51 protein-coding genes (2 of these 51 cut by a window edge) are annotated in these 57671 nt (G+C 53.6%); 7 read left to right on the plus strand and 44 right to left on the minus strand.

Going from position 1 to position 57671, the window contains the following annotated elements; translation table 11 throughout:
• The 9 genes from EDM60_RS08065 to EDM60_RS08105 all read right to left on the minus strand — a co-directional run.
• On the minus strand, nucleotides 1-857 hold the 5' portion of the coding sequence (locus tag EDM60_RS08065; protein WP_122963502.1) for an ABC transporter ATP-binding protein. It extends 160 nt beyond the left edge of the window; only the first 857 of its 1017 coding nucleotides appear in the window; it begins with the start codon at nucleotides 855-857; its stop codon lies beyond the left edge, outside the window.
• 13 nt (nucleotides 858-870) lie between these two features.
• Nucleotides 871-1899, minus strand: a complete 1029-nt coding sequence (opp3C, locus tag EDM60_RS08070) for an oligopeptide ABC transporter permease (RefSeq protein WP_122963503.1) — start codon at nucleotides 1897-1899, stop codon at nucleotides 871-873.
• A complete protein-coding gene (locus tag EDM60_RS08075) occupies nucleotides 1896-2828 on the minus strand; it encodes an ABC transporter permease (protein ID WP_122963504.1) in 933 nt (310 codons plus the stop codon). The genes opp3C and EDM60_RS08075 overlap by 4 nt, the downstream gene beginning before the upstream one ends.
• A gap of 37 nt (nucleotides 2829-2865) precedes the next feature.
• Nucleotides 2866-4530 (minus strand): peptide ABC transporter substrate-binding protein, encoded by a 1665-nt coding sequence (locus EDM60_RS08080; protein WP_122963505.1) that lies wholly within the window; start codon nucleotides 4528-4530, stop codon nucleotides 2866-2868.
• A 30-nt stretch (nucleotides 4531-4560) separates the two neighbouring features.
• Nucleotides 4561-5499, minus strand: coding sequence for a dipeptidase (locus tag EDM60_RS08085; protein WP_122963506.1), 939 nt, complete (start codon nucleotides 5497-5499; stop codon nucleotides 4561-4563).
• Nucleotides 5500-5515: 16 nt separating this feature from the next.
• A complete protein-coding gene (locus EDM60_RS08090) occupies nucleotides 5516-6478 on the minus strand; it encodes an ornithine cyclodeaminase family protein (protein WP_167470254.1) in 963 nt (320 codons plus the stop codon).
• A 10-nt stretch (nucleotides 6479-6488) separates the two neighbouring features.
• The gene (locus EDM60_RS08095) at nucleotides 6489-7595 is read right to left on the minus strand and encodes an alanine racemase (protein ID WP_122963508.1); all 1107 of its coding nucleotides are present in this window, start codon (nucleotides 7593-7595) and stop codon (nucleotides 6489-6491) included.
• Nucleotides 7592-8260, minus strand: a complete 669-nt coding sequence (locus EDM60_RS08100; RefSeq protein ID WP_122963509.1) for a helix-turn-helix transcriptional regulator — start codon at nucleotides 8258-8260, stop codon at nucleotides 7592-7594. Before EDM60_RS08100 ends, EDM60_RS08095 begins: the two co-directional genes overlap by 4 nt.
• A 345-nt stretch (nucleotides 8261-8605) precedes the next feature.
• A complete protein-coding gene (locus tag EDM60_RS08105) occupies nucleotides 8606-9976 on the minus strand; it encodes a D-serine ammonia-lyase (protein WP_122963510.1) in 1371 nt (456 codons plus the stop codon).
• A gap of 312 nt (nucleotides 9977-10288) precedes the next feature.
• Here EDM60_RS08105 and EDM60_RS08110 point away from each other — a divergent pair, with 312 nt between their 5' ends.
• Together EDM60_RS08110 and EDM60_RS08115 are read left to right on the plus strand one after the other, a co-directional pair.
• Nucleotides 10289-11320 (plus strand): ABC transporter substrate-binding protein, encoded by a 1032-nt coding sequence (locus EDM60_RS08110; RefSeq protein WP_122963511.1) that lies wholly within the window; start codon nucleotides 10289-10291, stop codon nucleotides 11318-11320.
• Nucleotides 11321-11446: 126 nt separating this feature from the next.
• Entirely contained in the window at nucleotides 11447-13084 is a 1638-nt protein-coding gene (locus EDM60_RS08115; protein WP_122963512.1) for an ABC transporter substrate-binding protein, read from the plus strand.
• A 78-nt stretch (nucleotides 13085-13162) separates the two neighbouring features.
• On the opposite strand, the gene EDM60_RS08120 is transcribed toward EDM60_RS08115, so the two are convergent.
• Entirely contained in the window at nucleotides 13163-13561 is a 399-nt protein-coding gene (locus EDM60_RS08120; RefSeq protein ID WP_167470255.1) for an NUDIX hydrolase, read from the minus strand.
• A gap of 203 nt (nucleotides 13562-13764) precedes the next feature.
• On the opposite strand from EDM60_RS08120, the gene EDM60_RS08125 reads away from it, so the two are divergent.
• The 3 genes from EDM60_RS08125 (at nucleotide 13765) to EDM60_RS08135 (ending at nucleotide 16097) form a co-directional block, all read left to right on the plus strand.
• Nucleotides 13765-14217, plus strand: a complete 453-nt coding sequence (locus EDM60_RS08125; protein WP_122963514.1) for a GNAT family N-acetyltransferase — start codon at nucleotides 13765-13767, stop codon at nucleotides 14215-14217.
• Nucleotides 14218-14245: 28 nt separating this feature from the next.
• Nucleotides 14246-14749, plus strand: a complete 504-nt coding sequence (locus EDM60_RS08130; RefSeq protein ID WP_122963515.1) for an NUDIX hydrolase — start codon at nucleotides 14246-14248, stop codon at nucleotides 14747-14749.
• 598 nt (nucleotides 14750-15347) lie between these two features.
• Nucleotides 15348-16097 carry an alpha/beta fold hydrolase gene (locus tag EDM60_RS08135; RefSeq protein WP_229049902.1) on the plus strand — a complete coding sequence of 250 codons (750 nt, stop codon included), beginning with the start codon at nucleotides 15348-15350 and terminating at the stop codon, nucleotides 16095-16097.
• Between the two features lie 94 nt (nucleotides 16098-16191).
• On the opposite strand, the gene EDM60_RS08140 is transcribed toward EDM60_RS08135, so the two are convergent.
• The 4 genes from EDM60_RS08140 to EDM60_RS08155 all read right to left on the minus strand — a co-directional run bounded on the left by EDM60_RS08140 (nucleotide 16192) and on the right by EDM60_RS08155 (nucleotide 19632).
• Nucleotides 16192-17310 carry a YheC/YheD family endospore coat-associated protein gene (locus tag EDM60_RS08140; protein WP_122963516.1) on the minus strand — a complete coding sequence of 373 codons (1119 nt, stop codon included), beginning with the start codon at nucleotides 17308-17310 and terminating at the stop codon, nucleotides 16192-16194.
• Nucleotides 17311-17369: 59 nt separating this feature from the next.
• Entirely contained in the window at nucleotides 17370-18278 is a 909-nt protein-coding gene (locus EDM60_RS08145; protein ID WP_122963517.1) for an RluA family pseudouridine synthase, read from the minus strand.
• A gap of 30 nt (nucleotides 18279-18308) precedes the next feature.
• Nucleotides 18309-18656 carry a thioredoxin family protein gene (locus EDM60_RS08150; RefSeq protein ID WP_122963654.1) on the minus strand — a complete coding sequence of 116 codons (348 nt, stop codon included), beginning with the start codon at nucleotides 18654-18656 and terminating at the stop codon, nucleotides 18309-18311.
• Between the two features lie 88 nt (nucleotides 18657-18744).
• A complete protein-coding gene (locus EDM60_RS08155) occupies nucleotides 18745-19632 on the minus strand; it encodes a LysR family transcriptional regulator (protein ID WP_122963518.1) in 888 nt (295 codons plus the stop codon).
• A gap of 116 nt (nucleotides 19633-19748) precedes the next feature.
• Between EDM60_RS08155 and leuC the strand changes: the two genes are divergently transcribed.
• Nucleotides 19749-21179 (plus strand): 3-isopropylmalate dehydratase large subunit, encoded by a 1431-nt coding sequence (leuC, locus tag EDM60_RS08160; protein WP_122963519.1) that lies wholly within the window; start codon nucleotides 19749-19751, stop codon nucleotides 21177-21179.
• The gene (gene leuD / locus EDM60_RS08165; RefSeq protein WP_122963521.1) at nucleotides 21176-21760 is read left to right on the plus strand and encodes a 3-isopropylmalate dehydratase small subunit; all 585 of its coding nucleotides are present in this window, start codon (nucleotides 21176-21178) and stop codon (nucleotides 21758-21760) included. Before leuC ends, leuD begins: the two co-directional genes overlap by 4 nt.
• Before the next feature lie 104 nt (nucleotides 21761-21864).
• On the opposite strand, the gene EDM60_RS08170 is transcribed toward leuD, so the two are convergent.
• The 30 genes from EDM60_RS08170 to panB all read right to left on the minus strand — a co-directional run.
• Entirely contained in the window at nucleotides 21865-22377 is a 513-nt protein-coding gene (locus EDM60_RS08170) for a GNAT family N-acetyltransferase (RefSeq protein ID WP_122963523.1), read from the minus strand.
• Between the two features lie 336 nt (nucleotides 22378-22713).
• Nucleotides 22714-24372: an AMP-binding protein gene (locus tag EDM60_RS08175; RefSeq protein WP_122963525.1), complete on the minus strand. Its 1659-nt coding sequence runs from the start codon at nucleotides 24370-24372 to the stop codon at nucleotides 22714-22716.
• A 117-nt stretch (nucleotides 24373-24489) separates the two neighbouring features.
• Nucleotides 24490-24969: a hypothetical protein gene (locus tag EDM60_RS08180; protein WP_122963528.1), complete on the minus strand. Its 480-nt coding sequence runs from the start codon at nucleotides 24967-24969 to the stop codon at nucleotides 24490-24492.
• A 91-nt stretch (nucleotides 24970-25060) separates the two neighbouring features.
• A complete protein-coding gene (locus EDM60_RS08185; protein ID WP_063227007.1) occupies nucleotides 25061-25552 on the minus strand; it encodes a YajQ family cyclic di-GMP-binding protein in 492 nt (163 codons plus the stop codon).
• A gap of 32 nt (nucleotides 25553-25584) precedes the next feature.
• The gene (locus tag EDM60_RS08190; protein WP_122963529.1) at nucleotides 25585-26373 is read right to left on the minus strand and encodes an SDR family oxidoreductase; all 789 of its coding nucleotides are present in this window, start codon (nucleotides 26371-26373) and stop codon (nucleotides 25585-25587) included.
• Nucleotides 26374-26571: 198 nt separating this feature from the next.
• Nucleotides 26572-29667, minus strand: coding sequence for an efflux RND transporter permease subunit (locus tag EDM60_RS08195; RefSeq protein ID WP_122963531.1), 3096 nt, complete (start codon nucleotides 29665-29667; stop codon nucleotides 26572-26574).
• A gap of 4 nt (nucleotides 29668-29671) precedes the next feature.
• Nucleotides 29672-30895, minus strand: coding sequence for an efflux RND transporter periplasmic adaptor subunit (locus EDM60_RS08200; protein WP_122963533.1), 1224 nt, complete (start codon nucleotides 30893-30895; stop codon nucleotides 29672-29674).
• 253 nt (nucleotides 30896-31148) lie between these two features.
• Nucleotides 31149-32960, minus strand: coding sequence for an oligoendopeptidase F (pepF, locus tag EDM60_RS08205; protein WP_122963534.1), 1812 nt, complete (start codon nucleotides 32958-32960; stop codon nucleotides 31149-31151).
• Nucleotides 32961-33110: 150 nt separating this feature from the next.
• The gene (locus EDM60_RS08210) at nucleotides 33111-34397 is read right to left on the minus strand and encodes a UDP-glucose dehydrogenase family protein (protein WP_122963535.1); all 1287 of its coding nucleotides are present in this window, start codon (nucleotides 34395-34397) and stop codon (nucleotides 33111-33113) included.
• A 12-nt stretch (nucleotides 34398-34409) separates the two neighbouring features.
• Complete coding sequence (locus EDM60_RS08215; protein ID WP_122963536.1) at nucleotides 34410-35483, minus strand: glycosyltransferase; 1074 nt, start codon at nucleotides 35481-35483, stop codon at nucleotides 34410-34412.
• A gap of 25 nt (nucleotides 35484-35508) precedes the next feature.
• The gene (locus EDM60_RS08220) at nucleotides 35509-36459 is read right to left on the minus strand and encodes an NAD-dependent epimerase/dehydratase family protein (RefSeq protein ID WP_122963537.1); all 951 of its coding nucleotides are present in this window, start codon (nucleotides 36457-36459) and stop codon (nucleotides 35509-35511) included.
• Nucleotides 36456-37259 carry a glycosyltransferase family 2 protein gene (locus EDM60_RS08225; RefSeq protein ID WP_063226999.1) on the minus strand — a complete coding sequence of 268 codons (804 nt, stop codon included), beginning with the start codon at nucleotides 37257-37259 and terminating at the stop codon, nucleotides 36456-36458. Before EDM60_RS08225 ends, EDM60_RS08220 begins: the two co-directional genes overlap by 4 nt.
• Complete coding sequence (locus EDM60_RS08230; protein WP_122963655.1) at nucleotides 37256-38302, minus strand: glucose-1-phosphate thymidylyltransferase; 1047 nt, start codon at nucleotides 38300-38302, stop codon at nucleotides 37256-37258. The genes EDM60_RS08225 and EDM60_RS08230 overlap by 4 nt, the downstream gene beginning before the upstream one ends.
• 123 nt (nucleotides 38303-38425) lie before the next feature.
• On the minus strand, nucleotides 38426-39604 hold the full coding sequence (locus tag EDM60_RS08235; RefSeq protein ID WP_122963538.1) for a glycosyltransferase family 4 protein: 1179 nt from the start codon (nucleotides 39602-39604) through the stop codon (nucleotides 38426-38428).
• The gene (locus EDM60_RS08240) at nucleotides 39585-40007 is read right to left on the minus strand and encodes a hypothetical protein (RefSeq protein ID WP_122963539.1); all 423 of its coding nucleotides are present in this window, start codon (nucleotides 40005-40007) and stop codon (nucleotides 39585-39587) included. Before EDM60_RS08240 ends, EDM60_RS08235 begins: the two co-directional genes overlap by 20 nt.
• A 111-nt stretch (nucleotides 40008-40118) precedes the next feature.
• Nucleotides 40119-40802 carry a DnaD domain-containing protein gene (locus EDM60_RS08245; RefSeq protein ID WP_063226996.1) on the minus strand — a complete coding sequence of 228 codons (684 nt, stop codon included), beginning with the start codon at nucleotides 40800-40802 and terminating at the stop codon, nucleotides 40119-40121.
• Nucleotides 40803-40913: 111 nt separating this feature from the next.
• Nucleotides 40914-42203, minus strand: a complete 1290-nt coding sequence (asnS, locus tag EDM60_RS08250; RefSeq protein ID WP_122963540.1) for an asparagine--tRNA ligase — start codon at nucleotides 42201-42203, stop codon at nucleotides 40914-40916.
• A gap of 191 nt (nucleotides 42204-42394) precedes the next feature.
• Complete coding sequence (locus EDM60_RS08255) at nucleotides 42395-44812, minus strand: WIAG-tail domain (RefSeq protein WP_229049901.1); 2418 nt, start codon at nucleotides 44810-44812, stop codon at nucleotides 42395-42397.
• Nucleotides 44813-44989: 177 nt separating this feature from the next.
• Nucleotides 44990-46504: an AAA family ATPase gene (locus EDM60_RS08265; RefSeq protein ID WP_122963542.1), complete on the minus strand. Its 1515-nt coding sequence runs from the start codon at nucleotides 46502-46504 to the stop codon at nucleotides 44990-44992.
• Nucleotides 46497-47024, minus strand: a complete 528-nt coding sequence (locus tag EDM60_RS08270) for a hypothetical protein (protein ID WP_122963543.1) — start codon at nucleotides 47022-47024, stop codon at nucleotides 46497-46499. Before EDM60_RS08270 ends, EDM60_RS08265 begins: the two co-directional genes overlap by 8 nt.
• A gap of 171 nt (nucleotides 47025-47195) precedes the next feature.
• Nucleotides 47196-47675, minus strand: coding sequence for a cell wall elongation regulator TseB-like domain-containing protein (locus EDM60_RS08275; protein ID WP_122963544.1), 480 nt, complete (start codon nucleotides 47673-47675; stop codon nucleotides 47196-47198).
• 30 nt (nucleotides 47676-47705) lie between these two features.
• On the minus strand, nucleotides 47706-48401 hold the full coding sequence (locus EDM60_RS08280) for a hypothetical protein (protein WP_122963545.1): 696 nt from the start codon (nucleotides 48399-48401) through the stop codon (nucleotides 47706-47708).
• A gap of 377 nt (nucleotides 48402-48778) precedes the next feature.
• Entirely contained in the window at nucleotides 48779-50083 is a 1305-nt protein-coding gene (locus tag EDM60_RS08285; protein WP_063226990.1) for an amidohydrolase, read from the minus strand.
• A 15-nt stretch (nucleotides 50084-50098) separates the two neighbouring features.
• The gene (locus EDM60_RS08290; protein ID WP_122963546.1) at nucleotides 50099-50722 is read right to left on the minus strand and encodes a redox-sensing transcriptional repressor Rex; all 624 of its coding nucleotides are present in this window, start codon (nucleotides 50720-50722) and stop codon (nucleotides 50099-50101) included.
• Between the two features lie 15 nt (nucleotides 50723-50737).
• Nucleotides 50738-51634 carry a ComEC/Rec2 family competence protein gene (locus EDM60_RS08295; RefSeq protein WP_122963547.1) on the minus strand — a complete coding sequence of 299 codons (897 nt, stop codon included), beginning with the start codon at nucleotides 51632-51634 and terminating at the stop codon, nucleotides 50738-50740.
• 41 nt (nucleotides 51635-51675) lie between these two features.
• Entirely contained in the window at nucleotides 51676-54582 is a 2907-nt protein-coding gene (dinG, locus tag EDM60_RS08300; RefSeq protein ID WP_122963549.1) for an ATP-dependent DNA helicase DinG, read from the minus strand.
• A 90-nt stretch (nucleotides 54583-54672) separates the two neighbouring features.
• Nucleotides 54673-56172 carry a tetratricopeptide repeat protein gene (locus EDM60_RS08305; protein WP_122963550.1) on the minus strand — a complete coding sequence of 500 codons (1500 nt, stop codon included), beginning with the start codon at nucleotides 56170-56172 and terminating at the stop codon, nucleotides 54673-54675.
• Between the two features lie 90 nt (nucleotides 56173-56262).
• Nucleotides 56263-56646: an aspartate 1-decarboxylase gene (panD, locus tag EDM60_RS08310; RefSeq protein WP_122963551.1), complete on the minus strand. Its 384-nt coding sequence runs from the start codon at nucleotides 56644-56646 to the stop codon at nucleotides 56263-56265.
• A 53-nt stretch (nucleotides 56647-56699) separates the two neighbouring features.
• Nucleotides 56700-57563: a pantoate--beta-alanine ligase gene (panC, locus tag EDM60_RS08315; RefSeq protein WP_122963553.1), complete on the minus strand. Its 864-nt coding sequence runs from the start codon at nucleotides 57561-57563 to the stop codon at nucleotides 56700-56702.
• Nucleotides 57560-57671: the 3' end of a 3-methyl-2-oxobutanoate hydroxymethyltransferase gene (gene panB / locus EDM60_RS08320; RefSeq protein ID WP_122963554.1), read on the minus strand. 743 nt of this gene lie beyond the right edge of the window; 112 of the gene's 855 nt are visible here — the last part of the coding sequence; the start codon falls outside the window, past its right edge; its stop codon occupies nucleotides 57560-57562. Before panB ends, panC begins: the two co-directional genes overlap by 4 nt.

Genomic DNA, 57671 nt, shown 5'->3' on the forward strand with positions numbered 1-57671 from the left:
TGTTGCTGGCGGGCGAGATCAGGCGGCGTACCCGGAATCGGGATGAGCGGCTCGGTGCCAGCGGCATCCAGACGAGGCATCGAGCGCAGCAATCCCCACGTGTACGGATGTTTGGGACGGTAAAAAATTTCCGCAATCGGCCCTGTCTCCACTACCTCTCCGGCATACATCACAGCCACTTTTTGCGCCATGTTGGCGACGACTCCCAAGTCATGCGTAATCAAAATGATGCCCGTCCCCGTCCGTTGCTGAAGCGACTTCATCAGCTCCAAAATTTGCGCCTGCACCGTCACGTCGAGCGCAGTCGTCGGCTCGTCGGCAATCAGGACTTTCGGGTCGCAGGCAAGCGCCATCGCAATCCCGACACGCTGGCGCATACCCCCGGAAAAATGGTGCGGGTACGCCCTGATCCGCTCCTGCGCGTTCGGAATGCCGACCAGTTGCAGCATGTTGACCGCTTTTTCATAGGCGGCGGCTTTGTCGAGCCGCTGGTGCTTGCTGATCCCTTCTACCAGCTGCTGGCCGATCGTCATCGTCGGATTCAGCGACGTCATCGGGTCCTGGAACACCATGGAGATTTCCGCTCCCCGAAGCGACTGAAGCTCTCGCGGAGGCAACGCCAGCACGTTTTGCCCTGCATAGGTGATCTGCCCGGCGGGGATGCTCGTGCTCTGCTTCGGCAAAAGCCGCATGATCGCTTTGGCCGTGACCGATTTGCCAGAGCCGGATTCACCCACGATGGCGAGCGTCTCCTGCTTTTGCAAGCAAAAGCTGACCCCTCTTACCGCATGCACCTCGCCTCGTTGGGAATGAAACGCAACATGCAAGCCGTCTACTGTCAGGATCGGTTGATTCATCGACATCCCCTTCTTATTTCGTCATTTTCGGATCGAGCGCATCGCGCAGCCCGTCCGCAAGCAGGTTGAAGCTGATCATGATCAAACTGATCATCACGGCGGGAATCACCAGCTTGTAAGGGAACAGCCGCATCCCTTTGTAGCCGTCGTTGATCAGAACCCCAAGCGAGGCGAGCGGCGCCTGTAGACCAAGCCCGATAAAGCTCAGAAACGCTTCAAAAAATATCGCGGTCGGCAGTGTGAACATCAAAGTGACGATGATCGGCCCCATCGCGTTCGGGATCAAATGCTTGAACATGATCCGGCTGTTGGAAACCCCGAGCGAACGGGCAGCCAGCACAAATTCCTGACCTTTTAGCTGCAAAATTTGTCCGCGGACAATCCGCGCCATCCCGACCCAGCCTGTAATCGTCATCGCCAAAATAATCGACGTGATTCCCGGCTCCAAGATGAGGATGAACAAGATAATGACGATCAGATTGGGGATGCCGACGAGCACTTCAATGATGCGCTGCATGACGTTGTCGATTTTTCCGCCGTAATAAGCCGAGATCCCGCCATAAAGGACGCCGATGAACAAGTCCAGCAAGGCGGCTACGAGGGCAATCAACAGCGAAATTTGCGTTCCCTTCCACACCCGCGTCCACATATCCCGGCCAAATTCGTCCGTGCCGAACCAGTGCGCCTCCGTTATATTCCGTTTCGCGTACAGATCGACTCCGTTGCTGTCCAGCCCGTCAAACCCGAGCCACCCCAGCCCGCTTATTTTCGGCGGCAAATTGGAATGGGCCACATTTTGCCCGTCATAAGTGTATGGGGTCAGCAGCGGCCCGACAAAAGCCAGCACCGTAATGACCATGATCAACACGAAGGCAGGGACGACTCCGCGATTTTTTCCCAGCCGTTTGAGCGCAGCCTTCCAGGGCGCATCCGCAGCTGAAGCCGCAACCTCCATCGCTACTTCTGCTGCAACTGGCTCGTGCACAAACAAATCGTCGGTTATTTCATGCGGGGACGTCCCGGTTGCCGGCAAAGTCCTCATGTGCTTTCCCCCCATTTTTCACGAATGCGCGGGTCCAAAATCCCGTAGATCATATCGACCAAAAGCACGACCAGGATGAACAACGTGCTGTAAAAGAGCGTAATGCCCATGATCACACTGTAGTCGTTCACCATGATGGATAAAATGAATTGCTCCCCCAGCCCTGGCACCGAAAAAATTTTCTCAATCACCAATGTTCCGGTCATGATCGACACCGCCATTGGCCCAAGCATGGTCACGACCGGGATCAGCGAATTGCGCACGACGTGCTTCCACACCACTCCAAACTCCGAAATCCCTTTGGCCCGCGCGCTCAAAATATAGTCCTGCGTGAGCACCTCCAGCATTTCCGTGCGGATGAACCTGGCGACTGCCGCTATCACCGTCACGGATAGCGCCAAGGAAGGCAGGATGGAATAAGAGTAATCCTCCCAAAGTCCGGGCGGCAGCCAGCCGAGCTTGACGCCCACGTAGTATTGCAACAGCGCCGCGAATACGAACGAAGGGATCGACATGCCCAGGACAGCCATCGTGACGGCTCCCAGGTCAAACAGGCTGTTCTGACGCAGCGCCGAGAGAATCCCCAGCCCCAGTCCGATAATCGAGCCGATCACCATGGCTTGAAAGCCGATCAAAACAGACGGACCGATCCGCTCGAAAATGATGTCCGTGACCAGGCGCCCCTTGAATTGAAAGGAGACGCCCCAATCACCTTGAACCAAATTCCCCAGGTAGCGGGCGTATTGAACGGGCAGCGGCTGATCCAGTCCGTATTTTTGATTCAACGAAGCCAATTGCTGCTCGGACAGCTTGTCCGGGTTGCTGTACGGGGTGCCTGGAAGCAATTTCATCAGGAAAAAGGTCACGGTCGCAATGATGAACAAAGTCGTCAGCATGACTCCCAGTCGTTTCAAAAAATACAGTCTCATCCGCATGCCCCCCATTTCCGCGCCTGGCTTTTCAACCTTACTCCATATGCGTCCATTTGTACGTAAACTCCGGACCGCTCGGATGCCAGATCAGCCCTTTGATTTTTTGGCTCTGCAAAATGACTTCTCCGTATTGATACAGCGGGACGACCGCCGCATCTTTTTCGATGATGATTTTTTCCAGTTGCAGCAAGATGTCGTACCGTTTCCGTGGGTCCAGCTCCTTGTTGGCCTGTGCCACCAGTTGGTCAAACTGCGGGTTGGAATACTTCATCCGGTTCGCCTGGCCGCCCGTCACCCACATGTCCAAATACGTCATCGGGTCGATGTAATCCGGCCCCCATGTGGACAAAGCGATCTCATACTCAAACGCTTTTTCCTGTTTGATCCGCTGCTGGAACGGAACGGTTTTCAGCTTGAGCTTGAAGCCGGGCAAATTCGTTTCCAACTGCGCTTTCAAATACTCGGAAGTTTGTCGCATGTATTCCTGATCCGCCACAATCATGGACGTCGCAAGGCCGCTTTGTCCGATTTCAGCCAAGCCTTTTTGCCACAATGTTTTCGCTTCTTCGACCGTTCCTTTGTTCAATTGTCCGTTCAGCACACGATAATCTTTCATGTCCGGCGAGAGCGAGAACGCTGCTGGCACCAAGCCGTACAGCGGGATTGAACCATCGTTTAACACGACATCTGTCAAGCTTTCCTTGTCAATCGCCATGCCGATCGCCCGGCGGATATTTTCGTTTTGGAAAGCGGCAACATCGGGATTCAGACGCATAAAAATGGTCGTCGGAGTCGCTACTTTTTGGTAGTCTTCCTTGCCTTTGTAAGCGTCAGCCAAAGAGGAGGTCAAACCTGTCACGCGATCAAGCTTCCCCGTTTCATACAGGTTGACGGCTGCCGAAGGTTCCTTTACGATATAGACATTGATCTCGTCCAACTGGACGTTCGCGGCGTCCCAGTAGGATTCGTTTTTCTTGTATTGCCAGCTTTGCTCGTGCTTCCAGTCGTTCAGAACAAAAGGTCCGTTCGCCAGCACCTGGTCGTACTCCAGGCCATACTTGTCGCCTGCTTTTTCCACGAATTTCTCGTTTTGCGGCAAAAACGGGGCAAGTGGCAGAAGCGGCAGGAACAGTGGATTCGCTCTGTCCAGCTTCACTTCCAGCGTCTTCGCATCAATCGCCTTGATGCCCAAATCGTCCGGCTTCTTCTCGCCTTGCAAAATCTTGTCGGCATTCGCAATCCCGGCCATTTCGAAAAATACGCCGAATGGCCCCACTTCCCGCAACACCCGCTTCCAGCCGTATTCAAAATCTTGGGCCGTTACCGGATCGCCGTTCGCCCATTTCGCATCGCGCAACAAAAACGTATGCGTCAAAGCGTCCTCGCTCGTTTTATGCTCCTGCGCAATCGCGAGGATCGGTTGGTGCTTGTCGTCGAAGCGGAACAACCCTTCGTTGATGTTGTTGAGCACCGTAGAGCTGACCGCATCGGAAATCTGGGCCACATCGAGCGTGGCGATCTCCGCGCCTTCGGACACATTCAGCACTTGCTTGACGGCACTCGCTTCGCCCTGCTTTCCTTCACTGGCAGGAGAAGCGTCATTTTTCCCAGCCGACCCGAAGTTGCATCCTGCGAGCGCCACGCCGCTTACGAGAACGGCTGTCACGAAACAAAGGAACCGCTTGCTTGCTACCCTCATGATTCTTTTCCCCCTTATGCTCCTGTCTGTTTACCGTTTTTGTGGTCTGTTGCGCATAAAATTTTCCGAGGCAAAGCCGCGCACTTGCTCGTCTGTATAGTACCGCGAAAGCTCGTGCAGCAAATTTTGCATCATGCCTGCATGGGAAAGTCCTTCGATGCGTTCGGGCATCGAGATGCCGTCGAAGTCGGAGCCGATTCCGATGTACCGCTCACCGCCCAACCCGCAAAAATGTTCGATATGGCGGATCAAGTCCGGGATCGCAGCCTTTCGTCCCTCCTTGACGAAGGCGGGAGAAAAAAATACGTGGACCAGACCCCCTTTGGCGAACAGCGCCCGCGCCTGTTCATCAGACAAATTCCGCGGATGGTCGAGGATCGCCCTTGCATTGGAGTGGCTTGCGATAGGATGAGCTGCCAGCTCGATCACGTCCCAGAAAGCCTGTTCATGCAAATGCGAGACATCTGTAAAAAGCCGATTTTCATTCAGAAAATTCACTACTTTTACGCCGAACGAAGTCAATCCCGTAGCCGTTTTGTCCAACGCTCCGCCCGCAGCGAGATTCCCATGATTCCAGGTCAATCCGACAGAGCGCACCCCCAACTGATACAGCGTCGTCAACATGGACAAGTCTTCTCCGATCGCATCCACTCCTTCCAGCGAGAGCAGCGCTCCGATTTCTCCGTCTCGCAGCCGATCGATGTCGTCCCATTCCTTGATTTGCTTCATCTCGGGATTTTTCCCCAAGACTTCCTCATGGAAATAATCCATTTGCGCAAGCACAGACGAAAGCTTTTGCTCCACAGACAAGTCCGGCGGCGGAAACAGCGCGAAAACTTGAACTTTTACTCCGCCTTGCTGCAAACGCGCTTTGTTCGACTCCAACTGTGGTGCATTGGCGAAAGCAAGCTCGCCTTTTGACAGCCACATTTTCAACAACGTGTCGCAATGCAGATCAACTACGTGCATAACAGGCTGTCCCCCCTTACAAGTCTACATACATGCCCTTGCCCGTCTCCTTCGCCTTGCGATACACAAACGCGGCAACGCTCAAATCTTGAACGGCGATCCCCGTCGAGTCGAACAAGGTAATCTCGCTCGCCGATTGGCGTCCCGGCTTTTCCTTGCTCGTAATTTGTCCCAGCTCTGCAAACAGACTGTCGCGGGAAGGCTGTCCTTGCAATTCTCCCAGGTGCGAAGCTTGCTCCCACCAATCGCAGACGAGCTTGTCCGGCAGCCGATCCAGCTCGATCTCCCTTTTCCCGCTCGTATCGCTTCCCATCGCATTCACATGAGTTCCCGCCTGCAGCCACGACGACTTGAGCACAGGCGAAAAGGCAGGTGTCGTCGTGACGACAATATCGGCTTGCTCGACCGCTTCCTGCGCCGAAGCGGCTTGTCTGGCGCCGAGTCCCATCCGCGTGATTTCCTCGGTCAGTCTGGCTGCCGAAGCATCTGTGCGGGAGTAGACGGAAACGGTTTCAAGCGGAAACAGGTGCAGCAGCCCTTCCAGCTGCGCTCTTGCCTGGACGCCTGCGCCAATCAGTGCGACCGACTTACTCTTTTGGCGGGCTAAATATTTGGCCGCAATCGCCCCTGCCGCCGCTGTGCGGATCGCCGTCAGCAGATTGGCGTCCAGGAGGCACGTCGGCTCGCCCGTTTGCGGACAAAGCAGCAGCATGACGGATTGATGGTTTGTTTTGCCGCTTTGCCAATTGTCGCTCCAGAAGCCGCCTGTCTTCAGGCCAATCGCTGACTCCTCACTCAAATACGCTGATTTGATGCTGTAAATCCCGTTGTGCTCCCCGACTTTTTCGCGAACGGACGGGAAAACGGCGCTTTTGCCTTGAGCAAACTGGGAAAAAGCCAGCTCCACCGTCTCCATCGCTTCACGGAAGCTCAACATCTCCGCAAACAATTCCTGATTGATTACGAGCACTTTTGCCATGACTACACCCCTATTGATTGCATCCTCGCGCATGGATCGGAAACACGGTTTCGACTTTTCCGTCGCGTATTCCGTAAGCCACCTGGTACAAATTGACGGTTGGACAAATGTGGTTCGGAATGATTTCGATGCGCTGGCCGATGGAAAAGGACGTTCCCGGCACCATAATCGCATGCTCATCCGACAGTTTGCGGATGTGTACATCCTGCTGCCCTCGTACCTGCCCAAAACCGCTGGTCGCAAGCAGGCCGCTCGCCCGCGAGTCGATTGTCATCGCTTTCGCCCCTGCATCAGCCACAGCACGTTCGCCATTCGGCCTGGAAATAACCGTGCCGAGAATCGTCGCGGCACAGCGCTCCGTATCTCCGAAAAAGGCGGCGTGCGTCCTGTCGTAAAACACGTAGGTGCCCGGACGTATCTCGGTGACTCCGGGAACGACGCCTGCCCCAAGCAAACCGAGCGTGCAACCGACACTGACCTCGCAGGGAAAGCCCCAGCGCGAGCGGATTCGCCTCCCGATCTCGACCATTGTCTCCTGCGCTTGGCGCGCCACTTTTTCCAGCTCGCTTCTGTCTGCCGCGTTATACACTTGTCCTTCATGAGTGAATATTCCATCTATTTTTGTTTCAGGGAATTTTCTGATAATTTTCTCGACAAGGCTCTCTACCTGATCCGGTTCCACGCCACAGCGCTGCAACCCGGTATTGACCTCGATCATGATTCCGACGGAGCGAGCCTCTCCCCCGTACTCGGAAAGCTGTTCTAGCTGAACAAGCGAATCGACCGCCAGCCTGATGCGTGCTCGCCTCGCCAGTGCTTCCAGTCTGGCAAGCTTTTTTCTCCCGACAATTTGCGTCGCCACAAAAATGTCTGTCAGTCCATAGTCGGCCATGACTTCCGCCTCGCCAAGCTTTGCCACGGTAATCCCTTGTGCTCCGCCATCGATCTGCATCTGGGCGATTTTTGCGCATTTGTGCGTCTTGATGTGAGGGCGAAGAGCAGCCCCTCCTGAATCGGCGAGCGACTGCATCTCCTGCACATTTTTCTCCAGACGGTTCAGATCGATGAGCAGAGCGGGCGTGTCCAGTTCGTCCACGCTTGATCCGATCAGCTTCATCTGCTCAACTCCTCTTGCTCCTGCTTCTGATTCCTGCGCAGCTCGTCTAGGTAGCTGTACATGGTTACCTTGGAAATTTTCAGCTCGGCAGCGACTTTTTCCAACGCGCCCTTGATCAGAAATACCCCTTTTTTGTCCATGAACTGGACGATTTGCATTTTTTCGTTCTTGTCGATTTTCTCTACGTCTTTCTCGGCGATCATCTGGTTAATCATCTGCTCCACAATCTCCCACACATTTTGCACCACTTCCACTTCTTCGCGCTCCAGCGGCTCCTCGTCCATGCGGATGAAGTCCTCGATGAACTCGCGGGTGCTCACCAGTGGGTGAATGTCGATGTTGATGCAAAAAGCGCCGATGGCTTCCCCGTCTGCATTGCGGATCAGCGCGGTCGTCGACTTGATCGTCCGCCCATCCTCCGTCTCGGTCCGGTAATTGGCGACGACGTCATTTTGCAGCTTTTGGGACAAGAGAACTTGTGTGATCAAATGGTTGAACGATTGCCCGACAGCTCTGCCCGTGACGTGGTTGTTCGCGGTGTAGATGACGGACGACTGCGGCGAACTCAAATCGTGGAGCACAACTTCGCAGTTTTTGCCAAACGTCTGAGCCATGGCATCGGCGATCGGAATGTATCGGCGCAGTTCCTCGGCGTATTTTCCCATGCTTCACTCTCCTTTCCTCCGGGATGGTGGTGCTATTTGTTATCCCTCATTATACTTGTCCATATAATTTATTCAAGATAAAATATAATTTTTTCTATAAAATTCTGACGAATAGACTTTCTTATCAAAGCTGATCAGAGCCAGAATCACCCGTTAATGCAGCGAAATAACAGCTTCTCCCTCCAGTTCACAAGAACGAGAGCAGAAAAAGTTATACATAAAAACTTCTCTGTCTTTTCTGCGTTTCTCTATATTTTTTTCTACACCAGATAACGCATCGCCTAAAAAAAGAACGCCCTCGATCCTCGCAGACCAACGGCGTTCTCGTGTATGAATGAAACGATGTTACGAATGGCTCTGCTCTTCGCATTCCAATCCTTTGGCATAGTACGCTTCCTGAATATGCGCAGGCACCATGCTGCCCCCTGTCGCCCAGACGATATGGGTTGCGTTTTTCATTTTGTCCGCAAGACCGTGCTGCTCGATGTACTGCTGCCCCGCTGCTTGCCCAAGCAAACGGATCGGCCCTGGCATGCCAGCCAGCGCAGACGGCTCAAGCCGCACGGATTCGCTGTCGCGCAAAGCCCGCAGCAGCCTGTACAGCTCCCCGTCCACCACCGTGTAGACGCCGCTGAGCAACGGTTCCATGACTTTGCCGACGAAGCGCGAAGGACGTCCTACGGCGAGTCCGTCAGCGTCTGTCTTGTTGTCGATGCCAAAGTCTTGCACAGCCAGCTTGTCATGATATCCCGTCATCAAGCCGAGCAGCATGCAAGGCGAATGAGTCGGCTCCGCAAAAAAGCAGTGGACGCGATCGCCGTAAAGCAGCTTCAATCCGTAGGCAACGCCACCCGGCCCGCCGCCTACCCCGCACGGCAAGTACACGAAAAGCGGATGCTCGCTGTCCACGATCACCTGCTGCTCCTCCAGCTGCTTTTGCAACCGTCCGGCGGCGACGGCATAGCCGAGAAACAGCCGCTTGGAGTTTTCATCGTCAATGAAATAGCACTGCGGGTCGGCTTCTGCCTGCTTTCTTCCCTCTTCGACCGCTTTGCCGTAATCGGATTGATACTCGACGACTTGCACGCCTTTTGCGCGCAGCAAATCTTTTTTCCACGCTTTTGCATCCGCAGACATATGAACCGTCACCCGAAACCCGAGCTTCGCGCTGATGATCCCGATGCTCAGTCCAAGATTGCCTGTCGATCCTACGGCGATGGAGTATTGGGAAAAGAACGCGCGGTACTCTTCTGTGGCAAACACGGAGTAATCGCCGTCTGCGGGCAGCCTATCGTGCTTTTTCGCCAGTTCTTCTGCGTGGGCAAGCACCTCGTAAATCCCGCCTCGCGCCTTGATGGAACCCGCGATCGGCAAATGGCTGTCGCACTTTAGCAGGAGACGGCCCGGTATTTCCTGACCAAAACGCCTTGCCAGCTCGTCTTGCATGTTGGGAATCGAAGCAAGCGGCGACTCGATTAGCCCGGAAGCCGAGCTCGTTTCCGGAAAAGCCTGCTGGATAAACGGGGCAAATCGGCGCAAACGCTCCTCTGCATCTTGCACCTCTTCCGCCGTAACCGTCATTTCTGCTTCCGCCACCGGAGTCAGACGCGGATTTGTCCAAAATACTTCCGCTGTTGCCATCAGCTCGGACAACAACGGATACTCGCTTTTCCATTGCTCGATTGTTTTTCCTTCAACTCTCACACCGTTTTCCATCGCAATCGCAAACCTCCACCATTAGGCATTTGATATTCGGGAATATTTCGTCTTTTCAACCGCTGTGAGTCATCTGTGTGATGAAGCTTGTCCTTTAGTATGATAGTGCAACAAGAACGCGGGAAGCAACCCATTTGCCGGAAAAGAAAGCCCTCTTTTCGGACGCAAGCATTACACTGCCAGCCTTGTTCTCTTGTTTTTCTATTAAAAGAATTTACGTTTGTCCATTGAGCAACCTCCTGCGATCTCCTAAGATGAGGTTGATTGATAATCATTATCGATACATTTTTACAAGGGAGATGTCCTCGCAAAATGATACAGGTACGACCACTCATCACCACCTTGCAAGCTGTCTTCTTCTCCGCAGCGCTCTTGCTCTCCGGGTGCGGGCAATCAGCACCTACCCCCGCCCCAACCGATGCTGCCCAGAAGACAGCGGAAGCGCCTGCCACTGCAAAAGGAGCCGCTGCAACCACGCAACCGACGGGCGACAGCCAAAAGCAAACGCGACTGTACAAAGACTTCATGAATCGCGAAGTGGAAATTCCCGCGCACGCCGAACGCGTGATCTTCATCGGCAATACGGCTGGAGATTTGCTCGCCCTCGGCGTCAAGCCTGTCGGGCTGAATATGATCGATGCGAAGCCGACCGTGTTCGGCGACGAGCTACAAGGCGTCGAGGACGTGGGCCATCCGGGCGATCCGGAAAAAATGCTCGCGCTCAATCCCGATCTGATTATTCTCGGTGTGAACATCGAGGAAGAGCGGCTGCAAGTGTTTTCGAAAATCGCTCCGACTGTCGCTTTTGACAAATATCGGCCTGTGAAGGAGCGCTTGCTGACGTTGGGCGATATTTTGGACAGACAACCAGAAGCCAAGGCGTGGATCGCCGACTACGAAAAGCAAACAGAGCAGTTCTGGAGCAACATGCAAGCCCAAGGTCAGGTGAAGCCGAACGAAACGGCCAGCGTCTTTATTTTTTACGACGGCGGCAAAAGCCTTTACGCGCTTGGCACGCAAGGACTGTCCTCCAGCCTGTATCACGCAAAAGGCTTCAAGCCGACTGAGGCTATTCAAAAAATGCTGGACAACGGCGTGTCTTTTGAGGAGTTTTCCAAAGAACGGCTCGGCGAAGTCGCCGGGGCTCACCTGTTCCTGATGGTGTCGCTCGACGACTCCAAAGCCGAATTTGAGCGTTTCATCGAAAACCCGCTGTGGAAAAACTTGCCTGCCGTCAAAAACGGCCACGCCTATCTCGTAGACGCAAAATGGGGCTATGACGACGCCATTACCAAGCAACGCATTTTGGGCGAGCTGCCAACCATTATGCAAGCCAAAAAGTAGATCGATTCGACACCTTGCATTGCCTGTGAACAGCTTTTCAACCTTTTCGTTGAAAGGCTGTTTTTCTTTGCGTATGATAGATAATGATTATTATTCTCGATTGTTAGCAAAAGGAGGCTCTCCTTTTTGAACCAACTTGCCATCCCTCCCCTGCGCACGCTCTTGTTCTCGTTCCATGAAATGCTGTTTCAGTCGCCTGCCGAGCCTGAACGGATTTCGCCTGGCGCTCATCATACGCTTTTGGCATGTACAGGCGGGTCAGGTGCCGTGCAAGTAGACGAGACAAGCCTGATGTTGGCAAAAGGAACCTGCTTCCTGTTGCCGCCGGATACATCGTGCCTCGTTGCGCCCGCTGCGGAAGAAAGCGTCAGCTATTTTCGGCTCGATTTCTTTGTCTATCAAATGGAGGATCAGTCGTCTCATCCGTATCGGGGAAAGCTGTTCGCCGGGGCGGATGATTTTGTCGTTCATCCGTTTTCACCCGTTTTGCAAAAACTGCAAACGTTGTATGCCAATCGTCACCCGGACAACGATCCCGGCGGAATGCGCGAGCGCATTTTGTTTCATGAGCTGCTGGAATTGATTTTCGCTGCCAAACGAAACGCGGATACGCGCCTGTCGCCGGAGCTCGCTGTCGAGCAAACACGCGCTTTTTTGCACACGCATTTTCAAGAGCCGATTACCGTGGAACAGCTGGCTGCTCTCGCCCACCTTCCCCGTTGGCAATACTCTCATCTGTTCAAGTCGCTGACAGGGCAAAAGCCGCTCGATTACTTGACCGATTTGCGGATCAGGCGGGCAAAGGAACTGTTGCTCTACTCGGATGATCGGCTTTATGAGATTGCGGACCAGGTCGGTTTCAAAGACCAATACTACTTTAACCGTCGCTTCCGCCAAGCCACCGGGGTGACGCCGCGGCAGTTCATCCGCATGCAGCAGGAGAGACTGAGCTACCGGGACGCAACTGGACGCAAAATCGCCCTGCCCCCTGCCCCGGAGCGGATCGTGATGATCGGCGATGCCCCGGGGGAACTGCTCGCGCTCGGCGTAAGTCCCGTCGGCGTCAACAAAGCAAACAGTTCGGGCATTTTGTACCAGGAACAACTCTTTGGCGTCGCTGACATCGGTCACCTGGTCGATTGGGAAAAGATCGCGGAGTTGCAGCCCGATCTGATCCTGCTCGGTTTTTGCGAGGACGAAGAGCTGATCCGGAAGCTTTCCCGGATCGCCCCGATCGTGACGTACAACAAATACGCCCCGCTGTACCAACGCTTTCGGACGATTGCCACGATCGTCGGGAGGCAACAGCTTGCAGAGGAATGGATCGCAACGCATGAGCAGAAGCTGAATGCGCTCAAACGGCACTTACCTTTGCCGAATCGGGAAGAAACGGCGTCTTCTTTCATTTGTCAGGATGGGAAACTGTTCGTCATGGCCGGAAAAGGGCTGCTCTCTACGCTTTACGGCTCGGGCATGGTGAACGCTCAGGCCAACATCCGGAAGCTGATCGCGCAACATGTCGCCTTTGCCGAAGTCACGCCGGAGCAACTGCCCTTGTTCGCCGGCGACCGCGTCTACTTGATTCAGTCGGCCAATGACAGCCAGACCCGCCAACAGCTGGAGCGGACGGCTCAGTGGAGCAATCTGCCAGCCGTGCAAAACGGACAGGCTTACCTGATCGACGACAAATGGAACTACGACGACCCGATCACCAAGCAGTATTTGCTCGACGAACTGCCTGTGCTGCTCGGGCAAACTTCATAGTGCTTTTTGCACGGAGTGGATCAATGTGCACATGAAAAAAGCTCGCGGCTGTTGCAACCGTGAGCTTTTTTGGGCAATTTATTCTGCCTGGTAGTGTGCCTGATTGCGCATCAGTTCACGGATGTTGGGCAAATACGGCATCAACTTTTCTGCTTCCGCAATGCTTTTCCACTCGATCGCCTGAATCTCGGAATCGGTCGTTCCCAACTCGCCGCCGACAATCTCGCCCATAAACGTGACAAATGTCGCAAACTCGCGGCCAATGACCTTTTCGCTGACATGCACAATCTTGCCGACCTGCACGGACAGCCCCGTCTCTTCCATAGCCTCGCGCTTCGCTGCGTCGCAGAGCAGCTCGCCATTTTCCCGCTTCCCGCCTGGCAAACTCCAATACTCCTCATTTTGCACCATAAGCACTTTATCGGTATCTTGGTCATACAGCAAGACGTAGGCCACATTTACGTGAATCAAATCCATAGCTGCTTTCCTCTCTTTTCTCGACTTGACTGGTCCCATCCTGTAGCTTGATTCCCGCTTTTGGATTGGCACATTTTACAAACTTTCGCAACGATTGTTATAATAGCACAAATTACAAGCTTTCCACACGCGAGGAATGGCCGCTGACAGCGCGGTTCCTTTTCCCCGATGTGGATAGGTTTTTGGCAAAAGGAGAGAACGATATGGAAATCAGAAAGCTGGCTCCCCATGAAGAAGCGCCCATGGATCTGCTCTTGCTCGCAGATCCTTCGCAAAAATTGGTGGAAGACTATTTGCAAAGGGGCCAGTGCTATGTTGCCGCCCAGGATGAACAGTTTGTTGGCGTCTATGTCCTCATCTCTACGCGCCCCGATACGATTGAGCTGGTCAACGTCGCTGTAGACGAAGCGCGTCAAGGACAAGGCATCGGCAAAAAGCTCGTTTTGCATGCCATCGAGACAGCGAAAGTGTCCGGCTACAAAACGATTGAGGTCGGCACAGGCAACTCCAGCCTGGATCAACTGGCCCTCTACCAAAAATGCGGCTTTCGCATGACCTGGATTGACCGGGACTTCTTTCTGCGCCATTATGAGGAAGAAATCTATGAAAACGGCATTCAGCTGACAGACATGGTTCGCTTCTCCCAAGACATTTGAGAGCGGGCGTCACCTGGAAAGGAACGATATGTACACGTACACCATCTGTTTTCTCAAGCATGCAAACGAATACCTTCTGTTGAATCGGCGCAAACCGCCGCTGATGGGCCGCTGGAACGGCGTCGGCGGCAAGCTCGCGCCAAACGAGTCTCCGCTTGACTGCGTGCTGCGCGAAGTTTTCGAGGAGACAGGCATTGCCTTGTCCTCCGCCACTTACAAAGGGGTCGTTTCGTGGAAGCTGGACGGAGATGTCGTTGGCGGCATGTACGCCTATGTGGCGGAACTGCCTGAGACGTTTGAGCGTCCGCTGACGCCACGTCGCGTAGAGGAAGGCATCCTGGACTGGCTTAGTCTCGACTGGATGCTGCATCCGAAGAACGAAGGGATCGCCGAAAATGTTCCGCAGTTTTTGCCGTACATGCTGGAACACGAGCAGCCGATCCAGCACGTTTTTACTTATGAGGGCGATCGGGTAATCCAGTACGAGCGCCTGCCGCTCCCGGAAGTGGCAGAAGCGGTGAAAAACGGATAGCTTTGCTGGTCGGTTCAGGTTCACCTCCCTCCACCATGGCGTGGCAAGGGAGGTTTTTTATGGGGAAAAGGCGGATATGTTACTGAACAACAATCTCGCACCTGGCACTAAAAGACCGTAAGCTCCTGTTCTTTTGCGAAACAACAAATCATTTCCCGTGTGGTTGTCTCGCGTAGAATTTTTTATATGGGAGGTTTATAACTTTTTCTGCGCATCGTTTTTTGATCAGGCGCGATATTCACTAAGATCAAACTCTCTGCGATGCCCAGTTCCAGTCAAGAAAGCGGGTGGTCCTGGCTGTTTAGCTGTATCGAACACTCCGAAATCTCCCCCAAACTCCATCTTGGCAAGCATTGGGCAATTCGCCCAACTACTCTCCCCTCACTCAGACAAAACAGCCAGACGAGGTATCGGGCAAGTTGGCAACTCCACTTTGGCATGTTGGAAACCAGCATTAAGTTTACATAATTAAATTATGGTTCACCTAACAGCACGATCCTACTCTCTCTATTCCCCCTAAAAACCTTTTCCATTTTGTGGAACTTGATCGGTTTGTCCACGTATGTAACCATATCAACCTAAAAGAAGGTGGCTTGCTTTGGCGATCGAGATCAAGAACATCCGTACTTCAAAAGGAATGCTGCAATACAACATCAGCGGCGACGGCTCGCCCAAGCTGGTGCTGATCAACGGCGGGTCTGGTCCCATCGAAGGCTGGATGCGAGTCCTCCCCGCCTTGTCTGCGGAAAGCTCCGTTTTTTCCTACAATCGCTTGGGCGTCTCGGGCAGCGACAAACCGCAAGAGCCTCAGGATGGCGTCACGATTGTGGAAACGCTGCGCGAAGCACTAGCCGCTGCCGGCTGGGAGCCGCCCTTTTTGCTGGTGGGACATTCTTTGGGAGGGCTGTACGCCAATTTGTATGCCCGCCGCTATCCTGCTGAAGTATCCGGGATGGTCCTGATTGAAGCCAGCCATCCGAAAGATCTCCTGCTCGGGGACTACCAAACCAGCGCGGTCAAGGCAATCAACAGATTGCTCGCCCTGTTCGACTCCTGGTCTGCACACAAAAAGTTCAGTGAGGTGCATTTTGTCCAGCAAACCGTCGCCCAGCTGAATGATCACGCGGCATTCCCTGACATCCCGCTGTACGTCATCACCGGAGGCAAGGAAAACCGCATGATGCCAGAAGCAGCGCGGCGAAAAAGGTGGGAGAACCAACGGGAATTGCTCGCCCTCTCCCCGCAAAGCCAGCATGTCGTCGCCAAAAACAGCGGACATTTCCCGCAATTTACGGAACCGCAGCTCGTCATCGAGACGATCCTTGCGTGTGCGAAGCAAATCAGATAATCAAGTGATCTCCCGCTTCACCCGCTTTTACCCGCACCAAACAGCCGCAGCTTCATCAGCCCGGCTGTTTGCTCCGCTTTCTGCTTGCTTTTTCTTACCGACTCGCAACCTTTCGTTTCAGCAAAGGCTCGCGTCCTTCGCGCCCTTGCGTTTTCGCCAGGTAGATGGCGTACTCCAGCGGCCGTTGGATCGCGCGTTTGTACTGTTCCGTAGCCCCCATCTCGCGAAAAATTTCTCGCGCTGGCTTGGGGTTGACTTCGATCAGCCAGGCGCGGCCGTCTACATCGATCCCGATGTCCAGTCCGAACTCCACCATTCGCCCAAAGTGATCTTCCAGCGTCTCCGCTGTTTGATGGGCGAGGTCTTCACAGTCGCGGACGATTTGCGCCGAGCGTTCCTCGCCGAATTTGGGCTTTAAAAAGGCGGGAACCGGCACAGCTTTTCCGCCCCCGTGCAGGTTGGAAGTAGCGCTGCGCTCCCCCCCTACCCGGAAGCCGTGGCCTGTGATGCTCCACTCGCCCTGGCCGTTTTTCTGGATCAAAAGCCGCATGTCTACGGCTCGCGCTGGCACCAGTTGCAGCCGCAAGCCTTGCTGAACGATGTACTTCTCTTGCCTTGTCCACCGATCCGTCCAGCGCAAAACGGCGGAGATGTCGGAAAAGACCTTGGAAATCTTCGCCCTTTGCTTGTCGCGCCCAAGCAGACGATACCCTCCGCCGTGCTTCTCGATCGAGAGGATGTTGCGTCCGCCTGTTCCATTCAACGGCTTTACGTACAAGAGCGAATGCCTGCCGAGCATTTTGATGAGATTTTGCCGATTGTACAAAAGCGTTTCCGGCAGCCAGCGATGCATGCGCGAATCGCGGTGCAATACCTCATGGACGCGCCATTTGTTCGCCAGACGATTGTTGGCGTACAAGAACGGGCTTGTGCGGCGAAATGCCACATAATCCTTGAACGCCTGAGTCGGTGTGTAACGGTAACGGTCGAACACAGCGTCCGGACGGTCAAACAAGCGCGATTGCCACTTGCCGTTTGCATCCAGGACGTACCCTCTCACCTGCTTGCCTGATGCCAACACGTCTTTTGGCGAAAATAAAAAGGCAGTGCAGCCCAGTTCTTGTCCCGCCTTCAGCAATCGGCGAAAATAGGTCGGCTCCGCGAATCGCTTGCCCTCCCGCCAAGTCAAGATGCCGATTGTGGGTCGTTTCATCCTGCCACCCTCTCTCGTTTCTTCCTTGGCAGTTTATTCACCATCCGGCAAAATGGCGCTTAGCGCAGCTTCTTTTCCAAAGCGAGCAAATCGAGCGGCAGCGGGGCCGACACCTGCACCAGCTCTCCCCCGAACGGATGGGCAAGCGTCAGTACCGCCGCGTGCAGCGCCTGTCTTCTGATCAAATCTTGCTTCCCTCCATACAGCTCGTCGCCCAGCAACGGATGCCCGATATGACTCAGGTGGACGCGAATTTGATGCGTGCGCCCTGTCTCCAGTCTGCACTCGACTTTTGTCGCCGTCTTGTAGCGTTCCTTGACTTCATAGTGCGTGACAGCAGAATCGCCGTTGGGCGCGACTCTTCTGCGGGTGGCATGATACCTGTCCTTGCCGATCGGCTCATTGATTTTGCCGTTCCCTTTTGCCATCTGCCCGGAGACGAAAGCGAGGTATGTCCGCTTGATTTTGCGCTCGCGCAGCATCTCGTCCAGCAAGGCCGACGCCCAGGCGTGCTTGGCGTACAAAACCACCCCGGACGTATCCTGATCCAGCCTGTGCACATGGCGCACTTTCGCTTGCAGTCCGGTGCGGAAAAAGTGCCCGGACACCAAATGATCCAAAGTCAGGTGATGGTTCGGCTCGGTTGGATGAAGCAGCATGCCCGCAGGCTTGTTCACGATCAGCAGATGGTCGTCTTCGTACAAGATCGGCACCGTTTCGCTCGCCGGGTCCAGTCCGAGCGGCTCTGGCTGGCACAAGCGCATGCGAATTTCCTGTCCCTCTCGCACTTGCGTGTGCTGGGCACAAGGAGCGCCGTCTACAAGCACTTCTTTATGCTGAAACAAAAGATGGACCTGCTTGCGTGGCAGCTTCCATCCCTCGCGCAGCAGGTTCCCGATCGGAATGGCGTCGTCCTCCGCCTGCAAGTGGCAGACGAGCCATTCCCCTTCTTTTTTCATCGATCGCATGGTCAATCTCCCTGCCTTATGTTCGTTGCATTACTCTGCGTTCAAACCGTTGTTTACCTGAACGGCGCGGTCGAGAAAACGCTCGATCTCTTCGCGGCTTTTGCCGAGCTTGCTGACGAAGCGAACGAGCTCTTTGCCCCGGCTGAACGCGATGAAGCTGGGAATCCCGAACACATCGTGCTTCTGGGACAAATCAGGCAGCGTATCGCGATTGACAGCGACCATGTCCACTTGCTCTTTATATTGTTCTTCCACTTCCGGCATGAACGGATCGATGCGGTGACAGTCCGGGCACCAATCGGTAAAAAATTTGACCACGACGGGCTTCTCGGCGGCAATCGCCTGTTCAAATTCTGCTTCTGTCTTGAGTTCTCTCATCATGGATCTTCCTTCCTAGAATGATTTGGAAACAGTGTAGCACAAAGCCTGCCTGTTTGTCGCACGCGGCTGACACTTCATCCGCTTTTTACAACGCCCCGCCCTGCTCCACCAAACAGCGCACAAACGCCTCAGCCGGGCGCGACAGCGGCTTGTCTTTGCGATAGGCAACGACGAGTGTCCGGTATGGTTTCGTCGTAAGCCGTACGTAGGCGGGCGGCTCTATCGTCCCTGGCGCCAGCGTAATCATTTCCGGGGCAAAAGACAGCCCCATGCCCGCCGCGACCAGCGACTGGACGGTCTGGATGTTGGTGCTTTCAAAGACGATGCGCGGACGGAAGCCAGCTTGCTCGCACAACCGCAAGGAAATCGTCCGGAAGCCTTGCCCTTCCTTCAGCAAAATGAACGGCTGATCCGCAAGCTCGGCCAGGTCGACCTGCTTTTTGCCAGCCAATGGATGATTCGGCGGCACCGCCAGGAAAATTTCTTCGTTGATCGCCGGAATGATCTCCAGCGAAGGGTCGCTGATCGGCATCGTCAGCAAGCTGACGTCGATTTTTCCGCGCACGAGCAACTGTTCCAGATGGCTGGATGTTTCCTCCATCAGTTGCAGCTCGACTCCGGGGAACAACTTGGTAAACGTCGGCAACACACGCGGCAGGACGTAAGCGCCCGTGATCGGCAAGCTGCCAACCAGCAGTCGGCCGCTCTCCCCCACTGCATACGCGCGCATTTCCCGCTCCAGCCCTTCCGACATGTCTACCAGCGTCTGCGCCACCTGCACAAAACGCTGGCCCGCATCTGTCAGCTCCACATGCTGGGGCAGACGGTGAAACAAACTCACACCCAATATTTTTTCCAGCTTGGCGATTTGCTGGCTAAGCGATGGCTGAGCCAGATGCAAGCGGTTGGCCGCACGCGAAAAGCTGCGTTCCTCCGCTACTGCAAGCACATAACGAATCTGTCGTAACTCCATAAAAAACCTCCCGATAGGCAAAAGCTATCCTTCTCATAATTATTATATCTTTGAACTATTTTCTTTGCCATGATACAACCTTGTTAAGAGTTTTCGCACGAAGGAGGCATTCACTAATGAAACCCCGTACAATGTTTGAAAAGATTTGGGACAATCACGTGATTCACGAGGAAGCTGGCAAACCGAGCCTTTTGTACATTGATCTGCATCTGGTGCACGAGGTGACTTCTCCGCAAGCGTTTGAAGGGCTCCGCCTGGCTGGCCGCAAAGTCCGCCGTCCAGAACTGACTTTTGCCACCATGGACCACAACGTGCCGACAGCGGATCGCTTCAATATCAAAGACCCGATCTCCCGTCAGCAAATGGAAACACTGACTGATAACTGCCGGGAATTTGGCATTACACTCGCTGACCTGAACAGCCCGGATCAAGGAATCGTCCACGTCATCGGCCCTGAGCTTGGCCTGACACATCCCGGCAAAACGATCGTGTGCGGCGACAGCCACACTTCCACGCACGGGGCATTCGGCGCCCTCGCCTTTGGGATCGGGACGAGCGAGGTCGAACACGTACTCGCCACACAATGCTTGCCGCAGCTGAAGCCAAAAACGATGGAAGTCCGCGTGAACGGCGACCTGCCTTTCGGTGTCAGCGCAAAAGACTTAATATTGGCGATTATCGCAAAATACGGAACTGACTTTGCAACCGGGTACGTCGTAGAGTACACAGGCGAAGCGATCCGCAAGCTGACAATGGAAGAGCGCATGACCGTGTGCAACATGACGATTGAAGGTGGCGCACGCGCCGGGCTGATCGCTCCGGACCAAACGACGTTTGACTATCTGCAAGGCCGCCGCTACGTTCCGCAAGGCGAAGACTTCCTGGCAGCAGTGGAAGCATGGAAAGAGCTGTGCACAGACGAAGGCGCTACGTACGATACATGTGTCGAAATCGACGCCGCTGCCATCGAACCGCAAGTAACATGGGGCACCAGCCCAGGCATGGGCACGAACATCACCAGCACGGTTCCAGACCCGGAAGCTTTTGAGACTACGGCACAGCGCAAAGCGGCTCAGGACGCTCTCGCTTACATGGATCTTGCTCCGGGAACGCCTATGAGCGAAATCAAAATCGACCGCGTCTTCATCGGCTCCTGTACAAACGGACGGATTGAAGACTTGCGCAAAGCGGCGGAAGTTGCCAAGGGACGCAAAGTCTCCCCTTCCGTACACGCGATGGTCGTACCTGGCTCCCAGGCAGTCAAGCAGTTGGCTGAGCAAGAAGGCTTGCACCTCATTTTCCAGGAAGCCGGTTTCGACTGGCGTGAATCCGGCTGCTCCATGTGCCTCGCCATGAACCCGGACATCTTGTCAGAAGGAGAGCGTTGCGCTTCCACTTCCAACCGCAACTTCGAAGGACGTCAAGGCCGTGGCGGACGCACTCACCTCGTCAGCCCGGAAATGGCAGCCGCGGCAGCCATCGCAGGCCGCTTCGTAGACGTACGTGAATGGAAAAGAGAGAGCGCAAGCGAGGAGGTATTCCAATGAACCCATTTGTCATCCACACCGGACTGGTCGCGCCACTGGACCGTGTCAACGTAGATACAGACGCAATCATCCCGAAACAGTTCCTGAAACGCATCGAGCGCAGCGGCTTTGGCCAGTTCCTGTTTTATGAATGGCGCTTTAACGTCGATGGCTCGCCGATCGACTCGTTCATCCTGAACACCCCTGCCTACAAAGACTCGACTGTGCTTCTCGCCCGCAACAATTTCGGCTGTGGCTCGTCGCGCGAGCACGCTCCGTGGGCTTTGCTCGACTACGGCTTCCGCTGCGTGATCGCTCCGTCTTTTGCCGACATTTTTTACAACAACTGCTTCAAAAACGGCATCCTGCCGATCAAGCTCAGCGAAGAGCAAGTCGACGAACTGTTCTTGCGCACACAAAGCCGCGAAAATTACGAGCTGACGATTGATCTCGAACAGCAAGTCGTGCGCGACAGCGATGGTTTGTCCTATCCGTTCGAGGTGGACCCGTACCGCCGCTACTGCCTGTTGAACGGCCTCGACGACATCGGAATTACGTTGCAATACGAGGACAAAATCGCTGCCTACGAAGCGAATCGTTAATCTTTTTGCTCGAAACATGTTTTTCCATACAGAAGCGAAGGCATGCTGCCACACATGCCTTCGCTTTTTCGTCTGGTCAAGCGTTCGTTTTCAAGCGGTAGCCACTACTCGTGCAAGAGTACATACATCAGCGTCTCGTCGACGTAGCGCTCCCCTACCTTCAAAGCTTGTTTTTCATAACCGTACGGCACAAAACCCATTTTCTCGTAAAAACGTACGGCCCCAGGGTTGCTCGTCACAACCGCAAGCTGAACCTGGCTAATGTCTCCGCGCGCTTTCAAATACGCCAGCTCTTCGTGCATCAACGCTTGCGCGATACCTGTCCCGCGATGCGCTTCCCGGACGTACATGGACACGACCGCTGCCTTATGCCGCGCCTTGATGCCGCGATGGCGGAAATAGCCGATGATCCCTACCAGCTCCCCTGCGACGAAAGCGCCAAAATAACCGCTGTCGCCTTGTGGTCCCTGAGACAGCCGCTCCTTCCACTCCGCCATAGGCCGTGCCGCATCTTCTTCATACGTAGCACCGAATGCATCCGGGTCGGTTTGCAACCCTTCCAATCTTACTTTTACAAAAGCTTCTGCATCTTCTGGCCCCAATCGGCGGACTTCCATTGTGCGTTTCCCCTCTCTCCTCGCATTTCCACTCATAATAGTAAAGAGTTGCCAGGTTGTAAAGGTTGAAAAATTCCTTTTTAAACCATTTTTATAACGGAGAAAAGTTTTCCTGGAAGGTGCGTCCGCTTTCCCGCCAAGCTACAGAGACGACAAGCGGTGTTGCGGAACTGGAAGCTGCATTTTCTCCACTGCTGACGGAACGAAGCGGTACCGCTACTGGATCGGCTGTCCGGTCGGCACAAAGCGGCTATGCTTCCAGATCACCAGCCTGACCGGAACAAAAAGCGCCAGGACAGCATCCCCCGGCGCTTCTTTTCACCACTTATTCGTTGCTCAGGCAAGCTCGTTCCGGGCCGAATCGGCAAGATCAAACGATGCCAGCGCCTGTTCACGCAGCTTGAACTTTTGAATTTTGCCAGACGCTGTCATCGGGTATTCGGCGACGAACTGGATGTAGCGCGGCGTTTTGAAACGGGCAATTTTGCCTTCGCAGTACGCCAACACTTCCTCCTCTGTCAGCGTCTCGCCCGGTTTTACCCGAATGCAGGCCAGCACCTGCTCTCCGTATTTGGCGTCTGGAACACCGACGATTTGCACGTCCAGTATTTTCGGATGCGTGTACAGAAACTCCTCGACCTCACGCGGATAAATATTTTCCCCTCCGCGAATGATCATATCCTTCAATCTGCCTGTGATCCGGTAGTAGCCTTCCTCGTCGACCGTCGCCAAATCTCCCGTATGCAGCCAGCCCTCTTCGTCGATCGCCTTCGCGGTTTGATCCGGCATATTGTAATACCCTTTCATCACCAAATATCCGCGCGTACACAGCTCGCCCTGGACGCCAGGAGGCAGCGTCTCTCCCGTCGCTGGGTCGATGACCTTCGCTTCCACTCCTTCGTGCAGCCTGCCTACGGTGGATACCTTGCGCTCGATGGAATCTTCTGGCCGCGTCTGGGTGATGACCGGGGAAGCTTCCGTCTGTCCATAGGCGATCGTGATGTCGCGGATGCCCATTTTGTCCACTACGTTTTTCATTACCTCGATCGGGCAAAGAGAACCCGCCATAATGCCCGTGCGCAGCGAACTGAGATCGCGCTCGGCAAAAGACGGATGGTTCAGCTCGGCGATGAACATGGTCGGCACTCCGTACAGCGCTGTGCATCGTTCGGCTTCGACAATCGAGAGCACCAATCCGGGATCGAAAGCGGTGACAGGGACCATCGCCGCTCCCGTGGCAACGCAGGCGAGCGTGCCCATCACGCAGCCAAAGCAGTGAAAAAACGGCACGGGGATGCACACCCGGTCTTCGATGCCGAGCCCTTGACATTCCGCTACCTTGATGGCGTTGTTGACGATGTTCACATGCGACAGCATGACTCCTTTGGGGAAGCCAGTCGTCCCTGACGTATATTGCATGTTGATAACGTCGTCGGGCGAAAGCGACTCTTGCCGCAAACGCCGTTCTTCCTCGCTGACCAGCTCGGCCCGCGCGAGCAAATCTGCCCATAAAAACATCCCCGGCTGCCGCTCCTCGCCCAAGTAGATGACATTGCGCAAATGGGGAAGCCGCTTCGACTGGAGAGCGCCCGGCTCACACGTCTCCAGCTCGGGACAAATTTCCTTGATCATGTCGAGGTAGTTCGCATCCCGATACCCGTCGATGAGCAGCAGTGTCGTCGATTCAGACTGCCGCAGCAAATACTCCAGCTCATGGACGCGGTAGCTTGTATTCACCGTCACAAGCACTCCGCCCATCTTGGCCGTTCCAAACTGGGAAATCACCCATTCCGGCACATTTGTCGCCCAGATCGCGATGTTCTCCCCTTTTTGAATGCCGAGCGACATAAATCCCCTTGCCGCCTGATTGCACACTTCCTGAAACTCGGCAAACGAATAACGCAACGATCGTTCATGGTAGACTAGCGCTTCCTTATCCTGATAAAGTCTGGTTGTCTCATCCAGCAAGTTGCCAATCGTAATCATCCGCAGCATGCAAGCACCCCCAAAAACATTCAGACTATTCCATCTTTATCAACTAGGATTCGTTCTCTTCCATCATATTCCTTCCGAACAGAAAAAGAAAAGCGCCCTCATCGGAACGCTTTTCGCTTATTTCACCACAATTTTTTGCGTCGCTTCTACCTTGTATGGCAGATGGTTGCTGTAATTCAGCTCCACGCGGATTTCGTGCTCGCCTTTTGGCAGCTTTTTCAGCATGAACTCCGGATGGTAGATCATTCCTTTGGATTCTCCATCGAGGTACAGATGGGCGTGGCCTTTGCCAAACACCGGGGTTTGCCCAAGCTCGCTGCTCTCCTGAACGAACTCGAAGTTTTGCGTCAAAAGCGACACTTCTGCTGTCGTTCCGTCCACGGAAATATCCATGTTCAAAGACGGCTTGGCGGCATCGGTCGGCTGGCTCACCGGAGTGTTGGCCGTGGTAGTCGGCACACTCGTGTCACCTGGTCGATAGGAGTCAGAGACGTGCAACGGGTCTTTGACCAATAGCACGATTCCCGCCACCAAAACAACTACGAAGACGATCCCGCCCAAAATGAGATTGCGCATACTGATAATAAAGACCTTCATGTCTCTACTCTCCCTTTCGCAAGTGCTTGTCACTTATTTGTACATGCATATGCGAGAGCAAAGAGAGTTAGACGCAAAACTTTTCTAGCAATCAGCGGTAGTTGATAAATTGCACGTCGAGCGCCAAATCTGCCTTGCGGATCGCCTGAATGATCTGTTGCAGTTCATCCCGGCTTTTTCCGGTCACGCGGATTTGATCGTCCTGCACTTGCGTTTTCACCTTCAACCCTGCGTCTTTAATGATGCTGTTGATCTTTTTGGCGTTTTCCTTGTCGATTCCTTGCACCAGCTTCACGCGCTGCCGAACCGTCCCGCCCGCTGCCGGCTCCACCTTTTGATAGTCCAAGTTTTTGATCGGGACGTCGCGCTTGACCAGCTTGCCGAGCAAAATGTCTTTGACCTGGCCGAGCTTAAATTCGTCATCCGAGATGAGGACAAGCTCTTCCTTTTCCAATGAGATGCTGCTTTTGCTCCCTTTGAAATCAAAGCGGTTCTCGATTTCCTTCAAAGCCGTCTGGATGGCGTTGTTCACTTCCGACAAGTCCACCTTGGATACGATGTCAAACGAGCTTTCTTTGCTCATTTTCTTTCCTCCTTTGAATGGGAAATAGTGCCCTAGATCGCCCGGACCAGGCCGCCGTCAACGAGAAACGATTGTCCGGTGACATAGCTGTTGGCTGGCGACGCCAAAAAAGTCACCGTGCGGGCAAATTCATCCGGGTGACCGTACCTGCCAAGCGGAATTTGCTGCTCCCAGTTTGCGCGGACTTCATCTGCCGTAACGCCTTTTGCATTCGCGCTTAGTCCGTCCAGTTGCTGCACGCGGTCTGTGGCGATTCGTCCCGGGCCGATTGTGTTAATCAAAATGCCGTCCGGCCCCAGCTCGGAAGACAACGTTTTCGCCAAGCCCAAAACGCCCGTGCGGAACGTGTTGGACAAAATCAAGTTTTCCAACGGCTGCTTGAACGAAGAAGAGGCAAAGTTGACGATGCGCCCAAACTGGTTGGCGCGCATATGCGGCAAAACGGCGCGAATCGCCCGGACATAGCTCAGCAAGTTCAGCTCAAAGGCGGAAATCCACTGCTTGTCCGTCAACTGGTCAAACTTGCCCGCGGCAGGCCCGCCTGAATTGTTGATTAAAATATCCACCCTGCCAAACTCGCTGACGGTCGCCTGCACAACCCGCTCGATATCTTCCGGCTTGGTCACATCGACGACCACGGCAAGCGGAGCTTTTCCTGTTGCCTGTTCAATCTCGGCGCGAACAGCTTCCAGAGCGCCTTCGTCTCTGCCGCAAATCGTTACGTTTGCTCCCTCGTGAGCGAGGCAAAGCGCTGTCGCTTTTCCCAGCCCTTTTGTCGACGCAAGCACAAGAGCTGTCTTACCCTTCAGTTGCAGATCCATAGTCAGACTCCTTTCGCGGTGCGTATGTATCTTCCTTAGTTTCTATTCTACAGAACTTTCTGACGAACGAAAAGCAAAGAGAAGGGGCAAAAGCACACCTTCCCTTCTCTTCTTTTCGCTATCGTATTGGAACGCACTTCGTTGATCAGATGTGCCCCGCTTGCTTGCGGCAAGCAAAGCAGTCTGATTGCTCACGTGCTACAGCTCGGTTTTGGAAACCTCGTTGTTTTTGTTTTGTTTCGCCAAACGCTTGGCTTCCCGTTTCGCTTGACGCGCTGCCTTGCGAGCCAGGCGTTTTTCTTTTGCCCCTTCGAACAAAGAGTACAGCACAGGCACGAGGATCAAAGTAACCATCGTATGGAAAATCAAGCCGGCAATAACGGCTGTCGCAAGCGGAGCTTCCATGTCGGAGCCTTCCGCCATTGCCAATCCCATCGGCAGCATCCCCAGGATTGCTGTCAGCTTCGTCATGATAACCGGACGCACGCGGTCTTTCGTTCCTTGCACGATCGCTTCTGCCGTAGCCATGCCGCGACCGCGCAGCAGGTTGATCCGGTCGATCAGCAAGATCGCGTTGGAGACCACGATACCGACCAGCATAATAATCCCGATCATCGCCATCTCGCCAAACGTTCGTTGCGTGAGCACGAAGCCAAGTACCACGCCAACCAGTGCCATCGGAATTGTCAGCATAATGATGAACGGCTGCGACAGTCGGCCGAACTGGGCGACCATGATGACATAGATCAGCGCAAGAACGCCGAGGAAAACAAGAATCCCTTGTGTCATGTTGGCGCTTTGTTCTTTCAACTGGCCGGCAATTTCCACTTTGTATCCCTCTGGAATGACCATGCCCGGCAGCTTCTCGTTGATTTCACGTCCAACCGTACCCAAATCGCTTCCCAACAGCTCTGCGGACACACTGATGATCCGTTCGCCTTTTTGATGTGTAAGCGTAATCGGCGATTTGCTGTAGACCCAATCTACGAGGTCAGCAAGCGGCACTTGTGCCCCCTTCTCGGATGTTACCGTAATCCCCTTGAGCTGCTCTGGATGCTTCAGCCAGTTGTCCGGCATTTTGGCGACCACATCCACATCGATGCCATCTTTTGTGATGGACGTAATGTGCTGGTTGCCAATCAGAACGCTCAGTTGCTGGAGCAAGGAGCGATGGTCAACGTTCAGTCTAGCCAGTGCATCTTGCTTCGGAATCAGCGTTACTTTTTCTTTTCCTTCTTTGAAATCGTTGCGAATATTCGTTACGCCATTGATCGTGGACAGCATGCCCTCAAGCTCCGTGGCGATCTTGCGCATTTGCTCCATATCGTCCCCGGTGATGTTGAGCTGAACAGGGGCTGATCCACCTTGTTGTCCGAAAGACATGGAGATGGACTCAATGCCTGGGATCGCATTCAGGCGCTCGTTGATATCAGCCGTCAAAGCTTCCTTGGTACGATTGCGTTGCGACTTCGGCACGAGTGAGATGAAGATGTCCGAATCACTTTTGGACGCTATGAAGAAGACGTCTTTTACTTCGGAAATGCCCCGCAGTGCTTCTTCTCCGACCACCGCAGCTTTTTGCGTGCGTTCCAGCGTTGAACCCGTCGGCATCTTCAGCGTGGCAAAAATAAAGTTTTCGTTCGGATCGAGTCCGTTCCCCATCTTCACAAAAGGGGTAAGGAAAGTTACGGCGACAAGCATGAGCACCGCCACGATAATCGTCTTGACCCGGTGGCGCAAAGCCATATTCAACAGCCCGTTGAACAACCGATTGACAGCGTGTTCTTTTCCTTCGCCCTCCAGCGAGACCTTTTTATCTTTCTGCAAAAAGCGATCGGAAAACACGGGTACGAAAAAGAACGCGGCAATGGTCGAAGCGATGATGGCAGCCGATACGGTAAAGGCAATCGTCGCCATGATCGGTTTGAGCCAATCGGCAAAGTCTGCAAAAACGAGCGGCAAAAATACGACGATGATCGTAAGCTGCGAAGTAAATACAGGCGTCAGTACCTCTTTCGTTCCTTTGATGATCGCCTGTTTCAGCTGCTCGCCTTTTTCACGGAAATGATAGATGCTCTCCAGTACGACGATCGCGGCGTCGACAATCAAGCCGACCGACAAGCTCATCGAGAGCAAGCTGACCATGTCGATGTTGTAGCCAGCCATTTTCATGGCGATAAACGTCATGAGAGCTGACAATGGCAATGTCGTTGCGATGACGAGCGTCACCCTCCAGTTGCGCAAGAACACAAACAGGATGATGATCGCCAATGCCCCACCAATGGCCACATCGCGGCTGAGGTTCGATACCGCATGCTCGATGAAGGAAGCAGCCTCAAACATGACTTTTATTTGATATTTTCCATCGGCTTCCGTATTGATCTGCTTGATGAGTTGCTCGACATTGCGCTGGGTAGTAATCAGATCGTAACCGTCTGAGCGCGACACGCTAAGGTGTACGAATACCATGCCATCAGTCAGCGCTACCGAGTCTTTCACTTTTCCGCGCATGTCTTCCACAGTCGCCAATTGCTCCAGCGTGACGGTTCCGTTTGGCGTGTTGATCGGCAGCACGTTCATTTCCTGTACAGAATGGAAGCTGTTGTCGATCATGATGACCGTGTCAAAGCCCGTGTTTTCGAGCGTGCCGATCGCTTGCTTCCAGTTCGTTTCCTGTAGCTGGGAAACAACCTCGGATGGCGTTGTGCGGTAGGCGTTCAGTCTCTCAGGGCGCAAAGTGATCGCGATTTTGTTCTCGAAGCTGCGATCTGATACAGACACTTCTTTTACGCCTGGCACTTCTTCGATCCGGTCTTTGAGCGTTGTTTTTGCCAGGCTCAGCATCGCTTTCGGATCGGCTCCCACAAGCGCGTAGTCGATCATTTGATCGTCCCCGAAGCTGTTCTGGGTTACGCTGACCGTGTCAATCGCTTTCGGGAAGCCGTTGCGCAGCCGGTTAACGGTATTTTGCACATCTTGCTTAACTTGTTCCCCTTTGCCTTCCAAGGCGATAATCGTAATATTGGCGTAACCTGTACCTGTAGTAGAAGAGTATTCTTTAATGTTTGCAATTGACTTGATATTTTGCTCGATGTTCTTCGTTACCTTCTCTTCCATCTCTTCCGGGGGAAGTGCCCCACCCGATACATTGACGAAGATCGATGGGAAGTTTGTTTTCGGAAGCAGCTCGACATTGAAGCTGAACAGCGAGCCCAAGCCAGCAAGCACGAGCAAAAAGGTAAACAAGTACACAATCAGGCGTCGTTTCAGCAAAAAGAGAATCAACTTTTCCATGCTACTATTCTCCCTTCGCCTCTACTTTTTGCCCCTCGACGTAGAAAGTAATGCCGCTGCGCAAAAGCTGGTCGCCTTCTTTGACGCCCGAGAGAATCTCGATTTGATCGTCGACGATCTGTCCGGTCTTCACTTCCTTCTTCACAGTAAGGCCATCTTCCACCGCCATGACATAGTGCTCTGTAGAGTTAACTCCGACACTTTCCAGCGGCACCAAAAATCCGTTCACTTTGCGCGGAGCCTCAATCGTTGCAGCCATTCCGCCACGCCAGAATCCATCTGCATTCGGAATCGTTACTTCCACCCGATACTTGCCTGTTTCCTTGCTCACGACCGGGGAGACAAAAGTAATCGTTCCCTGGCTTTGTTTGCCGTCATCGGATACAGCCTGCACCTTCGTTTTTTCCTGGAATTGACTGATGAGATCATTGGTAATATCAAGAGTGACTTTCACTTCGCTCAAGTCCACCAGATGAATGATTTGATCGCCTGGCGAAGCCTGTTCGCCTGTTTGTTTGTATACATCCACGACCGTTCCGGCAAAAGGAGCATGAATTTTCGCATCATCCAGACTCTTTTTCGCCCGCTCAACCTGTCCGGCTGCCGATTTGATCGATGCGTTGGCCATGGCGATGTCCTCTGGCTGCGCACCGCGTTGCAATTCGGTGAGGGACAGTTGTGCGTCTCGCGCAGAAATTTCCGCTTGAGTCAGGGCGCGTTTCAAGTCATTTATTTCGGTCTGTGAAATAGCTCCGCCAGCAAACAGCTTTTCGCCTGCTGTCAGGTCCTGCTTTGCTTTTTCCAGACGGCTTTGGGCACTTTGCACTTGCAGTCGTTGCTGTTCAATCGCCTCGGCAGTTGCTCCCTTCAATGCTTTGTTTTTGCGCGCCGCTGCCTCTTCCACCTGGCTTGCAGCTGCTTCTACTTCCTTTTGGTAGTAACGCGAGTCAAGCGTTGCCAACAGCTGGCCTTGCGCGATCTTCATCCCTTTGCTTACCGGGATGGATGAAATCGTTCCTCCCGTGCCAAAAGGCAGTACGGCGTCACGCTTCGCCTCTACCATTCCGGTAACACGCAGCACGACTGGCTGTGCAGCTTTTTGAACCGTAACCACTTCAACGACTTTCGCTTTTGCCTCAGCCTGCGTTGGAGGCTCTGGTGCTGGGCCTCCGCAACCAGCCGTAACCAGCAATAGAGAGGCCATGATGATCGATGCCCGTTTTTTCACAATGATTCCTCCAAATTTTCACAATCTGTTCCCCTTGCGTAATTGTGCCAGTTTTTACCTTCGCTGCAAAACAGTCAGCGGTTGGAATTTCGTCTCCGTCCCAAGGCGGAGGAGGACATAATCCCTACCAGTTTCATAAGTATATACGAACAACATAGAAGACCGTTACCGTTTTTTGGGCTTTCAGCAGAAAAAATCTAAAACAGGAAAAAGCAGCCAAGTAGAATTACTTGACTGCTTTTTTAGCATCGCTTTACTTCTCGTTTAAGAGCTGCTCCATTTCGTCCAGCAACTCTTTGAAAACACTCAACGCTTCTGCAACCGGGGCGGGAGAGGTCATGTCGACGCCCGCCTTTTTCAGCAGGTTGAGCGGATAGTCGGAGCTGCCGCCCTTGAGGAACTCCAAGTAGCGGTCAACAGCTGGCTGTCCTTCCTCCAAAATCTGCTTGGACAAGGAAGTCGCCGCCGAGAAGCCCGTGGCGTACTTGTAGACATAAAAATTGCGATAGAAGTGAGGAATGCGCGCCCACTCCAAATCTACTTCTTTATCTACAACCATGTCTGGTCCATGGTAAGCGACGTTCAGCTCACGGTAGATCGCACTGAGCGAGTCGGCTGTCAGCGGTTCGCCCTGCTCTTCTTTGGCATGGACGATTTTCTCAAACTCGGCGAACATCGTCTGACGGAAAACCGTGCCGCGGAATTGCTCCAGATAGTAGTTGATCAAGTACAGACGCTGCTTCTTGTCTGTCGTGGTCTTGAGCAGGTGGTCCATCAGCAGGGCTTCGTTGAGCGTGGAAGCTACTTCCGCCACGAAAATCTTGTAATCGGCATACGTGTATGGCTGGGCCTGATTGGAGTGGTAGCTGTGCAGGGCATGCCCCATTTCGTGGGCCAGCGTAAACATGTTGTTCACGTTGTCCTGGTAGTTCATGAGCACGTACGGATGGGTCGTGAATGCTCCCCATGAGTACGCCCCGCTCGTCTTGCCTTCGTTTTCATGCACGTCGATCCAGCCGTTGGAGAAGCCTTCCGCCAGCACGCGACCGTACTCCTCGCCGAGCGGATGGAGCGCCTCCTTGATCGTTGCGACCGCCTGATCGTACGGGATTTTCATGTCTACCTCGGGCACGATCGGCACGTACAAATCGTACATGTGCAGCTCGTCGACCCCGAGCAGTTTTTTGCGCAGCGCGATGTATTTGTGCATCAGCGGCAAGTGCTCGTGAATCGTCGAAATCAGGTTGTCGTACACAGACAAGTCCACGTTGTCCGCGAACAGGGCCGCATACAAGGCGGACGGATATTTGCGCGTCCGGGCGTAAAACACATCGCCCTTGATCGCCGAGGTCAGCGATGCGGCAATCGTATTGCGAAACTTGCCGTACGTAGTGTACAGCGCTTCAAAAGCTTCCTTGCGCACGCGTCTGTCCTTGCTCTCCATGAACTGCGTGTAGCGACCTTTTGTCAGTTCGACTTCTTCGCCGTTTTCGTCCGTAATCATCGGGAACTTCATGTCGGCGTTGTTCAGCATGCCAAAAATTTTCGAAGGAGCCGAAGCCAGTTCGCTCATGTTCGCCAGGAGCGCCTCTTCCTCCGAGGAAAGCGTATGCGGCTTGAAGCGCGTAATCTCGTCCAGCAAAATCCGGTAGTGCGCCAAACCTTCTGTGTCGTTGATCCACGCTTCCAACTTGTCCGTCGGGATGGTCAAAATCTCCGGCTGTATGTAAGCGAGCGCACCGTATACTTGCGTGCTCAGGCTGGTAGCACGATCAGTCAGTCCCTGGTACGTGCTGTTTGCGTTATCCTCGTCACGGCGCATGCGAGCGTAGACGTACACCGTATCGAGCGTCTTCGTCAGCTCGTCCTGAAGCGTCAATGCTGCGAGCAGCTGCTCCCCGGACTGGGCCAGCGTCCCTTTCAAGGCAGCAACTTGCTCGGTGAGTTGTTTCGCCTTTTGCACATCTTTTTCCCAATCCGCGTCGGTTGGGTAAATATCCTCCAACCGCCATTTGTATTCAGCGGGGACGTCACTGCGTTTTGGCAGTGTTTTGCTTTTGTTCACCGTGATCACTCCCTCGTAATTTGCGCTAGATGGTCAAATCATCCATATGTGACTATCCTACCGTATTATGCCAACTTGTTCAAATCATTAGCCTGCACTTGCGCCAAGTTGCCAGCCAAAAGAAAAAAGCTGAGCTTTCCCAAGGAAAAGTCAGCTTTTTCCTACCCCGATATACGTAAAGCCTGCTTGCTTGACGGTCTGGGCAGGCCAGGCGTTGCGTCCGTCGAGCAGCACGGGCTGAGCCATGCTCTGGCGGATTCGCTCCCAATCTAGCTGCACGCACTCTTTCCACTCGGTGACCAAAAGCGCAGCATCGGCGCCCGCTAACGCTTCTTCGGCTGTCTTCGTATAGGTCACATTCGGAAAAGATTGCTTCACAGCGTCTTCGGCAACCGGATCATAGGCAAAGACGGCAGCTCCCTGCTCTGTCAGCTCATGCAAAATGGAAAGAGACGGAGCCTCCCGGATGTCGTCCGTATCCGGTTTGAACGCCAGCCCCAGTACGGCAATCCGTTTGCCGCGACAATCCGGCACGAGCTTTTGCAACTGCTGCAAAAACCACACGGGCTGTGTGGCGTTGACCTCCCGTACTTTTTCCAGAATCGAAAGCGAGATGCCGTTCTGGGCTGCCAGTTGCAGCAAAGCGATCGTGTCTTTCGGAAAACAGGAGCCGCCGTAGCCGACACCCGCCCGCAAAAATTCCGGGCCAATCCTGCTGTCGAGCCCCATCCCGTGCGCGATCGTGGCGATATCTGTACCCAGTGCCGTGCTCAGTCTCGCCAGCTCATTCATGAACGAGATGCGTGTCGCCAAAAAGGCGTTGGAAGCGTACTTGATCAGCTCCGCATTCGCCCTGGTCGTCACCACGCGCGGGGCATTCACGCCTTTGTACAGTTGTTCCATCACTTCCCCCGTCGACGGATCGCTCACGCCGATGACAATTCGCGAAGGCTCGATGGCATCCAGCAAGGCGCTCCCTTCCCGCAAAAACTCCGGGTTGGACGCGACAGACAGTTCCTGGCAGCCGTCAAGCAGGTCGGCCACTTTGTCTCCGGTCCCTACTGGCACCGTACTTTTGATCACCACAACCCGTTTTTGCAAAGCTGAGTTGTGCACTTCTTTGATCGCTGCTACCGCGCTGTACAAGTAAGTCAAATCAGCGGTTCCGTCATCCGCTTCGGGAGTCCCTACGCAGACGAAAAAAACATCCGCGTCTTTCGCTTCCGACAGCTGCGTGGAAAAAGCCAGGGTACCTGCTGCAAGCACTTGTCGCAGCGCTTCCTCCAATCCCGGCTCATAGATCGGAGAGATGCCTTGCCGCAATTTGACAATCTTCGCTTCGACAAGATCAATCCCGATCACATGATGGCCGTTCATGGCAAGGGAAACGGCAGTCGTCAATCCTACGTAGCCGGTACCGATCACGGCAACTTTCATTGCTTCACCTCATCATTTTTTCATCACGCGCAAATACAGTTCTTCCAGCTTCAGTCGCTGTTTGGAAACATCGTGGTTTTTCTCCACCTTCATCCTGGCTCGGGCGGTCATTTCCGGCCACTCGTGCTCGGAGGCGAGGACATGGTTGATCATTCTGCCGAGCTTCGCAGGCGAACGCTCCGGCACGAGATAGCCCGACTCTCCGTGCTCGATCAGCTCGGGAATCCCGGAATGGTAGGTGGAAACAACCGGGCGACCGGAAGCCATCGCTTCCATCAGCACGTTCGGAATCCCTTCCTGGTCGCCGTTGCGAGCCGTTTTGCAGGCGATGACAAACACGTGGCATCTCGCCAGTTCGCGCTGCACATCCTGATGCGGCAAGGCTCCCTTGAGCACGACTTGCTTGCCCAGCTTGTATTTTTTGATCATGCGCCGCAGTTTTTTCTTTTCGTCGCCATCCCCGACGATGATCAGCTTGGCCCGCGGATGCTTTTCGTGCACTTGCACAAACGCCTTGATCAATGTGTCCATGCCTTTCTTCTCCGTCAGGCGGCCGACGCTGAGCAGGCGATACTCGCCGTTCTGAACAGGCTGCGGCGGCAGCATCGGGAATTTGCGCAAGTCGATGCCCGAGCGAATCAGTGTGATTTTGTCACCCGAACAGCCCAGGCGGATCAGACGCTTTTTCATATGGTTGCTGACGACCGTAAACGCCTTGCCCTTTTTGAACAGGCGCTTGAGCGAACGACGATAGCCCGGATTTTCCCGTACGCGCTTGGTCGCATCGAAACCGTGAAAAGAAGTGATCAGCGGCAACCCCGCTTTTCGCGCGTAGGGAAGAAGCTCCAGGCCAGCGGGACCAAAGCGGGCATGCAAGCATTTGATTTTTTTGCGCTTCATCCACCCGGAGAGTCCTGCCATGGAATTTCGCACATAGACAGGCGCATACGGGAACTGTTTGCGATTGAACGGCCGCTGCCTGGTCAAGACGACAGGTTTGACTCTCTGATGTCCAAGCAGCTGCTCGTAGATGAAGGTTTCACTTCTGGGCAGAAATTTTCTCCGATAGACGAGGACCCGATGCATGCAACTGGCCTCCTATTTTCGAGTTTTAGCTCCTCAGTTGGAAACGCATATCCGCCAACTGTCGGCGCAGCCCTTCTTCCAGGGAAACTTGCGGACGATAGCCCAACCGTTGCTCGGCAAGCCGTATATCTGCGCAAGTCCGCTGCGAATCACCGGCCGGACCAGGCTGAAACCGGATGTTGGGCGTCGTGTTCAAGAGCGTGCCCATGATGGTAAGGACATCGATCAGCTTGATTTCGCGGTTGCCGCCTACATTGAAAATCTCGCCGGGCGCAGCGTGGCGGCCAGCGAGTATGTTCGCCTCTACTGCATCGGTTACGTAGGTGAAGTCCCGCGATTGCTGGCCATCTCCATAAATGACGACAGGATCTCCCTTCATCATCTGCCGGAAAAAGCGGTGAAACGCCATATCCGGCCGCTGCCTCGGGCCGTATACGGTAAAGTAGCGCAACATCGTAATCGGCAAACCGAACGCTTTCACATAGACGGAACAAACCTGCTCCATCGCTTCCTTCGTCACCCCATAAGGCGATACGGGACGCAGCGGAGCGGATTCGTCCGTCAGCGTCCCTTGCATCGTTCCGTATACAGATGAGGAGGAAGAGACTACGATGACAGGCGGTTTCGGTCTTTGCAGGCATGCCTCCAGCAGCAGTTGGGTCGCCAAAATATTGTGGCTGACGTACTCGGAGAATGCCTTGCCCCAGCTGTTCCGCACGCCGGGCAGCGCAGCCAGGTGATAGACGACATCGACTTGGTCCAACCAATCGTTCCAACGCTCTGCCTGCAACATGGTTGAATGAAAAGTAAAGGCGGGATGGCTTCCGATCTCAGCGAGATTGCGAAGCTTGGCAGCAACGTCGTAGTTGTCGACGAAGCCATCGATGCCGATCACTGTCACCCCGTCATTTAGCAAGCGCTGAGTCAAATGTGACCCGATAAAACCAGCACAACCGGTGACAAGCGCTTTTGTCATCGCTTCCGCCGCCTCACTTTCTTCAACCTTTTGATCACGAGATATCCGTCCTTGTAGCCGTAGACAGCTTTATACTTTTTGCCCCAACGCTTGAGGTAGTATTTGAACGTCTTTTTGCGCAAATGATTCCGTCTGCGCTTCATTTTGTTGTCGGTCAGCTGCCCCCTGTGTTTCGTCCGGTTGTACAGCTTCTTGTTAATAAAGCGGACGCGGTATTTTTCGATCAGCCGCAAAATGATGCGGCGATCTTCCATGATGCGGCCTTCGTATTTGTCAGAGGTGTCCCAGCCCCCTACTTCGTGAAGCGCTTCGACCCGGTAGCAGCGCGGCGCGACCATCCAGCGATTGTATTTCAAAAATTGGTATTTGTTGCGAAAATGCTTGTGCTTGACGAGAAACGGATTGTAATACTTCCCGCGCCGCACGCGCCAAATTTTCACGTTCCCGTAGTAAAGCGCGGTGCTTTTCTTGCTTTTGCGAATGTACCTTTTGATGACCGCCAGCGTCCGTTTGGGCAGCCAATCGTCCGAATCCAGCTGCAACAAGTACGGAGTATCAACCATCGACAAAGCCTGATTCATCACTTTGCCGATGCCTGAGTTTTTCTCCATCCGGTAGTACATGATGTTGGGATGGTACAAATACTTTTCGACCTTTTTGCGCGTCTTGTCAGTCGATGCATCATCGATAATCAGCAGCTTCCAGTCTTTTGACGTCTGCTTCAAGACGCTGTTGATTGCTTTGCGGATGAACTTGGCACGATTGTACGTCGGGATGACCACAGTAAAAGTTGGGTTCATGTGTCCTCCCTCTTCACAGCTGGAATGCGAATCGATGACTTGTCGCTCAAAATAAAGACCCCGCTCGTATCCGTTGACTGCCCGACCAGATGGGAGGAACGCCCGAATACACTGTCCGTAATGCTCCAAGCGACATCCATAAGCGAACTGTTTTCCAACATAATACTATTTTCGATATGGGCGCAATTTTGCAGATGTACCCCGTTTTGGATCGATACGTACGGTCCCAATCGGCAGTTTTCGATATGACAGCCCTCGCCGATCAACACAGGCCCGACGATCTCGCAATTTGTGACGATTGACCCTTCGCCAACCCGATGAGTGTTGCCCAAATCTTTTGCCAGCATCCAGCGGTTTGCCTCCAGCCAACGGTCAATCGTTCCGACATCTGAATACTTGCCGCTTGTAAGGGCGTGCGCGATATGGAAACCGCGGTCAATCATGGACTGGATCGCATCCGTGATCTCGTATTCACCACGGGCGGATGGCTGTAGTGTAGCAATCGACTCAAAAATGGGTGGGGTAAACAGGTATGCGCCAATGACAGCCAGATTACTCTTCGGCTGGCGGGGTTTTTCCTCGACCGAGACCAGACGCCCTTCCTGTACTTCGGCAATCCCATAATCCTGTGGTCTCTCCACTTCACTTAGCATCACAGCACCGTCTGAATTATCACTGGTAAACGCACGCATGAGCCCGTGCAGCGAATCCATCAACAAGTTGTCACCAAGTAACAAAATAAACGGTTCGTCTTGCAAGAACGGTTGCGCTAAATGGACAGCATGTGCGATTCCAAGCGGCACCTCCTGCTCGATAAAAGTAATGGTAGCCCCAAATTGACTACCATTGCCCACCAAAGGAGGAATCTGCACTTGGGAAGGGTGTATGACAATTCCGATCTCTTGCACACCCACTTCACGCAGTTTGCTGATGCAGTAGTGTAATACCGGATGATTGGCCACAGGGAGGAGGGTTTTTGGTTGCGAATAGGAGAACGGGTGCAGTCGCGTACCACGTCCAGCACACAAGATTAACCCTTTCACAAGTATCACTCCCCAGTTGTGCTCTGCGATACTTATAAGGTATGCGTCTCGTGATATCTGGACAGGGCAGACGTCCATTCTCCCTGAAGAAAGGGCATAAACCTAGCGATGCCCGAAAAAAAGTTATCCGGTTTTGAGGAGCGGAAGCTTTTCTTTTTGGCGCTTTCCGACTGCATTCTCAAAGACGCGCAGGTAGCCTTGCGCCGTCGCGTACCAGGAAAACTGCTTGGCACGCAGCAGCGCCTGTTTCCCCATTTCCGTCCGAACATAGGGCGCGCTCCACAAAAGCTCCCAAACCGCTGGCAATTCTTTTTCCCAATCTTTGGGAGGAATCAAGAAGCCGCTGCCCTGATGGGTGACAACCTCTTTGATCCCGCCGCGCGTCGTGGAAATCACTGGCTTGCTCGAAGCCATCGCCTCCAGATTGACGCGGCAAAATGCCTCTTTCCAAATCGACGGAGTCGCTACCACGTCGCCAATCTGATAGTAGAGCGGCATTTGGGCACTGGGGACAAAATTGACGAAGCGGACTTTGTCACCGAGCGGTTTCGCCAGCCTTTTCAGTTCCCGCACGTACGGATTCAGGCGATTGCTGCCGTAGCCTGTGCCTCCGACGATGACCAGCCGTGCGCGTGGGTCTTGCTTGCTGACCTGGTGAAACGCTTTGATCAGAATGTGAACACCTTTGCCGCGCATCAGTCTTCCCGCGTAAAAAAGCACGCGGTCATCCGGCGACAAACCGACTTGCTTGCGCAGCTTTTTGATCGTGTAATGCAGCTTTGCCACCTGGTAAGGCGACACATCTACCCCGAGATGAACCGCATGAATTTTTTCCGCGGGAATTTTGCATGACTTGATAAAATGCTGCCGCAAAAATTCGCTGTTCGTAATAAAGCCGGACGCCAGGCGAACGACACGCTTCATTTTTTCCTTGCTGATCATGCCTGGCGATCCGTACACATGGGAATGCATATTGACAAAGACCGGAATCTTCGGAAAATGCCGTTTGAGCTGCAGCACGTAAATCGGCCGATTTTCCACCAAAATGACATCCGGCTTGTGCTTGCGGATATGCTTGATGATCTTTCGCAAATAAGGACCTGGGCCATCGTAGGAAAAACGGATGAACTCGCGGTTTTCCTCTACCGTCGACTTGGGGTAAGTCGCGCAGCGCCGGGTGTAAATCGTCACTTTGTGCTCGGGATCGATCATTTTGGTCACTTCGTCGATATCGTGCTCCACCGAGCTTCCTTTGACGGGTGGTACGGAAAATGGCCCCGGGCTAATTATGGCGATGTTCATTCCGCTCGCTCTCCCACTCCTTTTTCAAGGACAGAACCACCTGATACAGATGTTGTCTCTCTTTGGACTGTTCCTCCTCTGCCTTTTTCCAGCGTTTTTCCCATGCCGCAAGCGATTCCTTCAGTGCTGCCACTTCCTGCTCCAGCTTTTCCAGCTGTTCGCTCGTCGCCACGTCGGTTTCTCGCATAATAATTTCGAATGTAGGCTCAAGCACCAGTTGTTTTTCCTCATCCGGCTTTTCGTCTGCCGGCTGTTTTGGAACTTGCTCGATCACGGCCTCCTGGGCTTTTTCCACGGGTTTCACAATCGAGATGCGCTCCACCGCTTCATCGACGACAAAATGCCCCGAAAAAACGCCTGGTGTTACCCAGTGGGGCAAATCCCCTTTTTTCCGCTTTTCCATAAGCCTTCCCTCCTGCAACGTGCTTCTACGTAATATGCTATGACAAACGCGGAAAATGGGTACGTGTACAAAGGAGACAGACAATAGAAAAAACCGCTTTGATTGGTAGCATCAAAGCGGCTGTCGATAATCTTTGGACTGATTTTGGCGGCGAAAATTCAAACTGTACAAGCGGGCTTGCTCTACCGTGGTAATTTGCTGCTTTTGCCACTCCAAAAGGATTCTGTCGATGTAGCGAATATGAAGCTTGCCTACCGTTGCGGCCTCACGCAATGCTGTTAGGATCAGCTCTTCCTGGTAACCGTCCTGCTCTGTCCACATGTGGATACTCTCCAACTCAAAAGGAGACAAAGGTCGACCAAACGCCTGCTCAAAACGGGAATAAATCGCAACCGGCTCTGCATCCAATGTCGCAGCAGCCTCCATGAACGGCTCCATCATCCGCGGATCAGCCTGCTGCTCGCGCCAGGTCTGATACAGCTTTTTATACAAAGGAGTCAAATTGTACTGCTCATGGCGCATTCCCGTCTGCGGATCGATAAATTCGTCAATGCTGATCCAGTCTTCCTTCAGCAGCTTTTGCAGCGATTGGATCAATCTCATGCTGGACATGGACATGCGCTCCTCCAGCTCGGTCAAGGTCGGAAAGCGATTCCCTTCCTGCTGAAAAGAAAGCAGATGAATGAGCAGCATCATTTCGTCGTCTGCCAGAGACATTCGTTTGTACATCTTTAGAAGAAGGTTGGAGACGGATGTTGCACCTTCTTGCAACAATTGCAATATATGGGAATCCATAACGCATGTTCACCTCTGGGTTGGATTAACAAGGAAGTGCGTAAAACGCGCTGTCACACAATAGGAACACCCTGCTGCCCTCTCGCAACAGGGTGTATGAGAAACACGAACTTACGGATAGAGACGATAGAGCATACGCGGGAACGGAATCGTTTCACGCACGTGATCCAGACCGCAAATCCAGGCAACTGTCCGCTCAAGCCCCAGACCGAAGCCGGAGTGAGGAACGGTTCCGTATTTGCGCAGGTCCAAGTACCAGCGATACGCTTCCTCGGACAGCTCGTGCTCGGCAAACCGTTTTTCCAACAGCTCCGGATCGTCGATGCGCTGGCTGCCGCCGATGATTTCGCCATAGCCTTCCGGCGCGATCATGTCTGCGCACAGCACTACTTCCGGACGCTCAGGATGCGGCTTCATGTAGAATGCCTTGATCTCGGTCGGATAGTGCGTGATGAACACAGGCTTGTCGAAATGGTCCGCAATCAAAGTCTCGTCTGGCGCTCCGAAATCGTCGCCCCACTTGATCTCGCTGCCTTTTTCCTGCAACAGCTTGATCGCATCGTCATACGTGATGCGTGGGAAAGAACCCGTTACGTTTTGCAGTTTGGTTGTATCGCGCTCCAGCGTTTTCAGTTCGCGCTGGCAGTTTTTCAGGACGGATTGCACCACATGGGACACAAAAGCTTCCTGAATGCGCAAGTTTTCCTCGTGATCGACGAAAGCCATCTCCGGCTCGATCATCCAAAACTCGATCAAGTGACGACGCGTTTTCGATTTCTCTGCACGGAAGGTCGGACCGAAGGAATAAACGCGACCCAATGCCATTGCGGCCGCTTCCATATAGAGCTGACCGGATTGGGACAAATACGCGTCTTCATCAAAATATTTGGTATGGAACAGGTTCGTTGTTCCTTCTGCTGAAGTCGGTGTCAGGATTGGCGGGTCTACTTTCACAAATCCGTTTTCATGGAAATACTCGTATACAGCGCGAATCACTTCGGAACGAATCGCCATAACCGCACGCTGGCGCGGAGTGCGCAGCCACAGGTGGCGATGATCCATCAGGAAGTCTACACCGTGCTCCTTCAGGGAGATCGGGTATTCCTGGGCGATCTGAATGATTTCAACGCCTGTTACCGTCAGTTCGTAACCGCTTGGTGCACGATCATCTGCGCGAACGACGCCGGTTATGTATAAAGAGCTTTCCTGAGTCAGTTGGGATGCATTTTCCCAAACGTTTTCCGCTACTTCTGCTTTCACTACTACGCCCTGAATGAAGCCGGACCCGTCGCGAAGCTGCAGAAATTGAATTTTCCCGCTGCTGCGCTTGTTGTACAGCCAGCATCCAATGCGTACTTCTTGTCCAACATGCTGCCCTACTTGGGCAATCGTCGTCAACATCGAATAATTCCCTCCATTTACCATGCCACACAACAGACTAAGTGTACCCAACAATTATACTATTGGGGACAGGCAAATTCAATCAAAGACTCCCTTGAACGGATGGTTACCATAATATAATTATGTTAACAAAAGCGAGGAAGCCGACTGCACTTCCCACCAACGGCCCCTCGCTTCTTGTTTCTCATTGCTCAGGAACGCAAATCGTCCTCATCACGAAATGTTTCATGCTCATCCGCTGCTTTTTCCTCGCCGGCATCTTCATCTGCTTCGTACTCGCCCTCTTCCCATTCTTCCCCCAAGTCGTCATCCTCTTGCTGCTCATGATGCAGGGCTGTCACCTCGTCATGCACCTGCTCGCCTTTTTCGCCAATGGCGATCCACTGCAAAACGCCGCTGTCTTCCTGCCCGGTTTCCTGACGAAAAACGGTAAGCACAGCCGAGGTGCGTTTGGTGTATTTGAGCGACACGGACACCCCGACCTGATTCGTCATCGCAACCAGGCAATAATGGACGTCTGCATAGGGAGTGGGCAAGCGGACCGTGACGTCTGCCGTCTGGCTTTGCGCCGGGATGCGGAATGGGACAAAGCCAAACTGCTGAAGCGTCGTGCCCAGCTGAACATTCGTCTCAACCGTTTGAAAAGCCAGCTTCTCCCGCGTAATCGACTTGTCGGCCAGATGCTCTGCCGTGACGGTTCTCGGCGCTATTTTCGCTCCGCTAACGGCATGATCGGCCAGCTTTTCTTCCGTTACCGTATTTGTTTGCAGATGCTGACTTTCGATGGAGTTGACGGCAAGATGCTCGCCCGTGAGTGTTCCCTTGACGAGATGGTCACCGCTCAAGCTGCTCTTTTCCACATGTATGCCTGTAATCGCATGCATTTCGAGCTTGCTTCCGTCGACAGCGTGATCCGCCAGTTTTTCGCGTGTGACGCTATTCTCTTGCAGCTTTTCTTTGGAGATGGACTTGGGCTGGATATGTTCGTGCTGCACGGATTGATTGGCAAGATGCTGGGCGGTCACTGCTTTTTCGCCGATTTTTTCGCCAGTGACGGCTCCTTTGCCCAAGTGCCTTGTCTTGATGGCCTCTGTCGCCAGCTTGGGAGACGTAACCGCCGAATCGGCCAGTTTATTTGCGGTAATGCTCAAATCCGTCACTTTGTCGGTCGAAACAGACTCGGGAGCGAGTTTTGACGTCGTCACTACATGATCGTGCAAATGCTGCGTCTGGATCGCATATTCCCGCAGATGACTGCTGCCGATGACGCGTTCACCGATATGCTGCTCCTCGATTGAGCGCCGCGCGATTTTCTCCGCACGAACAGCCCCGTCAGCCAAATGCCTGCTGTTGACGCTCTCCTCCACCAATTGCTGCTCGCCTACGCTGCGATTGGCCAATTTGTCGAGCGTGACGGCTTTGTCCGCCAGCTTGGCTGCCGTGACCTGTTGCTCCCCGATTTTTCTGGTCGTGACGAGTCCATCTTGAAGATGCGTCGTTTGAATGCTGCTTGCTTGCACGTGGACGCTTGCGATCGACTCTTTTGCCACTTTTTCCGAAGTGACGCTGGCGTGATCCAGATGTTCGGTGAGGACGGCGTAAGGACTGATTTTATCGCTTGTGACCGCTTCCGGCTGCAAATGCTGGCTGTAAATGGAATGAAAAGCGATGTGCTGATCCGTGACGCAGCCCGCCGAAAGATGCCCGCCGTCTACGCTGTTCTCCGCCAGATGATGATGCAAAATCGCTCCCTCGCGAATATGCTGGGACTCGATCGAATCCTCCTCCAGCTTGGTGGAAGTCACGGCCCCATCCCGGATTTTGTCGGTCGTGACCGCGCCGTCCTCCAGCTTGACGGAGTTGATCACATAGTTGGCGAGGTTGCGAGTCTGAATGCTGCCCATCTTGATTTTGTCCGATGTGACAGACTGATCTTGAAGCAGCTCATTCGTAATCGCCTGATCCTGGATGTGCTTCGTCTGGATCGCAGACTCTGCAAACTTCATGGAATCAATGGTCTTGTCAGCCAATTTGTCGGACGTAATGCTGTTGTTGACAAGCTTTTGCCCGGTAATGGAATGGTCCTGCACATTTTCGCTGGTGACCACATGCCGTCCCAGATGCTCTCCGAGGATCGCGTACGGAGCGATTTTGTTTGAAGTGACGCTTTTGTCTGCCAGCTTGTTGCTGTCGACGGCGTAGTCCTTCAACAGCGACGTATCAATCGTTCCCGGCTTGATTTTGGACGAATCGACAGCGCGGTTGGCGATTTTTTCCGTAGTGACAGACTGATCCGTCAAATCATCGGTATAAACAAACGATTGCACCCGGTCATCATTGCGATCTTTGATGATCTTGGAAAAAGTCGTCTGGTTGGACGACACACCCTGCTTGGGCATTTTCTGCAATGGTTGTTGTATCGGGCTTGTCGGTGCATGGGAGCTTGGCTTGGGGCTGTTGACAGCGGACTCCAGCAGTTCCAGCTCCAGATCAGCCATCCAATCCTGCTCCGATGTAGAAGATGTTTGCATAAGCGGAATTTCATGCAAGGTTTGCCTGAACGTTTTGGACAGACCTCTGCTCATTTTTTTTCGGTTCGCGTTTGCCATAGAGTCTCCTTGCCTCCTGATGTCATTCCCGGATCATTCTGTAAGATATTCAACCCTATAGGCATTTGGCACCGCAACGCAAAATTTGTTTCGCCCGTTCACAAGTTTTCCCCCACGCAAAAAAACCTGCCAGGCCAACATCAGCTGCTGGCTAGCAGGTTTTTCGTCGCGATTTGATTACGATACAGCCGCTTCCTGTCTCGTTTGGGACAAGAGCGCCCTAAATTCATCTCCTTGCAGCACTTCTGCTTCCAGCAGCGTACCCAAACCAGTCTGGAACACCGCATCGTACTGGCGAAGCAAGCGGTGCGTCTCCTCCAGCAAACGGGACAAGAGTCGCTCTACCTCATCGTGAATCCTCGTTTTGTCTACGTATTGCAGGTGGACAATCCCGAGGTCCGACATCCCGCTGGACACGATTTCCTGAGACATGCCCAGCGCTTGCTCGAAGTCGTTTTTGGAGCCGGTACTGCGTCCGCCGTAGTAGATTTCCTCTGCTACTGCTCCGGCGAGGCTGACCATGATCTGTTTCTCCAAAGCGTCCCTTGTGTACAAATAGCGGTCTTCCATCGGATTTTGCCGAACGTAGCCGAGCGCTTTGCCGCGCGGGCTGAGCGTTACTTGCGAGACAGAACCCGGACGCACGACCTCACTGATGATCGCATGTCCCAATTCATGCAAGGCGACGCGCTTTTTCTCTTCCTCGGAAGCCTGGCGGTCGACTTTTTCTCCGAGCATGACCTTGTCTACGGCGTAAGCAAAATGCTTGGCCATGATCTTGTCGCTTTTGTCGCGCATGGCGTAAATCGCTGCCTCGTTCGCGACACTTTCCAACTGCGCTCCCGAGAAGCCGAACGTCTCCTGCGCCACCTTTTCCAACACCACATCCGCGCCCAGCGGCTTGTTTGCTGTATGGATGGTCAAAATCTGCTCGCGCGCAGGCTTGTCAGGCAAATCTACCGTAATGTGCCGATCAAAACGTCCTGGTCGAAGCAACGCGGCATCCAGCATGTCTTTGCGGTTCGTTGCCGCCATGACCAAAATGCGCGGTTTCTCGCTCGTCGCTACGCCATCCATCTCGGTCAGCAGCTGGTTCAACGTTTGGTCGTACTCCCGTTGTTGCTGCCCATCCCTTTTTCCGCCGACAACATCAATCTCATCGATAAAAATAATCGCGCTGTCCTGTCCGTTTTTCTCGGCCATCGTCTTCGCCTCTTTAAACAGCTCACGGACACGCTGCGCTCCGACACCTACATACATCTCCACGAATTGCGAGCCGGAAGCCGCGACAAAGGCAGAGTTGGTGTAGTTCGCTGCCGCTTTTGCCATCAACGTCTTCCCGGTACCAGGAGGCCCGGTCAGCAGCACGCCTTTGATCGGACGAATGCCGTATTGCTCAATCTTGTCTTTGTAGACGAGAAAATCAAGCGATTCTTTCAGCTCTTTTTTGGCGCGTTCCTGACCGCCGATATCGGCAAACTGCACGTCCGACTTGGGAATCTCGTGCTTGTTCTGCTTCCGTTTGCCGCCGAGCGCCACATTGCCGCCCTGACCGTTTTGCTGACGGATGACGAGGAAATAAATCGCCCCCAGCACGGCGGCGAACAAAATAAACGGTGTGATATTCACGCCCAGAAACACAAGAAAAACGAGTATCGCAGGAACGACGCCGATCAGTACCTCTTTACCCACGAGCCGTCACCTCTTTTGCCTCGGAACGGGGAACAATCGTATAAAAGTCCTCCGTTCCTTTTTTCAAATAAACGTAGATGTTTGCGTCATCCATAAAAGCATCTGCCGCATCGAGCTTGTTCGTCTGTTTCCACTCCGCAATCAAGGCAGGAATGCGGCTGTATTGATGCAAATCCAGCGCTTCGGTGAAAATAAACTGGCCGCTTTTCCAAACCTGTGTCATGGCTTCCGACTGATTCGCTACCACGATAGCGACTTGCTTGTCGCCCGCAATATTTTTCGTTCGCGCAACCAGATCGCGATACTCCGCCGGAAATGCCTGCGGATTCGTCACTTTTACATCTATCTGAATTTTATCTTTGCCTACATGAAAATTACTGAGTGTAGCTGATTGCATCTGGCTGACTTCTGTACGGATCGGCTCTTCAATCTCCATCTTCTGATACAAGAACCATCCTCCAAACAGGAGAGCCAGTGTCGCCAGCAAGGACAACCCGATTGCACTTTTTTTCAACTGCACAGCTAGTCCCCCCATATCGCGTTCTCGTTTTCTCTCTTGTCAACGAACCCAGTATATCACATGAGTATATCAATTTTTTATACAGATGTTGGGTGGCATGCCAAACAGGCCTTTTCCAACAAGGAAAAGACCTGTCGCGAGCGTATATACCATCTGGGTCAAAACAAGCAATCAGGTAGGCGACAATACATAAGAAGCGAGCAGGGCGCCACTGAACAAGTCATAGTGCAAGTAATGATAGCGACCGTTTGCATCCTTCACGGTCACTTCCCAAAACTTCTTGTCCTTTTCAAGTCCGGGCACGATATGGGTAATCTCGGACTTCGGAAAAGCCTTGTTTACCGCATCCTCCACATTTTTGCGCGGAACGGCAAGATCCATGCGATCAAACGATACTTTGTCTGCGGTCATCCAGGCTACTACAGGCGTACCGGCTTTGTTCTTCCCGATCACCACGGCATAGCTTTCCGTACCGCGATATTCGTCGATGGATTCGATTTCGGCAATCGTCGTCCTCGTCTGCACCCACTCACGTACGGTCGCATCGAATTGCGTGCGCTCTCCTGCTACGGAAGCAGTCAAATGATAGGCGAATCCCGCGATTGTCAACAACAGCGCGGCGATTACTCCCACGATAATTCTCACTAACACGTTTTTGGTAACTCCTTTATGCGGTTGACATTACAATCGGAAACGAAGCTGGTCCTGTTTGATCCCCGCCACGGTTCTGATTTGCATTTCCAGCTCCAGTTGGCGAAGCGCGCCTGTGTCAGGCTCATACCAGAGCTGATATTCGATGTTGATCCCTTTGGCAAGCTCAGGGGTAATATCAGCGATCGGAAAGGACGGCCCGAGCCACATCGCCAACAAGGATGTCACTTTTTCCGGCGGCACCGTGAGACGATAACCGCTCCAGTCGCTTCCCGAAGTATCGGCGATCGTCTGCGGCTCGACCGATGACAGCACGCTTTGCAACAGGACAGCGTGTTCATACGGCGTAAACAGGGCGTAAGGGAGTGCTGCATGATCCTGAACTTGTCCGTCTATTGTTACGGTAACCGGCTGCTCCTGGTTACGGCTGATGGCCAGCTTGTGCCCGCCGATTTCTCCGTCCAGGCTGAATGTCTCATGCCGATAGCGGCCATTCAGCGCTTGGTCCTGCATGTAAACGAGAAACGAGCGCTCCTCTGACCGAGTCAGCTGTTCCAAAAGTTGCGGCACGGCATACGCCTCTCGTTTGCCAATCAAGCCCTGTTCATTCCCGGCATCGGCAGCTGAACGGTTCCACAAACCAAAAGAGCCGAGCGCCATCCCGAGGCCAAACAGGCCGAGAAAGATCGGGATCAGCCACCATAGCTGTTTGGGCCGGACGTACATCTGGCGTTCCCCCTGTCCCATTTTTGTCATAGCCTATGCTATACGGGAAGGTTTTAGAACGGCACGGAAAACTTGCTAATCATAGCTCGGGGCCAAGCGGTCATACTACTTATACACCCGCAAGGAGGTGAGCGCGTGAAGTCGCCGCAACAAAACGCATCTCCTGACATACTTGGGTTTTTGCTACAAGAATACCGCGTCTCCTGGGCTGGACTGTCTTCTCCCTTGCGTCAACTGTCGCACACACCCACACTGCATTTTCGCCATCATCCCCTGACAGAGCTGTGGCGAAAATGAGCACGGCACGATGTAATACCCAAATTCCCCTACCTACACCTACACTCCCTTACTCCTGTCCCACACCAGACAGGAGCCTTTTACCGTTTCAGCGCAGCGAATACGCGATTGGCTTCGTAGATGGCACGCTCTTCGTCGATGGTGAGCAGCTTGTGGTTGCGCATCAGGAACTTGCCCGCAACGATTGTGTCTTTGACATCACGGCCGTTTGCCGCATACACGACATGGGAAATCGGCTCATGCGCAGGATGGAAATGCGCCTGGTGGCTGTCGAGAACGATCAGGTCAGCCTTTTTGCCTACTTCAATGCTGCCGAGCGTATCAGCCTGGAACACACCGTCTGCCCCGTAGCGAGTAGCCATGCGCAGCGCCTCTTCAGCCGGAACGGCTACCGGGTCGTTGTTCACGCCTTTGTGCAAAATCGCTGCGAGTTTCAGTTCTTCAAACAGGTTGAGGTTGTTGTTGCTCGCCGAGCTGTCTGTTCCGAGCGAAACGCTCACGCCTTTTGCCAGCATTTTCGGTACAGGTGCTACCCCGCTTGCCAGCTTCAGGTTGCTGACGACGTTATGGGAAACTTTCACTTGATATTTTGCCAAAATGTCAATCTCTTCATCCGTCAAATGCACGGCGTGGGCAACCAGTGTAGGGCGGTTGAACATGCCCAGCTTTTCCAGGTGAGCGACTGGACGCAAACCGTAATCTTTCTCGTTTTGCCCCACTTCCCATGCCGTTTCAGACATGTGGATATGCAGCGGCAAAGACAGCTCGTCCGCTTTTTCAATAATTTGGCTGATAAACTCAGGCGAGCACGTATACGGTGCATGCGGTGCCATCATTACGGTGATACGGCCATCCGCCTGGTTGTGCCATTCTTTGGCAAAAGCGGTCGCATCGCGCAGCTTGGTCTGTCTTTCTTCCTCGGAGCACAGACCGATCATGCCGCGGCACAGGCGGGCACGCATGCCGGATGCATCGACTGCCTTGGCTACTTCGTCCATATGATCGTACATATCGACGAATGTCGTGGTTCCGGTACGGATCATTTCAATCAGGGACAGTTGGGTTCCCCATTTGACAGAATCAGCGGTAAATTGCGCTTCCAGCGGCCACATTTTCTCTTCCAGCCATTGTTGCAACGGCAAATCGTCCGCATAGCCACGCAAAAGCGACATGCCCGCGTGTCCGTGTGTATTGATCAAACCAGGCAGGATGAAGTCGCCTTTTTGGTCGATGACTTCATCGTAGCCTGCATCGGAAAGGTCTTCAGGGGTAGGGCCTACATATGTGATTTTGTCGCCTTCGAACGCGACAGCTCCATCGTGGATAACCTCGTTTTGTTCATTTACCGTAATCACTGTTGCGTGGATGAGGATGGTCTTTTTCATGACTACACTCCATTCTTACGTTAAGTAGTAGGCCAGGCTCTGCAAATTGGAAGTCACATCCGCATAGTGGATGCGCACATCCTTTTTCGCGCGAATTGTCGTAGGAGCAAAATTGAGGATTCCCTTGATACCCGCTTGAGTCAACTGATCACATACGGATTGCGCAGCCGGTGCGGGCACGGTGATAATCGCCAGCTTGATTTGTCTTTGCGCAATCGTGTCCGCCAGCTCATTCAATGGCTGAATCGGGATGCCCGCCACTTCTTTTCCCAGCTTGCCGGGATCATTGTCAAAAATGGCCGCAATCCGCATGTTATCTTTCAAATAAGCGTTGTAGTTGCTGATCGCATGGCCCAAATGGCCTGCTCCAACGAGCGCGACGCGTATCTCATCCGTCAGCTTCAAAATCTGGCGAATTTTTTCCACCAAGTAATTGACGTCATAGCCAATTCCTTTTTTCCCGAAATCGCCGAATGTTGCCAGGTCTTTTCGGATTTGGGCCGGATTCACATCCAAGTTTTTGCCCATTTGCTGGGAGGAAACAGTAGTTACCTCGTTTTGCTGCAAATAGCTGAGGTAACGCAGATAAATCGGCAGGCGGCGGACGACCGCTTCCGAAATCTTTTCGTGTTTAGCCACGCTCGGTCTTCCCCCCTATTTCTTTTGCTTGAATACCCTGTAATCTTTCCCGTTGGACAAGATCGTGATCGATCCGTCCCGGCCCGTCATATACGTCTCCGCCCACGACTCGCCCAACCGCTCCAGCACCTCGGTCTTGCCCTCTTTTTGCATGTCGCGCTCTGTATTGCTCTGGATGATGGCGACCTGAGGATCAACCCGGGAGAGAAAAGGCTGCGAAGTTCCTTGATTGCTGCCCTGGTCTCCCACTTTCAGCACAGCCGACTTCAACTGCTCGGGATGGCGGGCGAGCAAGCGCTCCTCGGCCTGTTCGTTGATGCCGCTCACAAACAAAAACCGCAACTGATCATGCGTCAGCGCAAAAACGAGCGAATTGTTTTGCGGCGACAAAAACAGCGGCTCGCTGGGCAGCAGTACATCCATCGTGATGTCGGTGTCGAGAATCAGCTCCTGGTTCTCCTCGAGTTCTCTTTGCTTCGCGATCTTGTCGTACGGAACGAACTGGCGGATCGAAGGCGCAATCAGCTTGGGCACAATGACGGAATCAATGATGATTTGCTGGTGTAAAAAAGGGAATCCTCCTGCATGTTCAGGCTGATCGTTCGTCAAGACCAGATAGTCCAGGCGCGTCAACTTCGCAGCGGAAAGATGCGCGGCCAAAGCTGGCCAATCCTCCGCGCTGCCCGTATCAATCAGCATGGTTTTCCCGCTCGGCATCCGCACCAAGGTGCTTTCTCCATGAGGAAGCGCCCAGTAAGTGATGACAAGACCCGTAAACTCCGCTTCGTTCTCGGTTGCAAACGGGTCGTCCACCTTAACGGCTTCCTGCAAATGGGTATCGATGGAGCATGAACATAGCAATGCCACACATGCGACGAGAAGCAGCCAGGCCCACTTTTTTTTCCATAACATTTATTTTATCACCTAAATCCCTGCTAGACTATTGCTTCATTTTATGAATCTGGCAGGGATTGCATACGTAAGAACGGTTCAATTCGCTCGCGCAGCGTCGGCCAGGAGCCTGTCTCCACCTGAAACGGCGGGAGCGATTGCAAAAAGGAACGGCCGTAGCGGGATTCGACCACACGCGTATCGAACACGACCACAACGCCCCGGTCCAAATGGTGACGAATCAACCGTCCGACTCCTTGCTTGAACAAAATGACGGCTTGCGGCAGCGCCAGCGACATGAATGCGTTTTTTCCGTCTGCTTTCAAAGCTTCCGCGCGTCCCTGGTAAACCGGGTGGTTGGGCGGCGTGAACGGCAGCTTGATGATAACCAGACTGCTCAGCCACTCTCCTTGGATGTCCACGCCCTCCCAGAAGCTGCTCGTGCCAAGCAAAACGCTTCGTTCCATCGAACGAAACAGACTGACCAGCTTGCTGCGGTTGTTGCTGTCAATGCCGTGTCCAAACAGCGTGTACGGCTCCGGTTCCCCGGCCAGACGCTCTTTCATGGCTTGATACACCAGCCGCAACATCGAATGCGAGGTGAACAAAATCAGCGTCCTGCCTTTTGACGCCACAACCACGTCTACACAGCCTTGGATGATCGCTTCGAGATACGTCTGGTCGTTTTCTTTTCCCGGCGCCGGAAAATCGGAAGGAATCAATAGCAGCCCCTGCTCTTCGTAATGGAACGGCGATGGCAGCGACAGCGTGCGTACCCGCTCGGCAGGCAGCTTGTCGAGGCCAAAGCGGCTCATGACGTAAGAAAAGCTGTTTTTGACCGTCAGCGTAGCGGAAGTCATGATCAGGCTGCGCTTCTGGGAAAAAAGCGGCTCGGCAAGCGAATCCGCGACATCGAGCAACGCCGCAGACAAGTGCACCTGCTTGCGGGCCGTGCGCGACTCGACCTCCATCCAGTAGACGTAGTTCGGATCTTGCTCTTGCAAAAAGAAATGCAATAGCTCCATCACATTTTGCCATTCCTTCACCAGCCCGAACAAATCCGTCTGCAAGCTGCGGATGAGGAAGGGCGGCTTCTCCTCTTGGGGAACGGGAACCAGTTTCAGCATCTGTTCCAGTCTGGAAGCGAAGTCTGTCATGGCGTCGATCAGCTTTTTCGTCACCTTGCGAATTTTTTCTTGTTTTCCCGTGAAAGAAGCTACCCGATACCGCACCGTCTCCCTGCCTGCATCTGTCGTCTCCTCGGCGCGCTCGGAAGCCCATGCGTACAGAAACTGCGTCCATTGCTGAGCCTTGTCGCGCAAAGACGCAGACAGCTTCTTGCACTCCAGAAGAACCGTGTTCAGCTCTTCCTGGACAGACGGCTGCCAGCTTTGCATTTCCTCGGCAAAGCGTGCAATCGCTCCCCCCTCCTCGACAGAAGCGCGGTCAAGCAAAAACATCACCTGTGTCGTTGTCAGCTGCTTGCCCAAGTGCTGTGTCGCGGCATCTTCCAGATGGTGTGCCTCGTCGAGAATCGCGACCTCGTACGGCGGGAGAATCCGGTTCTCTGCCTGCAAGTCGCTGATGAAGAGAGCGTGGTTGACGATGAGCACATCTGCTTCTTTTGCCCGGTCTTTCGCCTGAAAATAATAGCAGCGGCTAAACCACGGACAGGCCCGGTTCAAGCAAGAGCTTGTATCGCTTTTCACCTGCTGCCAGAAAAGCTGTCCGCTCGGAGGCAGGCTCAGCTCCTCCACATCGCCCGTTTCGGTCTGCGTTAGCCACGTGAGAAGCTGACCTTTTGCCAGCCGCATCTCCTGGTTGCTGCCCTCTACCGGCTCCTCCAATGCCATCTCGAATTTGCGCAGGCACAAATAGTTGCCCCGGCCTTTCAACGTCGACGCCGTAAAAGCAAAAGGAAGTGTCTGCTGCAACGTGGCGATCTCTTTATGGAACAGCTGCTCTTGCAGTTGAATCGTGTTCGTGCTCACTACAAGCTGCTGTTGATTTTGATACGCCCAAATGATCCCGGGCAGCAAGTACGCCAGCGACTTCCCTGTGCCTGTCCCTGCCTCCACCAAAAGGTGCGTGCCCTCCTGCATGGCGTCGAAGACAGCGTGCATCATCGCTTCCTGTGCTTCCCGGCGCTGGTAGCCGCTCATGCTGGCATGCATCTGGCCTTTTTCGTTCAGCATTTCTTCCAGCTGCTCGCTGAACGCTTTTCCGTAGCTCCGTTCCGTCTGCGGGCGCTGGAAACTCGCCTTCAGCTTTTCCTCGCGCTTTTTCAAAGCCAGTTGGCGGTATATATCCCACAGCGGTGAAGCTTGCCGTGCTGGCTCGTCGCCCAGTTGTGGCAGCTCCGCCAGCTTTTCCATTTCCATTTGCCGCAAAAGTGTCGCGATGTCCGAACGAAACGACGATACGAGCATTTGCAGTCGTTGAATCGTCACGAGCGGCAACTGCTGCAAAATATCGAGCAAGTGCAAGAAGAGCTGGGCGGTTGCCAGCGCGTCACTGTCGGCCTGGTGAGGATTGTCATGCTCGATCGCAAGCTCCGACGCCAGTTCCCCAAGCCTGTAGCTGTTTTGCATCGGCAAAAGCAAGCGGGACAACTCGACTGTGTCGAGCACATATCCGTCAAACGCATAATAGCCCTGGCTCAGCAGGGCTTCTTGTAAAAATTGGAGATCAAAGCTTGCATTATGGGCAACAAAAGCTCGTCCATCCAATAAGCGCAAAAATGTCGGGAACACCTCTTCCAAAGTAGGCGCGTCAGCCACCATTTCATTGGTGATCCCTGTCAGTTGCGTAATAAAAGGGGGGATGTCCTGTCCGGGATGAATCAGGGTCGAGAAGCATTCTGTGATCTGCCCGTCGTCGATCGCCACAGCGCCGATCTGAATAATGCTGTCTCCCTGCCGCGGATGGCTCCCCGTCGTTTCAAAGTCTACTACCAGTAATCGATTCAAGCGTTGTCACCTCGTAACCTGGGCGGAACCTGTCATCCGCACTCATTCACATTCGGCAACAGTGGGAAATATTCCTGCTTCCGACTGCAATTACGGCTGCACAAGCTCGTTTTGCACAGCTTCTGCGCCGAGCTTGCTCGCGCACAGCTGCAAGTAAAGCGGGATTTCCCGAAACTGGTCTGCGTGAGGCAACGTTCGCTGGAAATACTGCTCAGCCAGCCGCCAGTTTTCCTCCACCATCGCCAGTCTCCCCAAGTGGAAGTACCCAAGAGAACGGATATACGGGTCCGCATCATCCAGAAACAGCTTGGCCAACCGCTTCGCTTCCAGCGTCTCTCCGACTTTTTCAAAAGCGGAGATCATTCCGGACTGCCCCAGGCGGTTTTCGCTGTTTTTTGCCAAAATGCCGCGAAACGCTGCGATGGCCCCCGGGATATTGCCATCAAACAGCTGCATCCAGCCGTAGCTGAACACAAAATCATCCTGCTCTGGCGCCAGACTGATCGCTTTTTTCACAAGCGTCAGCGCTCGTTTGCTCCCGGCGATCAGCCAGGTGTTCCATGCCAGCCCGTGCCACGTCCAGCCTTCCTTGGGCAACCGTTCCGTCAAAAAATGATAGCACACTTGTGCCCGGTGGTAATTGCCCACAGCTTCGTACAAATGAGCCATTTCCTGCAACGTCTCGTTATCGAGCTCGCGGTTGGGCAAAGTCAGGCTCGATGGGGCAACAAGCTCTGCCGTCTCGTCCATCTGCATCAGCAATTTGGCGGCGCGAAGCCATAACAGCTGCGCCTCCCAATCTTGCTCGTGCTTTTGCAAATAACATTCGATCTCATCGAGCGCTTCCTGGGCATCGCCGTCCATCAAGTAGCAGAGAGCGAGGTTGTACTTGGCTTCCTCCTGCTCAGGCTTTACTTCCAGCGAGGTTTTAAAAGCTTGCACGGCCTCCAGCCACTGCTTCTCCTCCGCTAATATGCAGCCGATGGCATTGCTGCTGATCGCCACGATCGCAGGCGAGCTTGCCGATTTTCCCAACAGCCGAAACTCGCGAAAAGCCATTTCCTTGTCGTCGCAAAACAACAGGCTGTAAGCGTAATACAGCCGACCGCTTTCCCAGTCCGGCGCTTCTTTCACCAGCTCGGCAAAACACTTTTTCGCGTCCTGAAACATGCGCAGATGGTAAAATCCTTCTCCGCGGCGAAATACAGGCTCGTAAGCGTGCATCGCTTGCGGCAGTTTGTCGGCTTTGGCTTCGAATTTCGGCTCGGATTTTGACTCGCTTGCCGTCCCTTTTTGGCCATCCTGTTTATGGTCCGTCGCTAACGGTTCTTTTTTTAAGGAAACGGGCTTGGCCTTTTCCTCTTGCGTCTCTGTCGGCAGCTGCCCTTCCATTTGCTTGATGTGCCGGATCGCGTTGGACAGCTTCTCTTCAAATTGCAGCCACAAATCGACGACCGTATCGCTGACCTGCCGCAAGTAAAACAGTTGATCCGCTAATTGAAGCCTTTCCTGCTCCGATGCTTCCTGCCACCGTTCCTCTATCGTCTGTGCTTTTGTGCGCAACGTCTGAAACCAGTCTTCGATCTTCACGAAAAAGCCACCCCCCTGTGAGGCATGAGTAGTTTCATTGTCTCACAAGGCAGGTGGCTCTATGCGCAAAGCCAAAGGCAAATGCTTTGTCTACAGGATCGTCGCGTGTACTTCCTCGCCAAGCATTTCCTTGATCCGGTTCTTCTCGTCCATGATCGCCACTTTTGGCTTGTACGTACGAGCTTGCTCATCGGTCATCATGGCGTAGGCGATAATGATCACGATATCGCCTTCCTGAACGAGACGGGCTGCTGCGCCATTCAGGCAAATTACGCCACTTCCTGGCGCTCCTTCAATCACATACGTTTCCAGACGCGCCCCGTTGTTGTTGTTCACGATTTGCACTTTTTCATTGGGCAAAATATCGAGCGCATCCAAAATATTTTTGTCGATCGTGATGCTCCCCACGTAGTTGAGGTTCGCTTCTGTCACTGTTGCGCGATGGATTTTCGCTTTCATCATAGTGCGAAACACAGGCATTACCTCCCTTGTCATCCTTATGGAACTTTTTCGCTTACCACGTATGATTAACGGACAGACGCGATCAGGTTGTCAATCAAACGTGTCTTGCCAAAACGGACAGCAAGCGCCACGATAATGTCTTGTCCGGATGTCTCTTTTTCGATTGGCTCCAAATCAGGATAACCCAAAATTTGGATATAGTCGATATCTGCCAGCGGTTTTGCTGCAATCATTTGCTCGATACGCTCTTTGATCTCGGCAAGCGGCTTGCCCTCTGCGAGCCACTCTGCTGCCTGCTGCAAGCTTTGCGACAGGATGAGTGCCTGTGAGCGTTCTTCTGCGGACAAATACACATTGCGCGAGCTCATCGCCAGTCCATCGGCTTCCCGAACGATCGGGCATGGCACTACCTCTACCGGAACGGACAAGTCTTTGACCATTTGCGTGACCACGGCTACTTGCTGCGCATCTTTTTGACCGAAAAACGCATAGTCAGGCTGGACGATGGAGAACAGCTTCAAGACCACCGTCGACACTCCGTCAAAATGCCCCGGCCGAGAAGCGCCGCACAAAGGTGTCGTGACGTTCGCTACCGATACCGTCGTCAAGATCGGCTTGGGATACATTTCTTCGACAGTTGGTGTGAACAGCAGATCGACTCCCGCTTCAGACGCCATCCGGCTGTCACGCTCGATATCGCGCGGATACCGTTCAAAATCTTCATTCGGGCCAAATTGCAGCGGATTGACAAAAATGCTCATGACGACGAGGTCGCACTTTTCTCTCGCTGCCTTGACCAGACTGAGGTGTCCTTCATGCAAAAAGCCCATCGTGGGCACAAAGCCGATTGTCTTGCCTTGCCGCCGTGCTGCTTGTATTTGAACGCGCACATCCTCGATTGTGGATAGCTGCTGCATCGTTTGAATCATGATTGGGTCACTCCTTCTCCGTACAGCTCCTTGATCGTCTCTTCCGATGCACGAAACACGTGATCAGGCCCCGGAAAGTGACGAAGCTCGACTTCTTTGACGTACGTG

The organism is Brevibacillus parabrevis, from assembly GCF_003710905.1.
Taxonomy (GTDB): Bacteria; Bacillota; Bacilli; order Brevibacillales; family Brevibacillaceae; genus Brevibacillus; species Brevibacillus parabrevis.

Excerpts from the sequence above, each read along its gene's own strand:
- EDM60_RS08170 (WP_122963523.1), bottom strand. The coding sequence starts at position 22,377 with ATGGAAGTCCGCCGATTGGGGCCAGAAGATGCAGAAGCTTTTGTAAAA.
- EDM60_RS08085 (WP_122963506.1), bottom strand. The coding sequence starts at position 5,499 with ATGCACGTAGTTGATCTGCATTGCGACACGTTGTTGAAAATGTGGCTG.
- EDM60_RS08110 (WP_122963511.1), top strand. The coding sequence starts at position 10,289 with ATGATACAGGTACGACCACTCATCACCACCTTGCAAGCTGTCTTCTTC.
- panC (WP_122963553.1), bottom strand. The coding sequence starts at position 57,563 with ATGATTCAAACGATGCAGCAGCTATCCACAATCGAGGATGTGCGCGTT.
- EDM60_RS08080 (WP_122963505.1), bottom strand. The coding sequence starts at position 4,530 with ATGAGGGTAGCAAGCAAGCGGTTCCTTTGTTTCGTGACAGCCGTTCTC.
- EDM60_RS08180 (WP_122963528.1), bottom strand. The coding sequence starts at position 24,969 with ATGAAGGTCTTTATTATCAGTATGCGCAATCTCATTTTGGGCGGGATC.
- EDM60_RS08240 (WP_122963539.1), bottom strand. The coding sequence starts at position 40,007 with ATGGAAAAGCGGAAAAAAGGGGATTTGCCCCACTGGGTAACACCAGGC.
- EDM60_RS08150 (WP_122963654.1), bottom strand. The coding sequence starts at position 18,656 with ATGAGAGAACTCAAGACAGAAGCAGAATTTGAACAGGCGATTGCCGCC.
- EDM60_RS08120 (WP_167470255.1), bottom strand. The coding sequence starts at position 13,561 with ATGGATTTGATTCACGTAAATGTGGCCTACGTCTTGCTGTATGACCAA.
- EDM60_RS08285 (WP_063226990.1), bottom strand. The coding sequence starts at position 50,083 with ATGAAAAAGACCATCCTCATCCACGCAACAGTGATTACGGTAAATGAA.
- EDM60_RS08210 (WP_122963535.1), bottom strand. The coding sequence starts at position 34,397 with ATGAAAGTTGCCGTGATCGGTACCGGCTACGTAGGATTGACGACTGCC.
- EDM60_RS08100 (WP_122963509.1), bottom strand. The coding sequence starts at position 8,260 with ATGGGAAAATACGCCGAGGAACTGCGCCGATACATTCCGATCGCCGAT.
- EDM60_RS08140 (WP_122963516.1), bottom strand. The coding sequence starts at position 17,310 with ATGAAACGACCCACAATCGGCATCTTGACTTGGCGGGAGGGCAAGCGA.
- EDM60_RS08245 (WP_063226996.1), bottom strand. The coding sequence starts at position 40,802 with ATGGATTCCCATATATTGCAATTGTTGCAAGAAGGTGCAACATCCGTC.
- opp3C (WP_122963503.1), bottom strand. The coding sequence starts at position 1,899 with ATGAGGACTTTGCCGGCAACCGGGACGTCCCCGCATGAAATAACCGAC.
- leuC (WP_122963519.1), top strand. The coding sequence starts at position 19,749 with ATGAAACCCCGTACAATGTTTGAAAAGATTTGGGACAATCACGTGATT.
- EDM60_RS08095 (WP_122963508.1), bottom strand. The coding sequence starts at position 7,595 with ATGAAGCTGATCGGATCAAGCGTGGACGAACTGGACACGCCCGCTCTG.
- EDM60_RS08175 (WP_122963525.1), bottom strand. The coding sequence starts at position 24,372 with ATGCTGCGGATGATTACGATTGGCAACTTGCTGGATGAGACAACCAGA.
- EDM60_RS08105 (WP_122963510.1), bottom strand. The coding sequence starts at position 9,976 with ATGGAAAACGGTGTGAGAGTTGAAGGAAAAACAATCGAGCAATGGAAA.
- EDM60_RS08130 (WP_122963515.1), top strand. The coding sequence starts at position 14,246 with ATGTACACGTACACCATCTGTTTTCTCAAGCATGCAAACGAATACCTT.
- EDM60_RS08155 (WP_122963518.1), bottom strand. The coding sequence starts at position 19,632 with ATGGAGTTACGACAGATTCGTTATGTGCTTGCAGTAGCGGAGGAACGC.
- EDM60_RS08195 (WP_122963531.1), bottom strand. The coding sequence starts at position 29,667 with ATGGAAAAGTTGATTCTCTTTTTGCTGAAACGACGCCTGATTGTGTAC.
- asnS (WP_122963540.1), bottom strand. The coding sequence starts at position 42,203 with ATGTTGACGACGATTGCCCAAGTAGGGCAGCATGTTGGACAAGAAGTA.
- EDM60_RS08295 (WP_122963547.1), bottom strand. The coding sequence starts at position 51,634 with ATGTTATGGAAAAAAAAGTGGGCCTGGCTGCTTCTCGTCGCATGTGTG.
- EDM60_RS08235 (WP_122963538.1), bottom strand. The coding sequence starts at position 39,604 with ATGAACATCGCCATAATTAGCCCGGGGCCATTTTCCGTACCACCCGTC.
- EDM60_RS08145 (WP_122963517.1), bottom strand. The coding sequence starts at position 18,278 with ATGCGATCGATGAAAAAAGAAGGGGAATGGCTCGTCTGCCACTTGCAG.
- EDM60_RS08255 (WP_229049901.1), bottom strand. The coding sequence starts at position 44,812 with ATGGCAAACGCGAACCGAAAAAAAATGAGCAGAGGTCTGTCCAAAACG.
- EDM60_RS08220 (WP_122963537.1), bottom strand. The coding sequence starts at position 36,459 with ATGACAAAAGCGCTTGTCACCGGTTGTGCTGGTTTTATCGGGTCACAT.
- EDM60_RS08225 (WP_063226999.1), bottom strand. The coding sequence starts at position 37,259 with ATGAACCCAACTTTTACTGTGGTCATCCCGACGTACAATCGTGCCAAG.
- EDM60_RS08075 (WP_122963504.1), bottom strand. The coding sequence starts at position 2,828 with ATGAGACTGTATTTTTTGAAACGACTGGGAGTCATGCTGACGACTTTG.
- EDM60_RS08125 (WP_122963514.1), top strand. The coding sequence starts at position 13,765 with ATGGAAATCAGAAAGCTGGCTCCCCATGAAGAAGCGCCCATGGATCTG.
- EDM60_RS08190 (WP_122963529.1), bottom strand. The coding sequence starts at position 26,373 with ATGGATCTGCAACTGAAGGGTAAGACAGCTCTTGTGCTTGCGTCGACA.
- EDM60_RS08215 (WP_122963536.1), bottom strand. The coding sequence starts at position 35,483 with ATGCATCGGGTCCTCGTCTATCGGAGAAAATTTCTGCCCAGAAGTGAA.
- EDM60_RS08090 (WP_167470254.1), bottom strand. The coding sequence starts at position 6,478 with ATGGCAAAAGTGCTCGTAATCAATCAGGAATTGTTTGCGGAGATGTTG.
- EDM60_RS08185 (WP_063227007.1), bottom strand. The coding sequence starts at position 25,552 with ATGAGCAAAGAAAGCTCGTTTGACATCGTATCCAAGGTGGACTTGTCG.
- leuD (WP_122963521.1), top strand. The coding sequence starts at position 21,176 with ATGAACCCATTTGTCATCCACACCGGACTGGTCGCGCCACTGGACCGT.
- EDM60_RS08280 (WP_122963545.1), bottom strand. The coding sequence starts at position 48,401 with ATGTACGTCCGGCCCAAACAGCTATGGTGGCTGATCCCGATCTTTCTC.